The organism is Micropruina sp. (assembly GCF_047607385.1).
Classification (GTDB): domain Bacteria; phylum Actinomycetota; class Actinomycetes; order Propionibacteriales; family Propionibacteriaceae; genus Micropruina.
Window position 1 is genome coordinate 1 of sequence record NZ_JASGDE010000036.1, and the last position, 52084, is coordinate 52084.

Annotated in this window: 54 protein-coding genes and 1 tRNA gene; 27 read left to right on the forward strand and 28 right to left on the reverse strand. The window is 70.3% G+C overall.

Annotated features, from left to right (window positions below; genetic code table 11):
- Positions 1 to 510 precede the first annotated feature (510 nt).
- Positions 511 to 1509: an alpha/beta hydrolase gene (locus tag QM582_RS03535; RefSeq protein ID WP_415081807.1), complete on the reverse strand. Its 999-nt coding sequence runs from the start codon at positions 1507 to 1509 to the stop codon at positions 511 to 513.
- A 65-nt stretch (positions 1510 to 1574) separates the two neighbouring features.
- Positions 1575 to 2114: an NUDIX domain-containing protein gene (locus QM582_RS03540; RefSeq protein WP_415081809.1), complete on the reverse strand. Its 540-nt coding sequence runs from the start codon at positions 2112 to 2114 to the stop codon at positions 1575 to 1577.
- A gap of 207 nt (positions 2115 to 2321) precedes the next feature.
- Between QM582_RS03540 and QM582_RS03545 the strand changes: the two genes are divergently transcribed.
- Entirely contained in the window at positions 2322 to 2996 is a 675-nt protein-coding gene (locus QM582_RS03545; RefSeq protein WP_415081811.1) for a DsbA family oxidoreductase, read from the forward strand.
- Here the strand turns inward: QM582_RS03545 and QM582_RS03550 are convergent.
- A complete protein-coding gene (locus tag QM582_RS03550; RefSeq protein WP_415081813.1) occupies positions 2954 to 4219 on the reverse strand; it encodes an MFS transporter in 1266 nt (421 codons plus the stop codon). The genes QM582_RS03545 and QM582_RS03550 overlap by 43 nt on opposite strands.
- Positions 4220 to 4298: 79 nt before the next feature.
- Between QM582_RS03550 and QM582_RS03555 the strand changes: the two genes are divergently transcribed.
- From QM582_RS03555 to QM582_RS03570, 4 genes are all read left to right on the forward strand, one after another.
- A complete protein-coding gene (locus QM582_RS03555; RefSeq protein WP_415081815.1) occupies positions 4299 to 4916 on the forward strand; it encodes a helix-turn-helix domain-containing protein in 618 nt (205 codons plus the stop codon).
- Between the two features lie 55 nt (positions 4917 to 4971).
- On the forward strand, positions 4972 to 5103 hold the full coding sequence (locus QM582_RS03560; protein WP_415081817.1) for a hypothetical protein: 132 nt from the start codon (positions 4972 to 4974) through the stop codon (positions 5101 to 5103).
- 121 nt (positions 5104 to 5224) lie between these two features.
- Positions 5225 to 6442 (forward strand): RtcB family protein, encoded by a 1218-nt coding sequence (locus QM582_RS03565; protein WP_415081818.1) that lies wholly within the window; start codon positions 5225 to 5227, stop codon positions 6440 to 6442.
- Between the two features lie 186 nt (positions 6443 to 6628).
- Positions 6629 to 7081: an HNH endonuclease gene (locus QM582_RS03570; RefSeq protein WP_415081820.1), complete on the forward strand. Its 453-nt coding sequence runs from the start codon at positions 6629 to 6631 to the stop codon at positions 7079 to 7081.
- A gap of 100 nt (positions 7082 to 7181) precedes the next feature.
- On the opposite strand, the gene QM582_RS03575 is transcribed toward QM582_RS03570, so the two are convergent.
- Complete coding sequence (locus QM582_RS03575; RefSeq protein ID WP_415081822.1) at positions 7182 to 7772, reverse strand: TetR/AcrR family transcriptional regulator; 591 nt, start codon at positions 7770 to 7772, stop codon at positions 7182 to 7184.
- The gene (locus QM582_RS03580; RefSeq protein WP_415081824.1) at positions 7765 to 10386 is read right to left on the reverse strand and encodes an MFS transporter; all 2622 of its coding nucleotides are present in this window, start codon (positions 10384 to 10386) and stop codon (positions 7765 to 7767) included. Before QM582_RS03580 ends, QM582_RS03575 begins: the two co-directional genes overlap by 8 nt.
- A gap of 130 nt (positions 10387 to 10516) precedes the next feature.
- Between QM582_RS03580 and QM582_RS03585 the strand changes: the two genes are divergently transcribed.
- From QM582_RS03585 to QM582_RS03595, 3 genes are all read left to right on the forward strand, one after another.
- Complete coding sequence (locus tag QM582_RS03585) at positions 10517 to 11791, forward strand: LssY C-terminal domain-containing protein (protein ID WP_415081826.1); 1275 nt, start codon at positions 10517 to 10519, stop codon at positions 11789 to 11791.
- Between the two features lie 304 nt (positions 11792 to 12095).
- The gene (locus tag QM582_RS03590) at positions 12096 to 13046 is read left to right on the forward strand and encodes a sugar kinase (RefSeq protein WP_415081828.1); all 951 of its coding nucleotides are present in this window, start codon (positions 12096 to 12098) and stop codon (positions 13044 to 13046) included.
- A gap of 27 nt (positions 13047 to 13073) precedes the next feature.
- The gene (locus QM582_RS03595; RefSeq protein ID WP_415081829.1) at positions 13074 to 14441 is read left to right on the forward strand and encodes an MFS transporter; all 1368 of its coding nucleotides are present in this window, start codon (positions 13074 to 13076) and stop codon (positions 14439 to 14441) included.
- 176 nt (positions 14442 to 14617) lie between these two features.
- On the opposite strand, the gene QM582_RS03600 is transcribed toward QM582_RS03595, so the two are convergent.
- Positions 14618 to 15628 carry a sugar-binding transcriptional regulator gene (locus QM582_RS03600; protein ID WP_415081831.1) on the reverse strand — a complete coding sequence of 337 codons (1011 nt, stop codon included), beginning with the start codon at positions 15626 to 15628 and terminating at the stop codon, positions 14618 to 14620.
- Between the two features lie 198 nt (positions 15629 to 15826).
- Between QM582_RS03600 and QM582_RS03605 the strand changes: the two genes are divergently transcribed.
- The 5 genes from QM582_RS03605 (at position 15827) to QM582_RS03625 (ending at position 19745) form a co-directional block, all read left to right on the forward strand.
- Positions 15827 to 16816 (forward strand): phosphotriesterase, encoded by a 990-nt coding sequence (locus tag QM582_RS03605; protein ID WP_415081833.1) that lies wholly within the window; start codon positions 15827 to 15829, stop codon positions 16814 to 16816.
- Between the two features lies 1 nt (position 16817).
- Positions 16818 to 17480 (forward strand): orotidine 5'-phosphate decarboxylase / HUMPS family protein, encoded by a 663-nt coding sequence (locus QM582_RS03610; RefSeq protein ID WP_415081834.1) that lies wholly within the window; start codon positions 16818 to 16820, stop codon positions 17478 to 17480.
- On the forward strand, positions 17477 to 18373 hold the full coding sequence (locus tag QM582_RS03615) for an L-ribulose-5-phosphate 3-epimerase (RefSeq protein WP_415081836.1): 897 nt from the start codon (positions 17477 to 17479) through the stop codon (positions 18371 to 18373). The genes QM582_RS03610 and QM582_RS03615 overlap by 4 nt, the downstream gene beginning before the upstream one ends.
- 49 nt (positions 18374 to 18422) lie before the next feature.
- Positions 18423 to 19091 carry an L-ribulose-5-phosphate 4-epimerase gene (locus tag QM582_RS03620; RefSeq protein ID WP_415081838.1) on the forward strand — a complete coding sequence of 223 codons (669 nt, stop codon included), beginning with the start codon at positions 18423 to 18425 and terminating at the stop codon, positions 19089 to 19091.
- A gap of 165 nt (positions 19092 to 19256) precedes the next feature.
- Complete coding sequence (locus QM582_RS03625; protein ID WP_415081840.1) at positions 19257 to 19745, forward strand: DUF3291 domain-containing protein; 489 nt, start codon at positions 19257 to 19259, stop codon at positions 19743 to 19745.
- 71 nt (positions 19746 to 19816) lie between these two features.
- On the opposite strand, the gene QM582_RS03630 is transcribed toward QM582_RS03625, so the two are convergent.
- The 3 genes from QM582_RS03630 to QM582_RS03640 all read right to left on the reverse strand — a co-directional run bounded on the left by QM582_RS03630 (position 19817) and on the right by QM582_RS03640 (position 21988).
- A complete protein-coding gene (locus tag QM582_RS03630; protein ID WP_415081842.1) occupies positions 19817 to 20362 on the reverse strand; it encodes a lysostaphin resistance A-like protein in 546 nt (181 codons plus the stop codon).
- 121 nt (positions 20363 to 20483) lie between these two features.
- Positions 20484 to 21509, reverse strand: coding sequence for a zinc-dependent alcohol dehydrogenase family protein (locus tag QM582_RS03635; protein WP_415081843.1), 1026 nt, complete (start codon positions 21507 to 21509; stop codon positions 20484 to 20486).
- A 326-nt stretch (positions 21510 to 21835) separates the two neighbouring features.
- Positions 21836 to 21988, reverse strand: coding sequence for a DUF5997 family protein (locus QM582_RS03640; RefSeq protein WP_415081845.1), 153 nt, complete (start codon positions 21986 to 21988; stop codon positions 21836 to 21838).
- A gap of 40 nt (positions 21989 to 22028) precedes the next feature.
- Between QM582_RS03640 and QM582_RS03645 the strand changes: the two genes are divergently transcribed.
- Positions 22029 to 22673 (forward strand): LysR family substrate-binding domain-containing protein, encoded by a 645-nt coding sequence (locus QM582_RS03645; RefSeq protein WP_415081846.1) that lies wholly within the window; start codon positions 22029 to 22031, stop codon positions 22671 to 22673.
- Between the two features lie 253 nt (positions 22674 to 22926).
- On the opposite strand, the gene QM582_RS03650 is transcribed toward QM582_RS03645, so the two are convergent.
- The gene (locus QM582_RS03650; protein WP_415081848.1) at positions 22927 to 23820 is read right to left on the reverse strand and encodes an SDR family oxidoreductase; all 894 of its coding nucleotides are present in this window, start codon (positions 23818 to 23820) and stop codon (positions 22927 to 22929) included.
- A gap of 68 nt (positions 23821 to 23888) precedes the next feature.
- On the opposite strand from QM582_RS03650, the gene QM582_RS03655 reads away from it, so the two are divergent.
- A complete protein-coding gene (locus tag QM582_RS03655) occupies positions 23889 to 24458 on the forward strand; it encodes a TetR/AcrR family transcriptional regulator (protein ID WP_415081850.1) in 570 nt (189 codons plus the stop codon).
- Between the two features lie 39 nt (positions 24459 to 24497).
- Here the strand turns inward: QM582_RS03655 and QM582_RS03660 are convergent, their stop codons facing one another.
- Positions 24498 to 25610 carry a magnesium and cobalt transport protein CorA gene (locus QM582_RS03660; RefSeq protein WP_415081852.1) on the reverse strand — a complete coding sequence of 371 codons (1113 nt, stop codon included), beginning with the start codon at positions 25608 to 25610 and terminating at the stop codon, positions 24498 to 24500.
- Positions 25611 to 25808: 198 nt separating this feature from the next.
- Between QM582_RS03660 and QM582_RS03665 the strand changes: the two genes are divergently transcribed.
- Together QM582_RS03665 and QM582_RS03670 are read left to right on the forward strand one after the other, a co-directional pair.
- Entirely contained in the window at positions 25809 to 26765 is a 957-nt protein-coding gene (locus tag QM582_RS03665; protein WP_415081854.1) for an aldo/keto reductase, read from the forward strand.
- Entirely contained in the window at positions 26765 to 27346 is a 582-nt protein-coding gene (locus QM582_RS03670) for a TetR/AcrR family transcriptional regulator (RefSeq protein WP_415081856.1), read from the forward strand. Before QM582_RS03665 ends, QM582_RS03670 begins: the two co-directional genes overlap by 1 nt.
- A gap of 179 nt (positions 27347 to 27525) precedes the next feature.
- Here the strand turns inward: QM582_RS03670 and QM582_RS03675 are convergent, their stop codons facing one another.
- Positions 27526 to 28164: a TetR/AcrR family transcriptional regulator gene (locus QM582_RS03675; protein ID WP_415081858.1), complete on the reverse strand. Its 639-nt coding sequence runs from the start codon at positions 28162 to 28164 to the stop codon at positions 27526 to 27528.
- Between the two features lie 161 nt (positions 28165 to 28325).
- On the opposite strand from QM582_RS03675, the gene QM582_RS03680 reads away from it, so the two are divergent.
- The gene (locus QM582_RS03680; RefSeq protein ID WP_415081860.1) at positions 28326 to 29021 is read left to right on the forward strand and encodes a DUF4386 domain-containing protein; all 696 of its coding nucleotides are present in this window, start codon (positions 28326 to 28328) and stop codon (positions 29019 to 29021) included.
- Between the two features lie 14 nt (positions 29022 to 29035).
- On the opposite strand, the gene QM582_RS03685 is transcribed toward QM582_RS03680, so the two are convergent.
- The gene (locus QM582_RS03685) at positions 29036 to 29491 is read right to left on the reverse strand and encodes a MarR family winged helix-turn-helix transcriptional regulator (protein WP_415081862.1); all 456 of its coding nucleotides are present in this window, start codon (positions 29489 to 29491) and stop codon (positions 29036 to 29038) included.
- 129 nt (positions 29492 to 29620) lie between these two features.
- Positions 29621 to 30253, reverse strand: coding sequence for a TetR/AcrR family transcriptional regulator (locus QM582_RS03690; protein WP_415081863.1), 633 nt, complete (start codon positions 30251 to 30253; stop codon positions 29621 to 29623).
- A gap of 39 nt (positions 30254 to 30292) precedes the next feature.
- Between QM582_RS03690 and QM582_RS03695 the strand changes: the two genes are divergently transcribed.
- Entirely contained in the window at positions 30293 to 31015 is a 723-nt protein-coding gene (locus QM582_RS03695; RefSeq protein WP_415081865.1) for a VC0807 family protein, read from the forward strand.
- 28 nt (positions 31016 to 31043) lie between these two features.
- Here QM582_RS03695 and QM582_RS03700 read toward each other — a convergent pair whose 3' ends face one another.
- Positions 31044 to 31415, reverse strand: coding sequence for a PH domain-containing protein (locus QM582_RS03700; protein ID WP_415081867.1), 372 nt, complete (start codon positions 31413 to 31415; stop codon positions 31044 to 31046).
- An 85-nt stretch (positions 31416 to 31500) separates the two neighbouring features.
- Entirely contained in the window at positions 31501 to 34227 is a 2727-nt protein-coding gene (locus QM582_RS03705) for a LuxR C-terminal-related transcriptional regulator (protein ID WP_415081869.1), read from the reverse strand.
- Between the two features lie 219 nt (positions 34228 to 34446).
- On the opposite strand from QM582_RS03705, the gene QM582_RS03710 reads away from it, so the two are divergent.
- The 5 genes from QM582_RS03710 to QM582_RS03730 all read left to right on the forward strand — a co-directional run bounded on the left by QM582_RS03710 (position 34447) and on the right by QM582_RS03730 (position 38460).
- Entirely contained in the window at positions 34447 to 35055 is a 609-nt protein-coding gene (locus QM582_RS03710; RefSeq protein ID WP_415081870.1) for an alternate-type signal peptide domain-containing protein, read from the forward strand.
- 110 nt (positions 35056 to 35165) lie between these two features.
- Entirely contained in the window at positions 35166 to 35741 is a 576-nt protein-coding gene (locus QM582_RS03715; RefSeq protein WP_415081871.1) for a hypothetical protein, read from the forward strand.
- Between the two features lies 1 nt (position 35742).
- A complete protein-coding gene (locus QM582_RS03720; RefSeq protein ID WP_415081873.1) occupies positions 35743 to 37071 on the forward strand; it encodes an RICIN domain-containing protein in 1329 nt (442 codons plus the stop codon).
- A gap of 20 nt (positions 37072 to 37091) precedes the next feature.
- Entirely contained in the window at positions 37092 to 37838 is a 747-nt protein-coding gene (locus tag QM582_RS03725) for a hypothetical protein (RefSeq protein ID WP_415081875.1), read from the forward strand.
- Positions 37831 to 38460, forward strand: a complete 630-nt coding sequence (locus QM582_RS03730; RefSeq protein ID WP_415081876.1) for a signal peptidase I — start codon at positions 37831 to 37833, stop codon at positions 38458 to 38460. The genes QM582_RS03725 and QM582_RS03730 overlap by 8 nt, the downstream gene beginning before the upstream one ends.
- Before the next feature lie 155 nt (positions 38461 to 38615).
- Here QM582_RS03730 and QM582_RS03735 read toward each other — a convergent pair whose 3' ends face one another.
- From QM582_RS03735 to QM582_RS03755, 5 genes are all read right to left on the reverse strand, one after another.
- A complete protein-coding gene (locus tag QM582_RS03735; RefSeq protein WP_415081878.1) occupies positions 38616 to 40790 on the reverse strand; it encodes a glutamine synthetase III in 2175 nt (724 codons plus the stop codon).
- A 79-nt stretch (positions 40791 to 40869) separates the two neighbouring features.
- Positions 40870 to 41220: a hypothetical protein gene (locus tag QM582_RS03740; protein WP_415081880.1), complete on the reverse strand. Its 351-nt coding sequence runs from the start codon at positions 41218 to 41220 to the stop codon at positions 40870 to 40872.
- A gap of 581 nt (positions 41221 to 41801) precedes the next feature.
- Complete coding sequence (locus QM582_RS03745; protein WP_415081882.1) at positions 41802 to 42074, reverse strand: DUF1778 domain-containing protein; 273 nt, start codon at positions 42072 to 42074, stop codon at positions 41802 to 41804.
- Between the two features lie 118 nt (positions 42075 to 42192).
- Positions 42193 to 42921 carry a group I intron-associated PD-(D/E)XK endonuclease gene (locus QM582_RS03750; RefSeq protein ID WP_415081884.1) on the reverse strand — a complete coding sequence of 243 codons (729 nt, stop codon included), beginning with the start codon at positions 42919 to 42921 and terminating at the stop codon, positions 42193 to 42195.
- Between the two features lie 75 nt (positions 42922 to 42996).
- Positions 42997 to 43070, reverse strand: a tRNA-Pro gene (locus QM582_RS03755).
- A gap of 121 nt (positions 43071 to 43191) precedes the next feature.
- Between QM582_RS03755 and QM582_RS03760 the strand changes: the two genes are divergently transcribed.
- Positions 43192 to 44409 (forward strand): glycerophosphoryl diester phosphodiesterase membrane domain-containing protein, encoded by a 1218-nt coding sequence (locus QM582_RS03760; protein ID WP_415081886.1) that lies wholly within the window; start codon positions 43192 to 43194, stop codon positions 44407 to 44409.
- Between the two features lie 145 nt (positions 44410 to 44554).
- Here the strand turns inward: QM582_RS03760 and der are convergent, their stop codons facing one another.
- From der to QM582_RS03780, 4 genes are read right to left on the reverse strand one after another with little or no spacing between them, the layout of a single operon-like run.
- Positions 44555 to 45892 (reverse strand): ribosome biogenesis GTPase Der, encoded by a 1338-nt coding sequence (gene der, locus QM582_RS03765; protein ID WP_415081888.1) that lies wholly within the window; start codon positions 45890 to 45892, stop codon positions 44555 to 44557.
- On the reverse strand, positions 45885 to 46574 hold the full coding sequence (cmk, locus tag QM582_RS03770; protein ID WP_415081890.1) for a (d)CMP kinase: 690 nt from the start codon (positions 46572 to 46574) through the stop codon (positions 45885 to 45887). The genes der and cmk overlap by 8 nt, the downstream gene beginning before the upstream one ends.
- Before the next feature lie 8 nt (positions 46575 to 46582).
- On the reverse strand, positions 46583 to 47662 hold the full coding sequence (locus tag QM582_RS03775; protein ID WP_415081891.1) for a prephenate dehydrogenase: 1080 nt from the start codon (positions 47660 to 47662) through the stop codon (positions 46583 to 46585).
- Positions 47659 to 47841 (reverse strand): ubiquitin-like protein Pup, encoded by a 183-nt coding sequence (locus QM582_RS03780; RefSeq protein WP_415081892.1) that lies wholly within the window; start codon positions 47839 to 47841, stop codon positions 47659 to 47661. Before QM582_RS03780 ends, QM582_RS03775 begins: the two co-directional genes overlap by 4 nt.
- 194 nt (positions 47842 to 48035) lie before the next feature.
- Here QM582_RS03780 and QM582_RS03785 point away from each other — a divergent pair, with 194 nt between their 5' ends.
- Entirely contained in the window at positions 48036 to 48527 is a 492-nt protein-coding gene (locus tag QM582_RS03785; RefSeq protein WP_415081894.1) for an acyl-CoA thioesterase, read from the forward strand.
- An 80-nt stretch (positions 48528 to 48607) separates the two neighbouring features.
- Here the strand turns inward: QM582_RS03785 and QM582_RS03790 are convergent, their stop codons facing one another.
- Positions 48608 to 49969 (reverse strand): proteasome accessory factor PafA2 family protein, encoded by a 1362-nt coding sequence (locus QM582_RS03790; RefSeq protein WP_415081896.1) that lies wholly within the window; start codon positions 49967 to 49969, stop codon positions 48608 to 48610.
- A 24-nt stretch (positions 49970 to 49993) separates the two neighbouring features.
- Between QM582_RS03790 and QM582_RS03795 the strand changes: the two genes are divergently transcribed.
- A complete protein-coding gene (locus QM582_RS03795) occupies positions 49994 to 50356 on the forward strand; it encodes a DUF3054 domain-containing protein (RefSeq protein WP_415081898.1) in 363 nt (120 codons plus the stop codon).
- Positions 50357 to 50513: 157 nt separating this feature from the next.
- Here the strand turns inward: QM582_RS03795 and QM582_RS03800 are convergent, their stop codons facing one another.
- Together QM582_RS03800 and QM582_RS03805 are read right to left on the reverse strand one after the other, a co-directional pair.
- Positions 50514 to 51767, reverse strand: a complete 1254-nt coding sequence (locus QM582_RS03800; RefSeq protein ID WP_415081900.1) for a type II toxin-antitoxin system HipA family toxin — start codon at positions 51765 to 51767, stop codon at positions 50514 to 50516.
- A gap of 1 nt (position 51768) precedes the next feature.
- Positions 51769 to 52026, reverse strand: a complete 258-nt coding sequence (locus tag QM582_RS03805; protein WP_415081902.1) for a helix-turn-helix domain-containing protein — start codon at positions 52024 to 52026, stop codon at positions 51769 to 51771.
- Positions 52027 to 52084: the final 58 nt, after the last annotated feature.

Genomic DNA, 52084 nt, shown 5'->3' on the forward strand with positions numbered 1-52084 from the left:
CACGGGTTGCGCAACGCATCCTCGCCCTGACCACCGCCATCTGGCACAACCACCACACAAACTCCCTAGCCAGAAGAACACTGACCGCCTACGACCACTAACACCCCCAGGAATTGATCATCTAGTGGGCACGTTCGTGCGTTCGTTGGCGTTGGTGTGGCGGCTGCCGAGCGGCTCGTGACCGGGGTGCATCAACTGCTGGAGCCGGTTTCTGGTGGTTATGGCGACCGGTACCGGCGCCGTTGGCTGCTCGAACCGGTTTCTGGTGGCTACCGATACCCCCTAGGGGTTACCTATACCCACCAGAAAGTGGTTCGAGCAGAGACAGCGAACCGACACCGATCCGATAACCACCACAAACTGGTTCCAGCGCCCTGCCCCGGCGCCGGCGATCCACGATCAGCCCACCAAGCCCAATTCCCCCAACGAACAAACAAACGCACACAATCACTAGATGGCCCAGGGACTGAGGCCTGACGAGGTTCGGACGCCCGGGGGCCGGTCGCGTGGTCAGTCGGGCTCGACCAGTGGCGGCAGCAACAGGCCGCCGGCGCTGGGGCCGCCGATACCGAGCGCGGCTTCCAGGATCGCCACCACCTGGTCGGTGCTGCCGGTGCCCGGCGACCAGGGGTCGACGAAGTCGTGCATCCAGTGCAGGTCGCCGTCGATCCGGGCCTCACCCCGATAGGCCGCGGCGCCGGCGAACACCTCCGCGGTGAAGGCGCGGGCGGCGTCCTGCCGGACGGCCAGGTCGCCCGGGTTGCTGATCAGCACGACCCGGTCGAGCCGGTGCCCGGCCGGCACCGAGCCGTCGAACAGCGACTCGGACAGGTGCAGGAACGGCACCACCCCGGAGAGCGGAAAACCGGGGTAGGCGTACGGGCTGTGCCCCAGGTCGGCCTTCACCCGCGGATCCCACCACAGGTAGAACCTGCCCGGAACCACCCGCGGATACTTCACGCAGAACCGCACCAGCGGCATCGGGAACCCCTTCGGCGCCACCAGCGGAGCGGCCAGCACGGCCCGGCTGACCTCGTCGCGGGTCGCCGCGGCCCAGGCCGCCATCGTCCCGCCGGCGGACAGCCCCAGCACCCAGACCTGGTCGCCCAGCCCGGCGGCGATGTCGATGCAGGTGTCCACCTGGGCCACCAGCTCGGCCTCGGTGAGCTGGGCCAGGTCGCGGGTCAGCCGGTCGGGAAGGCCGTGGTGCGGCATCCGGGGCAGCAGCACGCGGTAGCCGGACGCCCGCAGCGACTCGGCGACCGGGACGAACTGCGAGGGCGCGTTGGTGAAGCCGTGCCAGATCACGATGGTCACCGGCGCCGGGCCGTCCGGCTCCAGCAGCCGGCTCCGGGTCGCGTCCGGGATGCCCTCGTCGGCGGCGGCCAGTTCGGCGAACCGGACCAGGGCGGCCTCCCGGTCCGCCGCCGGATCGGCGGACGAGGTCGACGGCGGCGCGACCGTCAGCCGCCGGTACCAGCCGGGCGGCGAGGCGCCGGGAGTGCCCATCGCGTCCTCCGTTCTGCGGTCGGTGCGTGCTCGCGACCACCTGTGGGGCCGGCGGCGTACCGGCATCAGCGGAACCGGTCCAGGTGGACCCCGGCGTAGGCGAGGGCGGCAACACTCGAGCCGTCGGTGATCCGGCCGTCGGCGACCATAGCCAGAGCTTCGGCGAACGGCACCCAGAGCACCTCCACGATCCCCTCCTCCTGGCGCGTCCGGTCGTCGTCCGGGGTGCACACCAGTCCACGGGCGAGATAGACGTGCTCAGGGGCGATCGCTACCCCGTTCAATGCGTTCATCACACCCAGGAGTGTCCATTCCGATGCCGTGAGCCCGGTCTCCTCACGGAACTCGCGCTTGGCGGCGACCAGCGGCTCCTCGCCGTCGGTGCCGCCGGCCGGGACCTCCAGTCCGGTACCCGTCGTGTAGCGCGCCACCCGGACCAGGCACACGCGTTCCAGCGCGTCGATCGCCACAACGAAAACGGCTGGGTGGCGCATCGTCACGACGCCGTAGATGCCGTCGCCGGCAGGTCCGGTGACCTCGTCCTCGCGCACGGAGATCCAGCGGTTTGTGTACACGGTCCGAGTCGTTCGGGTGTGCCAGACCATGGCGGGAGCGTACCCGGAAGGATGCATCAACCCACGCCGTCGACTTGAACTCGACCCCGCCCTTCCGCCGCGATCGCGGCGCGGTGAACTTTGCTGGCCGGGTCCGAAATGTTCCGGGCTCCGCCGCCGTTATCACCGACGAGACCGGTATCACCGACGAGACCGGACGGCGGACGCCCCGCGTCCGCGACGAGCGAAGGAGACGGCATGACAGCCGGAAACGACCGAACGGTGCTGATCGAGCTGTGGAGCGATCTGGGCTGCCCGTGGTGCTATCTGGGCAAACACCGGCTGGAGGCCGCCATCGCGCAACGCCCGGACGCCGAACGCTTCGACGTCCGGCTGCGCTCCTACGAGCTCGATCCGCGCGCCGCTGCCGAACCCGAGCCGATCCTGGACCACCTGGCCCGCAAGTACGGCGGGCCGCTCGAGCAGGTGCAAACCATGGAGGGCCGGGTGCAGGCGCTGGCCACCGCCGACGGCCTGCCCTACGTCACCGAGCGGGCCACCGCGAACACCCTCGCCGTGCACCGGCTGCAGCACTACGCCGCCGAACAGGGGCTCGGCACCCGGCTGTTCGGCGCCGTCCAGGACGGCTACTTCGCCGGCACCCTGAACCCCTTCGACACCGAGCAGTTGGTGGGCGCGGCAGCCTCCGTCGGGCTGGACGCCGACGCCGTCCGGACGGTGCTGGCCGGCGACGCCTACACCGACGACGTCCGCGCCGACGAGGAGGAGGGACAGGCCCTGGGCGCCACCGGGGTGCCGTTCATCGTCTACGGACGCCGCTACGCCACCGCCGGCGCGCAGAGCGTCGAGGGCTACGCCCAGGTGCTGGCTCAGACCGTGGCCGACTCCGCGGCCGGGGCGTCGGCCGGCTGAATCACCACGTTCGGCAACGCCAGCGCGAGCAGTCCGCAGGCCGCCAGCCCGACCACCACCGCGGCGTAGAAGGTGGTGGCCAGCCCGAACCGCTCGGCGATCAGGCCGCCGAGCACGGCACCGATCGGCATCAGCCCGTAGGACAGCGTCCGCCCGGCCCCGCCGACCCGGCCCAGCAGCCCGCGGGGCACCAGGCGTTGCCGCAGCGACTGGGTGAGCACGTTGCCGGTGGTGCCGGTCAGCCCGACCAGCGCGAAGGCGACCGCCACCGCCCAGCCGTTGGGCCACAGCACCGGAACCAGCATCAGCAGTTCGCCGGCGGTGAGTGCGGCGATCATGGTGCGGAGTTCGCCGAACCGGCGCTGCAACCGGTCGGTGAGCAGCGAACCGGCCACCGCGCCGACCGCCAGCCCGAGGGTGAGCAGCGGGAACAGCGCGGGGGTCAGACCCATCGCGGAATCCGGTCCCACCGCCCACAGCACGAACACGGCGAAGTAACCGGTGTTGGCCAGGTTGATCAGTCCCGCGGCGATCACCAGCGGCCGGATCACCGGGTGCCGGACGACGAACGCCAGACCCTCGCGCACCTCGGCGAGCGGGTGTGACGTGGTTCGGGGCGTCGGGCGGAATCGTCCGCGCAGCCCGACCGCGAGGGTCAGTGCCGCCAGCGCGGCGAGCGCGGCGGACGTCCCGAAGCCGGCTCCGGCGCCCACCACGATCAGCGCGCCGGCCAGCGGTGAGCCGAGGAACGTGTTGGCCACCTGCTGGACGCCGAGCAGGCGTCCGTTCGCCGCCGGCAGCCGGTCGGCGGGCACCAGGTCGGGGACGATCGCGGTGGCGCCCAGGTCGGCGAACACCTCGGTGACGCCGTAGATCAGGGCGATCGCAAGCAGGGCGGGCATGCTGAGGCGCCCGGTGAGGCTGAGCACCGCCGCCGCGGCGAGCACGGCGGCACGGACGCCCAGCGCCAGCACCTGGACCCGGCGCCGGTCCGTCCGGTCGATCACCACCCCGGCCGCCAGGCCCAGCACCAGCCACGGCACCCAGCCGGCCGCGGTCAGCAGCGAGACCTGCGCCGGCGAACTGGTCAGCGTCAGCGCGGCCAGCGGGGCCAGCGTCCCGAAGACGCCGTCGGCCAGGTTCGCCAGCCCGGTGGACGCCAGTTGCGCGCGGAAGCCCGATCCCAGCCCCGCTCCGCGGCGTCCCGATGCACGTCCGGCCATCTCCGGCCACCTCCCAGTAGACTGCCACCTGATGCAGAGGTATCTCTGCAAAGGACTCTATGCAAAGGTATCTCTGCATATGGCGCAGGACAAGACCTCGGGCGATGACGCCCCGGCGACGAACGACCGCACGCTCGGCGCCGAGTCGCTCAAGGCGTTCGCCCACCCGCTGCGGATGACCCTGTACGCCGAGTTGCAGCGCCGCGGCCCGGCGACGGCGAGCCAGCTGGCCCGGGCGCTCGGCGAGAGCAGCGGACAGACCAGCTACCACCTGCGCCAGCTGGAACGTCACGGCTTCGTCGAGGACGACCCCGAGCACACCGGCGGCCGGGAGCGCTGGTGGCGTCCGGTCGGCTTCCGGCTGACCGATCCGGAGCTGATGCGAGACCCGGCGACCGAGCGGGCGGCCGGCGCCGTGATCGGCCAGGTGATCGCCGAGCGCACCGCCACCCTGACCTCCTGGCTGGAACACCTCGAGCCCGAGTTGGCCGACGGCGTGGGTCAACTTTCCACCTCGACCATGGAGCTCACCACGCAGCAGGCCGACGAGCTCACCACCGAGCTCCTGGACCTGATCCAGCGCTACTCGGACGCCGCCAAGCGGCGTCCGCGGGCCGACGGTGCGCGCCGCTACCGGGTCTATCTGGACGTCGTCCCGCTCACCGTCGATTTGCCGGAGGACGCCGGCGACCGATAGCCTGACCGGCTGCCCTCACGAGGGGGCACCAACGGTGGGCACGAAAGGGATGGACATGTTCGGCCTCGACAACGTCACGAAGCGACCGCAGCGCACGCTGCTGATCGCCGGTTCGTGGCATGCCTATGGCCGCTGCAAGCGCGGCTTCGAAGGCAGCCTGCCGGGCAGGAGTGGGCCCCCGACCTGACCCGCGGAGAATAGCTCCGCGCGTCCGGATCGGACGTCAAGCCGCCCACTCGCCTGCCGAGCCCGGGCGGCTTTTTCATGCCCGCCCGCCGATCATCCGTGAAAGAAGAAGGAGAAAGATTATGAACGAGTTCCCCGTCGCCCTGCCCGGCGCGGCGAACGACAACACCTTGATGTGGGCGCACCCGCACGACATCGAGCCGGCCGCGCTCGATCAGCTGCGGAACATCTCCCGGCTGCCCTGGGTCGACCGCGTCCGGGTGATGCCGGACGTCCACCTCGGCAAGGGTGCGACCGTCGGTTCGGTGATCGCCATGCGCGACGCCGTCAGCCCGAGCGCGGTCGGCGTCGACATCGGCTGCGGCATGGCCGCGGTCCGGACCGGCCTGACGCTGGGCGACCTGCCCGACGACCTGCACGGGCTGCGCACCGCGATCGAGGCCGCCGTCCCGGTCGGCTACCGCGGCAACGAGGGCGAGGCCGCCGTGCTGCGCACCGACGTCCGGCTGCGGGGTCGGTTCGACATGCTGTTCGGACGGTTCGACCAGCTGCGGGCACCGCGGATCGGCGACCGGCGCTCCCGTGCGCTCTCGCAGTGCGGCTCGCTGGGTGGCGGCAACCACTTCATCGAGCTGTGCGTCGCCGAGGGCGACGAGCGGCTGTGGCTGACGCTGCACTCCGGCAGCCGGAACATCGGCAAGGAACTGGCCGAGCGGCACATCGCGTCCGCGAAGACCCTGGAGCACAACCGGGGCCTGCCCGATCGCGACCTGGCGGTCTTCCTGGCCGGGACGTCCGAGATGGACGCCTACCTGAACGACCTGTGGTGGGCCCAGGACTACGCGATGCTGTCCCGGACGCTGATGCTGGCCACCGTGCAGCAGGTGTTCGCCCAGTGGATGGCGCAGCGGCACGCTGGTGCGGTCGGCTTCGACGACCCGATTCTCTGCCACCACAACTACGTGGCGCGGGAGAGCTACGACGGCGTCGAGCTGATCGTCACCCGGAAGGGCGCGATCCGGGCGGCCCGGGGCGACCTGGGCCTGATCCCGGGCTCGATGGGCACCGGCAGCTATGTCGTCCGGGGTCTCGGCAACGAGGCGTCGCTGAACTCGGCCAGCCACGGTGCCGGACGCCGGATGTCCCGGACCCGGGCGCGGCGGACGTTCAGCACCGACGACCTGGCCGCCCAGACTGCCGGCGTCGAGTGCCGCAAGGACGCCGGGGTGGTCGACGAGATCCCCGGCGCCTACAAGGACATCGACCAGGTGATCGCCGCCCAGGTGGACCTGGTCGAGGTCGTCGCACGGCTGCAGACGCTGCTGTGCGTGAAGGGCTGAGAGCCGCCGCGCGGTACGCGCGTACCAACGCCCGGGAAGGTTCCGAAACGTAGTACCTGTGGGACGCCGGGGACGGTTCCTTTCGGACCATTCGTAGTACCTGTGGGACGCCGAGAACCGTCCCCAACGGTCCACCGGTACCTGTGGGACGACGCCCGTCGAAGCAAGAAGGAAGGAGGTCGAAGGATGGAACGGGTCACCGTGCTCAACGCCGATGCGCACCAGGTGCTGCATCAGGTGTCGCTGCAGCATGCCGTGGCGATGCTGTACCGAGACGTGGCACGGGTGCACGAGGCCGTCCCGGGGCGGCGGTTCGGGCCCTACCCGCAGCCGCACTCGCTGGTGCTGGTCAGCTACGTGTACACCCGGTGGCTGTACCAGCGCTCCGGCCCGCTGCCCTGCACGTTGGCCAATGTGCTGCGCCGAGACGGGCACGCCTGCGCCTACTGCGGACGTCCGGCGTCCACCCGCGACCACATCGTGCCGCGCAGCCGGGGCGGTCCGACGTCCTGGCTCAACCTGGTGGCGGCCTGCGCCGAGTGCAACGGCTACAAGCGCGACCGGACGCCGGAACAGGCCGGCATGCAGCTGCGGATCCAGCCGTTCGTGCCGGCACCGGCCGACCTCCGGCCGCGCTGACACCTTTCCCGCGCCGACCTGCACCCATCGCTCGCCTAACTATTTGGGGCTCGCTGAATTCGGCGAGCCCCAAATAGTTAGGCGAGCGCGGGAACCGGAGTTACTTCGGGAGGTCGGCCACCAGGTCGCGGATCCGGCGCACCTCGGCGAGCAGCCGCTCCTGGGTCTGGCCGGTGCCGCTGTCCGGATGCGCCATCGCGGCGCTCACCGCCGCGACGGTGACCATGAAGGCCACCCGGGCGGTCTGCGGATCCCCGGTGCGCCGCTGCAACAGCTCCTGCAGCGGCCGCAGCCGGGTCACCGTCTGCTTCCAGAAGTCGATCCCGAGCTCGGGCTGCGCCTTCAGCAGCGACTTCACCCGCGGGTAGTCGGTGGGCAGTTCGACGCTGGCGGCGACCAGGGCGCAGACGTCCATCAGCAGGTTGCCCTGCCCGGCCAGGAACTCCTCGCGCTGCTCCTCGCCGATCTCGCCCAGCAGCAGGTCGAACGCCGCCGCGACCTTGGTCGGGTAGTAGTTGAAGAAGGTCCGCGGCGAGACACCCACCTCGGCGCAGATCTCGTCCACCGTCACCCCGCCCGGCCCCCGCTCGGCGACCAGCCGCAGCGCCGTGCGGTGGATCGCCTCCCGGGTGGCCAGCTTCTTGCGTTCCCGCAACGAACTGCAGGCTCGGTCCGCGACCGCGTCATTCACTACGGGCTCCCTCCGGCTGAGGCCCATTGTCGCCCAGTTCGGACTTCTCCTGCAGCGCCGAGCGGGTCCGCAGCGGCGGCACCCGGTAGAACAGGGTGACCGCGAAGGCGAGCACCATCACGCCCAGCCCGGTCCAGTACAGGGTCACCACCGAGCTGTTGAAGCCCAGCATGAACGGCCTGGTCAGCCGCGGGTCCGCGCCGTTGAGGAAGGAGGTGTCGCTGGCGCTGGTGTCGCTCTTGACCTGATCGGTGTCGCCGGAGTTGATCGCGTCGATCAACTCGGGAACCAGCTGGTCCACCATGGCCCGGCGCTGCACCGGGTCGGCGTAGTCGATACTCAGCCGGCCGTCCACCACGCTCATGTTCTTCTCCTCGGCGACCTTCTCCAGCGCCTTGCGGCGGGCGTCCGGCACCAGCTTGGCGACCTGCTTGTCGATCACCTTCTCGATGGTGGAGAGCTGCCGGGCGCCGTTGCTGAGCTTGGCGCTGCCGCCGGCCGCCGAGCCGGTGGCGGTGGTCAGCTGCCCGCCCTTGCTGGCCGCGGTGCTGGCGCCGTCGGCCAGCGCACCGATGCCGGTGGCGAGCTTCGCGGCCCCACCACCCAGCGCCTGGACGCCGTCGGCCAGCCCGGGCTTGCCGGCGGCACCGTTGAGGTAGGCGCTGGTGACGTTCACGCTGGTGCCCAGCGCGACCATCGCGGTGCTCACGGCGGCCTGGTCGCCGTCGGCCTTGGCGCAGGCGGACGCGTCACCCTGGTCGCAGGCCGCCCGGTCCTTGGCCTGCGCGGTCAGCGCGGCCTGCAGCGCGGCGAAGTCGGTGGTGGCCTTCTTGGCCTGCGTGCCGGCGGTCTTGGCCGCGGTGCCGAGCTTGCCGAGCCCGTCGGCCAGTTTCTTCTCGCCGGACGCCAACTGCTTGGCGCCGGTGCCGATCTTGCCGACCCCGCCGACGAACGCGCCGGTGCCGGTGGACAGCTTGCCCAGGCCCTTGCTGAGCGCGGACGCCCCGTCGGCCAGCTTGCCGGCGCCCTTGGCCGCCTGCTTGTGGACGGCGTCGGCAACCTTCTCGCGGACCTTGGCCTTCACTTCGGTGTTCACCGTGTCGGTGGCCTCGCCGAGCTTGTCGTCGACCTTGTCCTTGATCTTGTCGACGATCGGGTTCCACATCCGGTCCATGATCCCGGCGTTGTTCGGCGCCGAGGCCACCGCCGGGTCGAGGGCGGCGTCCAGCGCCGCGGTCAGGGTGTCCTTGCCGCTCAGCGAGGCGGTGATGTTGCCGGGCAGCACGCTGAACAGCAGCGACAGCATCACCGCGGTGCCCAGGGTGCCGCCGATCTGCCGGAAGAAGGTGGCCGAGCTGGTGGCCACGCCGATGTCGCGGGCCGGGGCGGCGGCCTGGATGGCCATGGTCAGCGTCTGCATCAGCTGGCCCAGGCCGAGGCCGATCACGAACATCGCCACCATCAGGTACCAGAACGGCTTGTCCACGCTCATGAAGGCGAGCACCAGGAAGCCGACGCTGGTGGTGGCCGTTCCGGTGATCGGGAACACCGCGTACTTGCCGGTGCGGGAGACGATCTGGCCGGTGCCGATCGAGGCCGCCATCACGCCGAACATCATCGGCAGCGTGGCGAAGCCCGATTGGGTCGGGGTGAGGCCGGTGACGATCTGCAGGTAGAGCGGGATGGTCATCATCGCGCCGAACATCCCGAAGCCGACCAGCACGCTGAGCACGATCGCGCCGGAGAAGCCCTTGGCGCCGAACAGCCCCAGCGGGATGATCGCGTCCGCGCCGAGCCGGCGTTCGACCAGCAGGAAGGCCACCAGACCCGCGATGCTGATCGCGTAGCAGGTCAGCGACGCGGCCGACGTCCAACCCCACTCGCGACCCTGTTCGGCGACCAGCAGCATCGGGGCCAGGGTGCCGACCACCAGGGCGGCGCCCCACCAGTCGATCCGGGGCGCGGCGTGCGGGGTGTGCGGCAGGTGCAGGAAGGCGATCACCATCAGCAGCGCGACCACACCGACCGGCACGTTGACCAGGAACACCCAGCGCCAGCCGGTGATCCACAGGATCTGCTCGGAGCCGGCGAACAGCCCGCCGACCAGCGGCCCGATCACCGCGGCGATGCCGAAGGTGGCCAGGAAGTAGCCCTGGTACTTGGCCCGCTCCCGCGGGGCGAGCATGTCGCCGATGATGGCCAGCGGCAGCGACATCAGGCCGCCGGCGCCCAGGCCCTGGAAGGCGCGGAACAGCGCCAGCATCGGCATCGAGGTGGCGAAGCTGGACAGCGCCGAGCCGAGCACGAAGATGCTGATGCTCAGGATGAACAGCGGACGCCGTCCGAACAGGTCGGACAGCTTGCCGTACAGCGGTGTGGTGACCGTGGCCGCGATCAGATAGGCGGTGGTCACCCAGGCCTGCTGGTCGAGGCCGTTCAGGTCGTCGCCGATGGTCCGGATCGCGGTGCCGACGATGGTCTGGTCGAGTGAACTGAGGAACATGCCGGCCATCAGGGCGTAGATCACGAACATGATCTGCCGGTGGGTCATGATCGGCTCCGGGTTCGCCGCCGGCGTCGCGACCGGCGCCTCGGTGCTGACTGCTGCCGCCATCAGGTGTCTCCTTCATGCAAAAACGCCGCTGAAGGCAGCGGCGCGTGGCTACGGTAGCGCAACTTTGCAGTAATGCAAGATCTGGGTGGGATAGGGTTTCGCTCACGGCCGAAGCGGACGAAGGGAAGGCATGCCGCGACTGCAGGGCGAGGCGAGAGGTCGCTGGGCGGCCCGCCTGGACTCCGGTCTGTTCGTCGCCGGCGGCGTGCTGTCGGTGTGGCTGGCCTACCTGACCCTGCAGGAGGGCATCCAGCCCGGCTGGCCACTGTTGCTGGTGGTGGTGTTCTGGGGGCTGGTGGCCTATCTGGTCCTCCCCCGCATCCACCGCATCCTGACCCAGATCTACCTACCCGACTACTTCATCGGCCGCACCCGGACCGCGGACGGGCTGCTCGGCGACCCGGTGAACCTGGCACTGCTCGGCGAGGCGGAGCAGCTGCATCCGGCGATGCGGGCCGCCGGCTGGACGCTGGCCGACGAACTGACCCTGGTCACCGGCTGGCGGATCGTGGTCTCCTCGCTGCGCCGGCGCACCTACCGGGCGGCGCCGGTCAGCCCGCTGTTCCTGTTCCAGCGCCGGCAGGACTTCGCCTATCAGCAGGAGGTCGCCGGCAGTCCGAACCAGCGCCACCACGTCCGGTTCTGGCGCTGTCCGGACGACTGGCTGCTGCCCGGCGGCGCCCGGGTCGACTGGCTGGCCGCCGGCACCTACGACCGCAGCGTCGGGCTGTCGCTGTTCACCCTGCAGGTCACCCACAAGATCGCCCAGGACGTGGACGCCGAGCGCGATCACATCGTCGAGGGACTCCAACGCGCCGATCCGGCCGTCCGGGTCCGGGTGATCGAGGGGTTCGGCGCCGGCTATCACTCCCGCAACGGCGGCGGCGACCTGATCCACACCGACGGCCACCTGCCCATCGTCGACCTGACCGGACTGGGCGAGGCCCAGGCCGCGCCGCCACCGGCACCGCCCGCGACCCGCCGGACGCCGCCGGCGCAGACCTTGTTCGCCGCCGTGGTGACGGCGATTCGCGGGCTGGGCAACCTGGGCATCGCCGGCTTCGCCTTCGCCGGGGACGCCGCCGGACTGGAACTGGACGGTGTCGACGGCGCCCAGGCCGTCCTGCCGGCGATCGGCGTGGCGCTGATCTGCGTCGCGCTGTTCGACCTGGCGCTCACCGTGCTGATGCTGACCCGCCGGAATTGGGCCCGGCTGATGCTCTGCTGCCTGAGCCTGGCCGGCGCCGCGGCCGTCTTCCTGAGCCGGACGCTGAACAACGATCACGGACGCCTGGGCGGCGACCTGGTCAGCCTCGGCCTGAGCGTGCTGGTGCTGCTGGCGCTGTCCAGCCAGGCGGCCCGCCACTGGTCCCGCTCGGCCGGCACCGGGCCCGGCGGCGGCTGAGGCCGCTGCAGCCCCTCCGGCACCCGCGCACGAACGCTCGCGCACCCATCCTCTGTGCACAGGTGTTCAAGTTGACAGTCCTCCTGCCCGACGACGCACCGGTCTCTACCGTGGGATTGCTCGCCGCTGTGCACATCCGTTCATCACAACGATTGCGCGGGGGCGGTCGGAGTTCTTAGCTACAGGTGAGGGCGGCAGTGTGGCGGCCCCCGAAAGAGGAGACATACATGATCAACGTCGATTACGGTCTGCCCGCGAGGAAGGCGACGCGGCCCCAGCTCGTGCCGGGAGCGGGGTGCGCGCGATGAGCAGCTACGACCTGACCACGCTGGGCGAGGGGCAGATCCGGCTCACCGTCAACAAGGGCGATCGGCTGTCCACCTGCCGCACGCTGCGGCTCACCCCGGCCGGCTCGGAGGCCAACGTGGCCGGCCTGCTCTCGCAGCTGGGACGCCGGACGGCGTGGGCGTCGGTGTTGCCGCACGGCGACCTGGCGACCTCCATCATCCAGGAGTACGCCTCGGTGGGCGTCGACATGGCGCACGTGGTGCGGGTCCCCGAGGGCCGCATCGCGCTGTACTTCATGGAGCCCGGCGACCCGCCGATGCCGGCCCGGGTCACCTACGACCGGATGAACACCCCGTTCCGGGAGATCAGCCCGGCGACCTTCGACTGGGACGCCCTGCTGGACACCCGGGTGCTGTTCGTCACCGGCATCACCGCGGCGCTGACCGAGAACACCGCCGAGGTGATCACCTACGCCGTCGAGCAGGCCGCGGCCCGCGGCGTCCGGGTGGCCCTGGACGTCAACCACCGCAACCTGCTCTGGTCGCCGGAACGGGCCCGTGCCGTGCTGGAGCCGCTGCTGGACAAGGTGTCGATCCTGTTCTGCTCGCGCGCCGACGGGGTCAAGGTGTTCGGCATGGAGGGCGACGGCCCGGCCGTCAACCGCGAACTCCAGGAGCGCTACAACCTCGACCACGTGGTGTCCACCGACGGCACCGCCGGGGTGTACTACAGCGGGCTGGAGGGCCATCAGCTGTTCGAGGTGGCCCCGGTCCGGGTCACCGACCGTCCCGGCGCCGGCGACTCGTTCGTGGCCGGCACCCTGCACGGCTACCTGGACGACACCGTCCTGCAGGGCATCGGCTACGGCCTGCAGACGTCCAAGTACGCCCTCACCCATCACGGCGACCTCACGCGGATCTCCACCGCCGAGCTCGAGGCGCCGACATCCACCGACATCCTGCGCTGATGCAGGCACTGACAACGGAGTTCATCAATGACTGAGAAATCGGCTCCACCGATGACCGCGCTGGAACAGATCGACGCGCGGCCACTGACCAAGAACCAGCGCAGCCTGATCGGACTGGCCGTCGCCGGCAACATCTCCGAGTTCTTCGACATGTTCCTGATCGGCTTCGCCGTGAACGTGCTGTTGAAGGACCCGGCTTGGCACCTGCGCGGCGACGAAGCCGGCATCATCCTGGCCATGTCCGGCCTGGGCACCGTGATCGGCGCCATCGGCTGGGGCCGGCTGGCCGACTCGATCGGACGCAAGCGCTCCTTCTACTGGTGCACGGTGCTGTTCACCGTGTTCACCGTCGTCTGCGTGTTCACCCCGGACAACGGCTGGGTGCTGCTGGCCTTCCTGCGGGTGCTGGTCGGCATGGGCGTGGGCGGCCTGAACATCGTCTCGATCCCCTACGTGCAGGAGTTCGTGCCCGCCAAGCAGCGTGGCCTGTTGGCCGGCCTGACCGCCGTGTTCATCCCGCTCGGCCTGTTCCTGGGCTCGGTCGCCTCCAGCCTGACCGGTTCCAACTGGCGTCTGCTGATCGCGCTCGGCGGCATCCCGATCTTCCTGCTGTTCTGGCTGCACCGGGTGCCGGAGTCGCCGCGCTTCCTGCAGTCCAAGGGACGCACCGAGGAGGCCCGGGCGGCCCTGGCCTGGGCGCTGCAACTGCCTCCCGAGCAGGTCGGGACGCTGCCCGAGGCACCCAAGACGACCGCCTCGGCGTCCTACCGGCTGATCTTCACCAAGTACCGCAAGAGCCTGCTGATCGTGGCCATCGGCTCCTTCAGCTTCATCCTGGGCTCGTCGGTGATCCAGTCCTGGGGCCAGTCGATCCTGGGTTCGGCGTACGCCTTCGACTCGGGCATGGTGGCCAACCTGTTCATGCTGGTGTCGCTGGGCGACCTGCTCGGACGCCTGTCGTCGGCCTGGCTGGCCGACCGGATCGGCCGCAAGAAGGTCATGCTCAGCTACGGCCTGATCGGCGCGGTCGGCCTGCTGCTCTCGGCCGGCTCGACCATGCTGGCCGGCGGCGCGGGGGCCAACGCGGGCTGGATCTTCTTCATCGGCATCATGATCGCGATGACCTTCGGCGACGGCGCCTTCGGCGTGCTGAACCCGTTCGGCGCCGAGCAGTTCCCGAACGAGGCCCGTTCCACCGGCCTCGGCCTGGGCTACGGCATCGGGTCCACCGGCAAGATCTTCGGCCCCTGGCTGCTGGGCGCGATGTTCGGTGCCAAGGTGACCGCGGACATCATTCCGGCGGCGTTCCTGTTCTTCGCGGTGCTGCTGGTGATCGGTGGCGTCACCTACCAGTTCGCCCGGGAGACCAAGGGCGAGTCGCTGGAGAAGATCTGACCCTGCCGTCCGAGCAGCAGTGCTCACGGGACGCCGCGACCACGGTCGCGGCGCCCCCGGCCGCGTCCGGGCCCGCTTCAGTGCGGGACTCCGCCGGTGCGGGACTCGTCCAGTGCGGGACTCCGGTGCGACAGGGTGCCGCGCCCACCCCGGTCAGGGCGGACGCGGTGGCCGGGTCAGTCGCCGGCCAGCTCCAGCAGCCGCAGCGCGGTGGCCCGGTCGGTGACCAGTGCGGAGATGAAGCCGCCCCGCATCACCGCGGCCAGCGCGGCGACCTTCGCCTCGCCCCAGGCCACCCCGATCACCAGCGGGATCTCCCGGATCCGCTCCGGTTCGACGGCGATGGTGCGGGCGCACAGGTCGCTGCGGATGTGCTCGCCGGAGGCCGCGATGTGGTGGCCGCAGACGTGGCCGACCGCCCGGGCCTGGCGGACGTCCTCGACCAGCGCCGGATCCTCGTAGGACCGGAAGATCAGCCCGGAGTGCCCCTCGTGCACCGCGCCCACGCCGACCAGGGCGATGTCGGCCCGGGCGCCCAGCTCCAGGGTGGTGGCGATCTGGTTGTCCTGGCGCAGCGCCTGGGCCACCCCGACGTCGCTGACCACCAGCGGGGCGGGCAGCGGATGGAACGAGCCGCCCAGCTTGCGGGCCATCCGCCGGCAGGTCTCCGGCGAGTCGTACAGGCCCTGCGAGCTGCCTACGCTGCCGATCATCTGCACCACCCGCGAGCGCGGCCAGGCCAGCTGCGGCATGGCGTCCACGGTGGCGGTGACGGCCAGCCCGTTGGAGACGGTGATCAGCAGGTTCTCCGAGGCCACCTCGACCATCAGGTCGGCGGCGCAACGGGCCACCTCGTCCTGGGACGCCGAGGTCTCCCCCGGATCGGCCACCCGGGCCTGCTTCAGACCGAACGCCTTGACCAGGTCCTGCTCGATGCCGAGCACCCGCTCCAGGGGGTGCCCGATCCGCACCTGGACGATGCCGCGGCGGCGGGCCTCGGAGAGCATCCGGGAGACCGTGGCGCGGGAGAAGCTGATCGCCTTGGCGATCTCGGCCTGGGACTGGCCCTCGCTGTGATAGCGCCGGGCCACCTCCAGCAGCAGCGCGATGTGCTCGCGGGCGTCCAGCGTTCGGGAGCGCCGCCGAGGCTCTTCGGGCTGGGGCTGATCGTCGGATTCGGTGAGCATATGTTCAATCTAGCTTCCGGCCTCCGGTTTGGCCAGCCTTACATTGCGCCGTACTGACGGCGCGGAACGTCGAGGCGTCCGCCTCTCATGAACATCTGTTCACGCGCGTGGTTGCTGGCCCCTGCCCGCCGACTTACGTTGGCAGTAGCGATCACGCCTTGCCCGACAACCCGGGCCTGAGTTCAAAGGAGACCTTCAATGGCATTCGCACGTACGATCCGCGGTGACGTCGCCCCCGAGACCCTCGGCGTCGTCAACTCCCACGACCACCTGATCCGCGTCGGCGCGGGTGAGGTCTACATCGACCCCGACCACCAGCTCGACTCGGTCGAGAAGGCCGTCGAGGAGGCCGGCTACTTCGTCACCGCCTCGAAGAACTGGACGCCGTCCGGCGGCACCGTCGTCGACATGTGCCCGATCAACTGCGGTCGTGACGTGGAGCTGCTGGCCCAGGTCGAGGAGCAGACCGACGGCCTGCAGGTGATCGCCGCCACCGGCTTCCACCAGGAGAAGGTCTACCTGGAGACCCAGTCGCACTGGGTGAACCGGTACAGCGTCGACACGATCGCCGAACTGATCATCGCCGACATCACCGAGGGCATCGACACCCACGACTACTCCGGCCCGGTCATCGAGCGGACGTCGTACAAGGCCGGTGTGATCAAGGTCGCCACCGCCTACGGCAAGATCACCAAATTCGAGCGCAAGTGCATCGAGGCCGCCGCGATCGCGTCCATCGAGACCGGCTGCCCGATCAACACCCACACCTCCGCCGGCACCTGCGGTCTGGAGCAGGCCGAGCTGATGATCTCGCTGGGCGTCCCGGCCGACCAGATCGCCATCGGCCACATCCAGCGCAACGCCGACATCTGGTACCTGACCCAGATCCTGAAGACCGGCGTCTACCTGGAGCTGGACGGCACCGCGCGGCTGAAGTACCAGCCGGAGGCCAACCGGATCAAGGAGTTCCGCGAGCTCGGCGAGGCCGGCTACGGCGACCGGCTGCTGCTCGGCACCGACTCGGGCAAGCGGTCGTACCAGAAGGCCTACGGGTCCACCACGGGCGTCGACTACAACCCGGCCGTGGACGGCCCGCGGATGCTGGACGAGGGCTTCGACCGCGCCTACGTCGAGAAGCTGCTGATGCTCAACGCCCAGACCTTCTTCGCCTTCCGCAAGGACGCCTGAGATGTCCCAGCCGACCAAGCCGCGGCTGCAGGTGGCGCTGGACGCCACCGATCTGGCCGAGGTGCTCCGCCCGCTCAACCGCGCGGTCGACCAGGTCGACGTGATCGAGTGCGGCACCATCCTGATCATCGCCGAGGGGCTGCGCGCGGTTCGCGAGATCCGGGCGCTGTACCCGGACAAGACGATCCTGGCCGACGTCCGGATCGCCGAGGCCGGCAGCCTGATCTCGCGCAACTGCTTCGAGGCCGGCGCCTCCTGGGTGAGCGTGGTGGCCGGGGCCTCGATGACCACCGTCGAACAGGTGGTCAAGGTGGCCGCCGAGTACGGCGGCGAGGTGCAGATCGAGCTGGGTGAGGGCTACGACGCCGACCAGGCCCGGCAGTGGCGGGCGCTCGGCGCACAGCACGTGATCGTCAAGCGGTCCCGCGACCGGGAGGCGGCCGGCGACCTGAGCTGGGGGCCGGACGACGTGGCCCGGGTGCACGAGCTGGCCGGGATGGGTTTCACCGTGACGGTCACCGGCGGCGTCCGGGTCTCCGATCTGGACACCTTCGCCGGCGCCCCGGTCGGCGTGGTGATCGCCGGACGCTCCATCGTGAAGGCCGACGACCCGCTGGCCGCCGCCACCGAGTTCCAGGACAAGCTCCGCGAGGTGTGGTCATGACCTCGACCCTGGAACGCCCGCCGGCTCCGGCCGGCACGGCGCAGGTCACCCTCGGCATCTACGAGAAGGCGCTGCGCTGGACCGGGGACTGGGACGAGTTGTTCGCCGACGTCCGGCGCGCCGGGTTCAGCTTCGTCGACCTGTCGGTCGACGAGAGCCCGATGCGCCGGGCCCGGCTGGACTGGACGCCGCAGCAGCGGCAGCAGGTTCGCGAGGCGGCCGCCCGCAACGGCGTCCAGCTCGGTGGGCTGTGCCTGTCGGTGCACCGGGCGGTGGGGCCGGGTTCGTCCGACCCGCGGGTGCGGGCGGAGGCGGACCGGATCTACGCCCAGGGCATCGAGCTGTGCCGCGACCTCGGCATCCCGGTGCTCCAGGTGGCCGGCTACTACGCCTACTACGAGGACGCCGACCCGGGCCAGCGGGCCCGTTACGTCGACGCGCTGCGGCGGGCCATCCCGCTGGCCGCCCAGGCCGGGGTGCTGCTCGGCATCGAGAACGTCGACGGCAACGACGTCACCTCGATCAGCCGGGGGATGAACATCGTCCGCGAGATCGATTCGCCGTGGCTGCAGATGTATCCCGACATCGGCAACATCGCCGAGCAGCAGCTCGACGAGATCGAGGAGCTGCGCGCCGGCGCCGGGCACATGCTGGCCATCCACATCAAGGACGTCCGGGTCGGCGAACCGCGCCGGGTTCCGATGGGCGAGGGCATCGCCGACTTCCCCAAGGCGTTCGCCGAGCTCGCCCGGCAGTCCTGGAGCGGCCGGATGATGATCGAGATGTGGAACGACGACGTCCCCGAATCGGTGCAGCGCTGCATCGAGGCACGGCAGATCGTCGAAGGCTGGCTGCGCGACGCCGGGATCGTGATCGTCCCGCCGGCGTCCTGATCGCCGAGCGGCCCATCCCAACCCAAACACAGAAGAAGCAAGGAAGCTGATGCTCGAAGAACTGAAGGAAAAGGTGTGCGAGGGCAACCTCGCACTCGCCAAGGCAGGGCTGGTCGCCTGGACCGGCGGCAATCTGTCGGCCCGGGACGCCGAGAACGGCGTGATCGTGATCAAGCCCTCCGGGGTGTTGTACTCGGAGATGACCCCGGACGACATGGTCGTCGTCGACTACGACGGCCGGATCGTCGAGGGCCAGCGCGGGCCGTCATCGGACACCCAGTCGCACCTGGGCATCTACGCCCACCGCAGCGACGTGTTCTCGGTGGTGCACACCCACTCCCGCTACGCCACCGCGTTCGCGGCCGTCGGCCAGCCGATCCCGTGCTGCCTGACCGCGATCGCCGACGAGTTCGGCGGCCCGGTGCCGTGCGGCGGGTACGCCCCGATCGGCGGTGACGCGATCGGCAAGGAGGTGGTCGCCAAGATCGGCCGCTCGCCGGCGATCCTGATGCGCCAGCACGGCGTGTTCACCATCGGACCGACGATCAACAAGGCCCTGCAGGCCGCGATCATGGTCGAGGACGTGGCGCACACCGTCGCGATCGCGATGGGGATCGGCCAGATCGAGGTGCTGCCGGAGTCGGAGATCGAGGCCAACTTCGACCGGTACAGCAACCGCTACGGCACCCTGGCGGCCAGCCACGGGGTCACCGTCTAGGACGCCTCCACGGGCAGGCGACGCGGGCTGCCCCGCGGAGCCTGAGAACGGCCGTCCACACACCAGGCGGCCTTCGGAGCGGGTCTCGTCCCACCTGCTCCGAAGGCCGCCGGCCTGTCTCTGCGGCCCGGTCCCGACCGCCGCCCCGTAGGCTGAGCGGCGACCATGGCCGATCCACTGCTGGCCGTCGTCACCGCGGCGGTGCTGAAGTACCCGTTGGGCGATCCGCGCCTGGCGGGGTTCCTGGACGGCGTCGACCGGGTCAACCGGCTGGCCGAGGCGTCCCCCGGCTTCGTCTGGCGGCACCACGGCGTGGTCGGACACGCCGCGCTGATCGAGGCGTTCGGGCACCCGGACGTGCTGCTGAACCTGTCGCTGTGGGCGAGCTACCCGGACCTGCACGCCTTCACCTACCGCGGCCTGCACGGCCGCTACCTGAGCGCCCGGGAGCGCTGGTTCGTCCCGTTGCCCGGGCCGACCACCGCGCTGTGGTGGCTGGACGGCGACGTCCGCCCCGACCCGGACGCGGCACTCGCCCGGCTGCTGCAGCTGCGCCGGCACGGACCGTCGGCGCGGGCGTTCAGCGTGCTGCGCCGCTGGCGTCCGGACGGCACCCCGGAGCCACCGGCCCGGCGCCGGCGTCCCGCCCGCTGACCGCCGAGGCCCTGTGGTCCAGGCCCTGTGGTCCAGGCCCTGGAGGCCCGGTTCCCGGGCGTCCGGCCTGGTCAGCTGCCGATCAACCCCGCCGTCAGATTCGCCACGGCATGCAGCACCGCTCCGGGCAGCATCGTCGCGGTGCGCTGTCGCAGCCAACCCAGCAGCCAGCCGGTGACGAACTGCACCGGGAGGATCGGCCACAACCGGACGTCGACGGCCAGCAGCGCCAGGTGCGGCAGGAAGAACAGCACCGACTGCAGCAGATTGCCCCAGCCGAAGCCCAGCCGGCGGACCAGCACGCCGCCCAGCAGGCCGCGGAAGAAGACTTCTTCGCCGGCGGCGCGGAGCACCACCCCGGCGGCCGCGGCCAGCGAGGCCGGACGCCCGACCACCACCCCAGGCGCGGCCAGCAGATCCGGCGGGATGGCGACCAGCGAGAGCCACCCGATCAGCAGCAGGGGCAGCAGCAGGAGCGCGGCCCAGCCGTAGCCGGACGCCGTTCCCCAGCCCAGCCCGGCTCGTCCCAGGGCGGCGTGGAGGGTCTGTCCCGGCCGGCGTGACTGCACCGCGAGGTAGCCGACCGTCGGCAGGCAGAGCAGCACGAACTCGACCATCTCTTCACGCTATCCGCCGCGCCGTCCGCCCGGGCCCGAAGCGGGCAAGAGGCGCAAGAGCGGCGCCGCTGAGCGTCACCGGCTGAGCGGGGTTCCCCGCCGTCCGCCTACGCCGGCCCGCTCAGATCGTCGCCACGGTGATCCCGGCCAACGGCGCCGGGGCGTCCATCGCCATCAGCTCGGTACCGGCCTGGGACAGGTCGACGACCCGGCCGACCAGGCGTCCGGGGTCGAGGCGTCCGCTGCCGATCAGCTCCAGCATCGCCGGGTAGTCGGCGGCCGCCATCCCGTGGCTGCCGGCGATCTCGAGTTCCCGGGCCACCACCACGCCCCAGGGCAGCGGCGCGGACGCCTGCTCGCCGAGCATCAGCCCGACCTGGACGTGCCGACCCCGCGGCCGCAGGCAGCGGACCGCGACGTCGACGATGGCGCCGAAGCCCAAGGCGTCCACGGTGACGTGCGCTCCCCCGCCGGTGAGCTCGGTCACGGCGTCCGGGTCGGCCTGTGCCAGCACGATCTCGGCACCCAACTCGGACGCCCGCCGGCGGGCCGTCTCGGACGGGTCGACGGCGATCACCCGGGCACCCAGCGCGGCCCCCAACAGGACGGCGGACAGCCCGACCCCGCCGCAGCCGAAGACCGCCAGCCATTCCCCGGCCGCCAGCCGGCTCTGCGCGGTGAGCGCGTGGTAGGCGGTGGCGAACCGGCAGCCCAGCCCGGCGGCGGTCACGAAGTCCACCGTCTCCGGTAGCCGGACCAGGTTGAAGTCGGCCGCCCGGACCGCCACCCGTTCCGCGAAGGAGCCCGGATGGGTGAAGCCCGGCTGGGTCTGGTCGGGGCAGACCTGGGCCTGCCCGGCACGACACCAGGTGCACCGTCCGCAGCCGTTGACGAACGGTGCGGTGACCCGGTCGCCGACCCGGAAGCCGGTCACCTCGGCGCCGACCGCGGCCACCACCCCGGCGAACTCGTGGCCGGGGATGTTCGGCAGCGGCACCGGATCGTGGCCGCGCCAGGCGTGCCAGTCCGATCGGCACACCCCGGTGGCCCGGACGGCGACCAGCGCCCCGTCCACCGGGCACTCCGGCTCCGGCACCTCACTCAACACGGGCTCGGCCCCGACCTCGGCATAGACGATTGCGCGCACCCCAGCGTTCTACCAGACGGAGCACGACCGCACGGGACGCCGCAGGAACCCCGCTGCCGAACTCAATGCCCGGATCGACCTGAGCGCCCCCGGGCCTCACCCGATCCACCACTGCCGGACGGCCTCCGGCGCTCGCCCCATCGCCCGATCCACCACTACCGGACGGCCTCCGGGCCTCACCCGATCGCCCGATCCACCACCACCGGACGGCCTCCGGCGCCCCACCCGATCGCGCGATCCACCACTACTAGACGGACAGACGACTGCTTTCGGGATATTTGCCGAAAGCAGTGGCATGGACCCGAAACCAGTGGTCGATCGCGCGATCAGACAGCCGGCCGGTCCGTCGGCAGCGCGTCGAGGACGGCCCGGGCGATCGGTGCGGTGCGGAACTCCTCGGGCGCGGCCGTCAGGTGGATGCCGAGCTCGGCGGCGATCGCCGCCGGCTTCATCGGACTGACGCAACGAGTCGGACTCATCGGGTCAGGCTACCGGGCAGGTCCGCGATACCCTGCCCGGGTGACGACTCCCCCGGCCGACGGCTCCGGCCTGCGCATCGGCTTCGTCCCGGGCGTCACCCTGACCAAGTGGACCACGATCTGGCGGGATCGCTACCGCTCCACCCCGTTGGAGGTCGTCGAGGTGGCACAGGCCGATCAGCGCCGGGTGCTGGACGCCGGCGAGGTCGACCTGTGCTTCGTCCGACTGCCGATCGAGGTCGACGGGCTGCACCTCATCCCGCTGTACGAAGAAGCCCCGGTGGTCTGGGTGTCCAAGGAGCACCCGATCGCCGCGGTCGACGAAGTCACCCTGGCCGATCTGGCCCACGAGACGGTGCTGACCGAGGCCGACCCGTCCGGCATCAACCAGGTCGCGCTGGAGATCGCGGTACTGCGGGTGCCGATGTCGATCGCCCGCACGCACAGCCGCCGCGACCTCACCTATCGACCGGTCACGGACGCCGAACCGACCCGGATCGGGCTCGCCTGGCGGATGGACGATCCGCACCCGCTGACCGACGAGTTCATCGGCGTGGTGCGCGGACGGACACCGCACAGCTCCCGGACCCGGCAGGAGCGGGCACGCACCCCGAAACCACCCGAGCCGGCCCCGGCCAAGTCCCGAGACCGGGGACGCGGGCGGGGGCGTCCGCGGCGACGCTGATCGGGCCCCACAGGCACCGCCCCCGCACTTCTCCGCCTTTCGGCGTCTTTTCCGTGGTGACACCACCCGCGAGTCGGAGATCATCGCCGCCCGCCGCACTTCTCCGCCTTTCGGCGTCTTTTCCGTGGTTCAAACCCTGGAAAGGACGCCGAAGCAGGGCAACGTCGACAGCTGGCGGCCGATCCGGTCCGCCGCCCGACGCCTGCCGCCGGACGCCGCAACCCGCCGACACCCCGCGGCCACCGACCGGCCGTCAGTCCGGATAGCGGCCGCTCGCCAGGTCCTGCAGCAGGCTCGGCTGCGTCGGCTCCCAATCGAAGTGCCGCCGGGTCCACGCGCTGGACGCGGGCTGGTCGATCGCGAAGATCGAGCCGAGGAAGCCGAAGCTCTCGGCCGGAACCTGCTCGACGGGCAGGTCGAGCCGGCGTCCGACGGCTTCGGCGATGGAGCGCATGGTGTCCCCCTCGTCGGCCACGGCATGCGCGACCGTGCCGGGCTCCGCCTGCTCCAGCACCAGCCGGAACAGCCCTGCGGCATCCAGACGGTGCACCGCCGGCCAGCGCTGACCGCCGTCCCCGACGTAGCCGGCCACACCGGTGCGCCGGGCCGCGGCGATGACGAAGGAGGCGAAGCCGTAGCGTCCGTCGCCGGCATGCACCGAACGCGGCAGTCGGACGGTGGCCGACCGGACCCCGCGCTCGGCGAGGTCGAGCACGGCCTGGGCGGTCCGTGCCCGGCCGCCCAGCGGACCCTCCAGCAGCATCGCGTCGGTCTCGGTGGCGAGCCGGCCCGGCACCACCGGGGTTCCGGACGCCAGCACGAACGCCTTGCCGCTGCCGTCCAGGGTGGCGGCCAGCACCTCGACGGCCCGGGCCTCCTCCGCCACGTTGGCCTCGACATTGCCGAAATCGTTGCCGAAGGCGAGGTGGACGACCCCGTCGGCCTGGTCGGCGCCGGCGCGCAAGGCGTCCGCGTCGCCCAGGTCGCCGCGCAACACGCGCCCGCCCATCCGCTCGACGGACGCCGCGGCGGCGTCCGATCGAGCCAGGCCGAGCACCTGGTGACCTGCCGCGATGAGTTCCGGGACGACCGCGGAGCCGATTCCTCCGCTGGCGCCGGTGACGAAGACCCGCATGGTGACCTCCACGTGATGAGACTGTTGTCTTGTCACGATAGCACTCGATGAGACACCAGTCTCATCGATAGGATGACAGCATGCCTCGTTGGACCCCGGACGCCCGTGCACGGCTCGTCGCCGCCGCCCTCGAACTCTTCTCCGAACGCGGCTACGACAAGACCACGGTCACCGAGATCGCGGAACGGGCCGGGCTCAGCAAGGCCACCTTCTTCCGCTACTTCCCGGACAAGCGCGAGGTGCTGGCCGCCGGGCAGGAGTCGCTGTCCCAGCTGCTCACCCAGGGCATCGCCGAGGCGCCGGCGGACGCCACCCCGCTGGCTGCGGTGCGGGCCGGCCTGGCCAGGGCTGCCGGCTCGATGACCCCGTTCCACCGCGAACTCGGCCCCGGGCTGCTCGCGGTGATCGCCGCCAACCCCGAACTGCAGGCCCGCAACGCCGCCAAGCAGGCCGGGCTGGCCGCGACCATGGCCGCGGCCCTGCGCGACCGAGGGGTGCCCGACACGGTGGCCGCGCTGGCCGCCGAGGTCGGCGCGCTCGCCTTCCGGGAGGCCTACGCCGACTGGATCGCGAGCGACGACCAGGAGTTGCCCGCCCTCACCGACGCCGCCCTCGACCGGCTGCACGCCGCCGCGGTCCGGCTCAGCTGATCCAGCCGGGACGCCGCCACCCGCACGGTGGGCTCGCGACTACATCCATTTCTTCCACTTGAAGACCAGGTACAGCAGCACGGCGAAGGCGACCATCGCCCCCACCGCGACGGGATAGCCGATCGGCCAATGCAGTTCCGGCATGACGTCGAAGTTCATCCCGTACACGGCGGCGATCAGCGTCGGCGCGAACAGGATCGCCGCCCAGCCGGAGATCTTCTTCATGTCCTCGTTCTGGCGCTGCGCGACCAGCGTCGCGTTCACGTTGAGAATCTGGGAGAGCGCGTCGCGCAGCTCGCCGGTCTCGCCGGTGACGTGGCCGAGGTGATCGTCCAGGTCGTGCAGATAGGTGAGCAGGTCGGCGGGCAGCTGGTACTTCTTGGCGCCGAGCTGCAGCCGACGCAGCACCTTGGACAGCGCGGTGGTCGCGTGCAGCAGGTCGATCACCTCTTCGCTCAGCCGATAGATGCGCTCGGCGGCCGCGGCGTCCCCGCTGAACACCTGGCGTTCGATCTGCTCCTTGTCGGTCTGCAGCCCCTCCAGCACCGGGAAGTAGCCGTCCACGATCATGTCCAGGAGTTGGTAGACCAGCGCCTCCGGCCCGAGCCGCAGCAGGTCCGGGTTGCCGAGCAGCGGCGTGCCGTCGCTCAGCGACGCCTGTTCGGCGCCGACCCCCGAGCCGATCACGGTGCCGTCGACCAGGCGTCCGTCCTGACAGACGATGACCAGCGCCTCGGATTTCACCAGCAGGTGGAACTCGCTGAACTCGACCTCTTCGGTGACGTCGAGGTAGCGGGCCGAGCGGACCACCACGAAGAGCACGTCGCCGTAGCGCTCCACCTTGGGACGCTGGTCGGCCTGCACCAGGTCTTCGACCAGCAGCGGATGCAGTTGCCACGCGTCGGCGAGCTCGGCGACCACCTCCGGCGTGGGGTGCGACACGACGGTCAGGGCCATCCGAGACTCCCCGGCATGGACGAAGTCCAGGACGCCGGCGAAGCTGTCCGCGGCCGACAACTCCTGGGGAATCCCGTCCACGATCCGCCGGGTCAGGATCGAGGTGGTGACCGGCGTCACCTCGACGGACCGCTGCGCGGCCCGCCGGCGGACCTGCCAGCCGAGCACTTCGAGCGGCGATAGGGGTACGGCCATCGTGTCCTCCTGGATGGGGGTCGCGGCGGCAGCATCTGCGGGAGGGTCCGGAAACCGCCTGCGCGAACGTAGCGTACGACCCCGCCGAAGCGGCCGAGCCTTGCTGGACGGTGCCGGCGGCTCCCGCTGGACGCATGCCGGTCGTGACATCAGGTGACAGATTCTGTGTTCTGTCACTTATTGCGGTAGTCTCGACGCATGCAGACGCGTGAACTCGGCTCGTTGACGAGCCCGGCGGTCGGATTCGGTGCGGGCGGGCTGAAGGAGGGGCCGGACGCCATCGCGACCGTCCGCGCCGCGGTGGATGCCGGCATGACCCTCATCGACACCGCCGACTTCTACGACTCCGGCGCCAACGAGGCGCTGATCCGGCGAGCCCTGGAACCGGTCGACCGCGCCTCGGTGCAGCTGAGCGTGAAGTTCGGCTCGCTGCGCGATCCGTCCGGTCACTTCGTCGGCACCGAGGGACGTCCGGCGCATGTGAAGAACTTCCTCGCCTATTCGCTGCAGCGACTCGGCACCGACTATGTGGACGTCTACCGGCCGGCCCGGCTCGACCCGTCCGTGCCGATCGAGGAGACGGTGGGCGCCGTCGCCGAACTCGTCGAAGCCGGCCGGGTCCGGCACGTCGGACTTTCCGAGGTCGGGCCGGAGACCATCCGGCGGGCGCACGCGGTGCACCCGATCAGCGATGTCCAGATCGAGTACTCGCTGTTCAGCCGCGGCCCCGAGCGCGCCGTCCTGCAGACCTGCCGAGAGCTGGGCATCGGCGTCACCGCCTACGGGGTGCTGTCCCACGGCCTGCTCACCGGAGCCTTCCGCCCGGGACACGCGGCACCGCCGCACCTGCCCCGGCTGCAGCCGGAGAACCTGCCGACGAACCTGGCCCTGGTCGAGCGGCTGCGACCGATCGCCGACGCGCGGGGCGTCACCGTGGCCCAGCTCGCCACCGCCTGGGTGCTGGCCCAGGGCGACCACATCGTCGCGTTGATCGGGGCCAGCCGCCCGGGCCGGATCCCGGACGCCGTCGGGGCCGCCGGGCTGGAGCTTTCCGCGGCGGAGCTGGCGGCGATCGACGCGGCGGTGCCGCCGGACGCGGTGGCCGGGGAGCGCTACGCGGCCCCGCTGATGGCGCTGCTCGACAGCGAACGCTGATGCTCGACCGCGAGGCGATCCTCACCGCCACCGAGGACGCGTTGCGCCGGTACGGCCCGGCGAAGGCGACGGTGCTGGACGTGGCCCGCGAGCTCAAGGTCAGCCACGCCGCGGTCTACCGGTACTTCCCGTCCAAGGCGGCGCTGCGGGAGGCCGTCACCCGCCGCTGGCTGGCCCGGGCGCACGACGACCTGACCGAGATCGCCGCGTCCGCCGAGCCCGCTCCGCAGCGCCTGCGGCACTGGCTCACCGCGATCTTCGCGGTGAAACGCGCCGCGGCTACGGACGATCCGGAGCTCTTCGCCACCTACGGCGTCCTCGCCGCCGAGAACAGCGACGCCGCCGCCGAACACGTCGCCGACCTGCTCAGCCAACTGCAGGGCATCGTCGCCGACGGGGTCAGCTCCGGCGCCTTCGCGGTCACCGACGTCGCCGCCGCGGCCCGCGCGGTCTTCGACGCCACCACCCCGTTTCACCACCCGGCCCACGCCGACACCTGGAACCAGCCGGACGCGGAGGCCCGACTCGACGCGGTCTGCACCCTGATCGACGCCGGGCTCCGCGTCCGGCGTCCAGGTTGATCGTCGGCCGCCATCCGGAGCCAACCACCCGAGCACATTTCCGCCTTTCGGCGTCTTTTCCGTGGTTCAAACCCGGTGAAAGAACCCGAAGCAGGGCAACGTCGCGGCCAAGGGTGGGCCAGCACCACACCGCCAACCACAGCCCGGCCAGCACCACACCGCCATCACCACACCGACAGTCAGGCAGAGCCAGGCAGTCCACACAGCCGGGCCAGCACCACGTCGTAGTGGCGGTCGGAGCCGAACTGCGCCAGCTCGGGCCCGGCCGCTGCCGTCCGGGGGAAGTCGCCGCGGGGCCCCGCCTCGATCCGGGCCAGGCTGGCCGACGCCTCCGGACGCCGGCGTCCGAGGGCGAACGACATCCAGCCGTAGTTGAGCGCCAGGACGCCGCTGAAGACCGCCACCGCCTCACCACCCTGGACGCCGGCCCGGGCCAGGATGTTCAGGCACTGCTCGCCGATCGGGACGGCGTTGGGTCCGGGAGCGGCCCGGGCCACCAGGGCCGGCACCGCCCAGGGGTGATCGGCCAGCAGGTCTCGGTGCGTCCGCGCGAAGCAGGCCAGATCGTGCAGCGGATCGGCCGTCTCGGGGACGGTGGGCATCCGGCCGAGCACCCGATCGAGCAGCAGGTCGATCAGCTCGTCCTTGCCCGCGACATGCCGATACAGACCCATCGGCGAGGCGCCGAGCTGCTCGGCGACGGCACGGATCGTCAGCGACTCGATGCCGTCGGCGGCGACCCGCTCGGCGGCATCGAGGATCTCGTCGAGGTTCAGGCTGTTGCGCCGGCGCCGCGTCCGCGATCGGTCCACCGTCACGTCCGTTCCCCCTTCGACGAAGCCTTGCGTACAAAGTACTCTAGCTTATAGCGTACTTCGTACGCAGAACTGCTCCAGGAGGCCTCCATGCGTCGATCAGCCGGCCACATCGCCCATCCATCCAGGTCGACCAGCCCGGACGCGGCCGCCCGGGAGGTGTCGTGATCACCGCCACCGGCGTCCTGCTCATCGTGCTTCCGCTCGCCTTCAACGCGGCCTTCGCGGCACTCGGGGCGCGATTCGACTATCCCGGCATCCTCCGCCGCCCGACTGCGGAGATTCTGGCTCGATTCCGTGCCGGCGGCGCTTCCCTGGTGCTGCTCTGGTGGGCCTTCGCGATGACCGCGGTCCTGCTCGCGCCGACGGTGGTGCTGCTGTCCGCGGCACTCCCGGGAGCCGCACCGGCGCTGACCGGCACGGCCACGGCCATCGGGCTGCTCGCCGCGCTGGTGCAATTCCTGGGACTGATGCGGTGGCCGTTCCTGGTTCCGCTGCTGGCCCGCGAGGACGCCGACCCGGACGCCTCGCCGGCCCGCCGGGAGGCGATCGACATCGTCTTCCAGGCGTTCCACCGCTACCTGGGCGTCGCGGTCGGCGAGCATCTCGGCTACCTGCTCACCGGCGCCTGGACGGTGCTGGTCGGCGTCGCGGTGGTCAGCTCCGGCCCCCTCCCCGGATGGGTTGGGATCGCCGGCATCGCGGTCGGCGGGGTGCTGGCCCTGTGCGCGCTGGAGTTCGTCGGGCCGTTCGAGGAGCACGGCTGGCGACTCGCCGGCGCCGTCGTCCCCTTCGCCTACCTGGCCTGGTCGTTGTGGCTGATGGTCACCGGGGTGACCCTGCTCGCGACCGGCCCCTGACCCGGCCGCACCGATCAGCACTCGGCGATGGTCGCCTCCGGAGTCGCCACCCGCTCCAGCGCGGCCCGCATCACCAGCAGGTCGGACGGACTCACCCGGTCGATGAACAGCTCCCGGAGGAGTTCGACGTGCCGGGGCATCACCGCGTCGAGCAGCCGGACGCCTTCGTCGGTGAGGCGGATCAGCACGGCCCGCTCGTCGTGGGCGCTCCCGCTGCGCGCCACCAGGCCGCGGCCTTCGAGCTGGCGCGCCTGATAGGTCAGGCCGCCTTTGGTCACCACGAGATCGTTGGCCAGCGCGGTCATCCCGATGCCGGACAGCCCCTCGGCCAGCCGGGCAAGGATGGCGAACTGCACCTCGCTGAGACCGTGCTCACGCAGCTGCCGTTCCAGCGTCCGCTGCAATCGATCGGCCGCCCGGCGCAACGCGAAGTAGGCGGCGAGGTCGCTCTCGCTGAGATCGACGCTCATCCGGACTCCTTCTCACCGAAGCCGACCGGACGCTGCTTCGAGTAGGTCGACGAAACCCACCCTAGGACGCCCACCGGCGGCTCTCAGCCGGAACGGAGAATCCCCAGGAAACTCCGACGACAAGGACATCTACCGCGATCGTCGGGTGAGCGCCGCGGCACCGTCGATGGATCGGCGGGCCGCCTCGGGATCGTCGCCGAAGCCGATCGCGAAGCGACGCAGGCTGTCGGCGAACAGGAAGTCGAGCGCTTCGGGGGCCAGCATGCCGGCCAGCGCCAGGGTCACCAGACCATGCAGGGCGGCCCACAGTTCACCCGCCCACGCCGAGATCCGGGCCGGATCGGCGCCGAAGCGACCCCCGTCGACGCAGCGCCGAACGGCGCCCGCCAGCAGGTCGAACAGCGGCCGGCCGGCATCGTCCCCGGGCGGGGGCCGATGGTTGAACATCGCCCGGTACAGCCCGGGCTCGGCGCGCGCCGCATCGAGATAGGCGACACCCGCGGCACCGAGGTCGGCGACCGGGTCGTCGCTGCCACCGGCGTCCTGGACGGCGGCAGCGAGACGGGCGAAACCCTCCCGGCGCACCGCGGCGTGCAGGTCGTCCATGTTCGCGAAATGGGTGTAGATCCGCATCGTCGACGCGCCGATCTCTGCGGCTAGCCGGCGGGCGCTGAGTTCTCCGGGGCCGCCGTCGGCGAGCAGCCGGGTCGCGGCCGCGATCAGGGCCGATCGGACGCCAGGGTCGGCTACTCGGGGACTCATGCCGTTGACCTTAGCACAACGGCGTTATATAACGGTGCCATGTACACCATCGACCGGCGCGACACGTCCGCAACGGGCTGCCCGTCGAAGGCGACCACGAAGATCGAGCCGCCGACCGCCCGCCGGCCACGGCGATGGCGGGCCGCCCTGGCCGCCGACATCGGGCTACCGCTGATCAGCTACTACGGCCTGCACGCCTACGGCGCGTCGGATCGCACGGCCCTGATCGCGGCCACCGGCGCGGCCGGCCTCCGACTGCTCTGGGAGGCGGTGAGGCACCGGCACGTCACCTGGTTCTCGGCCATCATGCTGGCCGCCTTCGGCGCCGGCGCGGCGTTGTCCGCGACCGGCGGCGATCCCCGGGTGCTGCTGCTGAGGGACTCCGTGGGCACCGCGCTGATCGGCGTGGTGTTCCTGCTCAGCCTGCTCGGCGGGACTCCGCTGACCCTGGCCGCGACCCAGCACTGGCGGCCCGATCGGGCCGCCAGGATCACCGCGCTCTACCGCGACGATCCGCAGGTTCGCCGGGCCTTCCGGGTCAGCACCGCTGGCTGGGGCCTGGGCATGCTGGGTGAGTCTGCGGTGCGGGTGCCGCTGGTCTTCCTGCTCCCCGTCGACGTGATGGTCGGCCTGTCCACCGCGCTGATGATCGCGACCATGGCCGGCCTGTTCATCTGGAACGCCGTGTACATCACCCGGGCGGCGCGGCGGACGCCGGCGCTCGACATGCTGCTGCCGCAGCATCGTGGCAGACGCCGCTGACTCCGCGAGCACGCCGACACAGCATCGGTCAGCGGCTGTGCAGGACCATATGAGCGATCAGGCTGTCGAGTCGTCGGACGTCGATGCCCTTGCCGAGCTTCACCTTGATGTGGCCCGCCCGCGTCCACATTTCGAGCTCCGAGTTCCAGTCCAAGGTGCCGGCGTTCTCCGACGACCACATGTCGATCCGCGAGTACGGCAGCGAGTAGATCTCGACCTTCTTCCCCGACATCCCCTGCGCATCCCGGACGACCAGTCGCATGTTCGTGAAGATGGCGATGTCGCGGAAGGTGCGGTAGGCGGCGACAGCCTGCTCGCCCTGCACCAACAACTGCTGCACATCCGCGGGGATCGGACACTCGCTCACCAGCGTCCAAGCCAGGATGGGGGTGGTTTCCATGGGTGATTCCCTTCGATTGGCCGGCAGCACTGTCTGAGGTTGCCGCCGGAGCTATAGGACAGGTAGGCGTCCGAGGAGACTCGGTCTACCCCAGGATGCCCATCCGGCCGGCCTGCAGGATGGCCTCGTCGCGGCCGCTCACTCCGAGCTTGCGGTACACCGAGGCGAGGTGCTTCTTCACGGTACCGGGCGTGACGAAGAGCTCGGTCGCGGCGTTGTTCGCGCTGCGGTGCCTCGCGATCGTCCGCAGGGTGCGCAGCTCCATCTCGGTGAGCCGCTCGTAGCGCTTGGCCCGCGCCGATTCGGGCACCTCGTCCACCAGGCCGACGAGGTCACAGACGCCGGCCTCGCGGGCCGCGACCGCGAGGCCGCGCAGCGCCCGGTAGGGCACGTTCTGCAGGGAGGACGGCAGCTGGTGGCGCTCCAGCAGCTCCGCCGCCTCGCGCAGCATCAGGAAGGCGTCGTCACGCCGTCCACAGTTCCAGGCCGCGACCGCGCTGATCAGCAGCCGGTCGAGCCGCTGTCGCGTCGTGGTGCCGGGAAGCGCCACCTGCTGTGCCGTCAGGAGTGCTTCCACGTCGTCGCACGAGAAGAGCGCGATGCGGGCCCGCTCCAGCCGCATCCGCGGGCTGTCGTTGGGAGCGGACGCCACCAGCGCCGCCGCGGTCGGCAGGTCTCCGAGCGACGTGCAGAGCATGATCTCGTAGCCGAGGAGGTACTCCGACCAGCCGCGGGTCGACCGCGGCACGTCGGGGATTTCCGCGACGCCGGCCCGCAGGTGCGCCAGCGCTGCGCAAGTACCGCGGACCTGCCGGATCCAGGCAGCCTGCGCGACGACCAGCAGCGGCCAGTACTCGAGGTGGGGGCCGAGGGGCTCGAGCCTGGCGTTCGCGCGTCTGAGCTGGGCATGGTCGTCCAACTCGTACGACAGATGCGCCCGGGCGACCTCGGCACCCGCCCAGGAGATGCTCGGAGCGACCGCGCCGGCGCGCTCGACGATCGCGTCCATCTCCGCGAGTGCGGCCGCGCAGCTGCGCATGTCGCCTTCCAGCAGCTCGGTGAATGCGAGTCCGCCGAACGCGACCAACAGCCAGCAGTGCCCGGCGTCCAGGGTGGAGCCGGCCGACCCGACCGCGGCGCCTCCGGCCGAGCCGGCGATCATCCGCTCGGAGCGGCGCCGCAGCCGATTCAGGTTGCGTCGGGCGCAGTCCAGGTCGCCGGCCATGATCGCGGTGGTGGCCGCGAAGTGGAAGTAGGCGGGCAGGAAGCCGCTGAAGACGGGCGCGCCGGCGACCGGAGCATGCTCGGGCGCCGCCGTGGGGTCGTCGTCGACCTGGCTCGGGGTGAGCAGGCCCTCGATGTGCCGCAGGATCGCGAGGGAAGCCTCGGGGCCTTCGAGCAGCCTCGCCACCGCCATCGCCTGGCAGAGCAGCGGAAAGTGCAGCGGGCCGGGCGGGGTCGCGATGCCCTGCGGCAGCTGGTCCTCCAGCCCCCGCGCCCAGATCCTGACCAGGTGCAGGATCCGCTCCACGGACACATCGACCTGCGGCAGCTCCAGGAAGATCAGGGCGAAGGTGATCGTCGGGTGTGCGAGCAACGCCTCCTCCGGGACGGCGCGCAGCAGCTGGGCGCGGGCGTCCGGTTCGGCGGTGATCACCGCGAAGTCGCGCCCGAGCACGAGTTCGGCCGCGTCGTAGCGGCCCGCTGCGCAGTACAGCCGGAAAGCGGAGAACGGGTCGGTGTACTCCAGCTCCGCGGCCCGGTCCCGGTACAGCCGGGCGCGTTCGGCGGCGTCCATCGCACGCGCGGCTATTTCGTGCAGTGCGGCCCGCACCGACCGGTGGCAGCGGAACTCCGCGGTGTGCGACCCGGACGGCCGCACCAGCAGGCCGGCCTCGACCAGCTGCCGGGCGGTGCCCAGCGCCGCGTCCGGACCGGCCTCCAGCAGCCGGCCGAGCTGAGTGACGCCGATCGCGTCGAGCTGGGCCGCGGCGAGAAGCACATGCCGCGCCGGTGGGGCGAGGACCTCGAGCGAGGCGAGCGCGAACGAGGTGAGGTTGGCAACCGGATCGACATCGCGCGAGGCGGCGGACCCGGGCCGCGCCCGCCCCTGCTGGGCGCCGAGGGACAGCTCGTCGGAGCCGAGGTCGAGTGCGGCCGCGATCGCCAGCGGCCAGCCGTCGGCCTGCTCCAGGGCGGCGTCCAAGCGGTTGCTCCGCGGGACGCCGCGCGAGGCGGCGAAACGCCGGGCCTCGTCGGGGCCGAGCAGCAGTTCCCCCGGGCCGATCCGAAGCACCCGGACCTTCGCCCTGACCAGGTGGCTGTCGAGCAGGGTGATCCTCCGACCGGCCACGACCAGCCGCAACTGTCCGGACGCCGCAGCCAACTCGGCGATGGCGGTGTCGTTCTCCGGGCTGGTCGCGTGGTGGTAGTCGTCGAGCACCAGGGTGACCGGAGAGGTGATCGCGGCCGCCGCCCGCATCGCCGCGCGCACCGGATCATCGCCCGGTGCCGCCGGGTTGCGGGAGAACGGCGCCAGTTCCTCCGCGATCGAGTGCCAGATCGCGTCGGCGGCGCAGCGCGCGCCGCGCACCCAGCGGACCTGGCGCCGGGGGTCGCTGCCGTCGCCCAGCCAGGCAGTCACCGTTGCGGTCTTGCCGTACCCGGAGGGCGCGCAGAGCACCGTCAATCGGTGCGCGCCGGTGGCCTCGCCGAGCCGCTCCAGCAGCAGGGCCCGGACGGGAAGGTGCGCTTCGCCGCCGTCGAAAGTGGCCGATCGTGCCACGACGGCATCGTCATATGTACTGAGCATGGGGCGACTCTCAGGAGGGGGTGGTGTCCAGCCCGTGGTTACTGGGGGGAATATTTGGGGGAAGGTTCGGGCCCAACCGCACCCTGCCCACCCCGACTGTAGGTACCTTCAGTATCGCATTCGAGCCGCGATGAGTGAACTGCCGGTTTTCACCCAGTGTCACCTCACGCTGCCGTGCTCACGGATTTCTCCACACCCCCAACAGATAGAGAGACCAACGTGAAGAAGACGACCAAGGGCGTCATTGCGTCCGGTGTAGCCGTCGTTCTGCTGCTCGGCGGAGGCAGCACCCTCGCCTACTGGAACGACAGCGCGAACCTTGGTGGCTCCAACACCATCACCGCGGGCACGCTGACCGTCGTGGCCAACGGCACCCCGGCCTGGAACATCCAGCACACCAGCGGTGCTATGACCGCCGTCCCCGATATCAATGTCGTCCGGGTCGTGCCCGGTGACGTGCTCACCTACACCGTTCCGGCGACCATCACCGCTCGGGGTCAGAACCTGCGCTTCCAGGTCGGCCTGGCGGGCGGCTCGATCGCGGCGGCCGGCGGCAACGCGGCGGACGCGGCGCTGGCCGGACGGCTCGCCAACTCCGCCGTCTTCGCGGTGACCGGCGCCACGCCGGTCGGGACCGGCGGCGACACCTTCGAGCACAAGAACAATGCCAGCGGCAACTACACGGCCACCATCACCGCCACCATCACCTGGCCCTTTGGCGCGGCCGGCTCGCCCGCTCAGGACAATCCGGCGAAGACGGGTGCGGTCAACCTGTCGAATTTCGCTCTCACCGTCACCCAGGTCGACGGCAGCATCACCATCCCGTAATGCCGTAGCCGGGGCGGGTGGACTCCCCCGCCCCGGCCCCATCGGCGCCGCCGCACGGCGCCCGTCGACCCGGCCATGCGCGATCGTCCGCGCCTGAACACGGAGCCCCCATGACACGGATCAGCGAGCCACGCGATCGCCGGCACGGCCGGCGGCTGCGCGCGCTCGCTCAGGCGACCCTGGCCGCGAGCGTCGCCGTGCTGGTCGGCCTCAGCGGCGCCGGGGCCACCTACGCCCTGCTCAGCTCCACCACGAACGCGTCCGGGGCGACGCTCACCGCGGGCACACTGGGATTACAGCTCAACGGCGCCAGCTCGGCCTCGCTCGGCAACTTCGCGGCATCACCGAACACCCCGGTCGCCAAGGCGTTCAGCGTCCGGAACACCGGTGACGCGCCGGCGTCCCTGGACGCCGAGATCGAGGCGACCAGCACCCCGCAGATCACCGCCTACACCCGGATCCGGATCACCCCGGTGGCGAACGCGTCCGCTTGCGCCACCGGACTGGCCGGCACACCGGCGGTGCTGGACGGTTACGCGGCGACGCTCGGCGGCGGGACGCTCGCCCCGGGGGCGGTGCGCTGGTACTGCTTCGAGATCGCTCTCGCGGCGAACACCCCGGGCACCCTGAGCGGGCAGGGCCTCGGCTTCACCATGACCGTCAATGCAACCCAGAAGGCGAACTGAGATGGCCGGCCGACCCGCAGGCAGCCTCCGATCTCAGCTCGCCCGGTATCGGTTCGCGCTGGTCGCCGGAGTGACCGCGTTCGTGCTGGCCACCGGGGGCACCGCGGCCTGGGCGTACTTCACCGCGAGCGCCACCGCCACCGGGTCACTCAGCACCCTGTCCGTCGCGGTCAGCCAGGCCGGCTTCGCCGGAATGGGGGCGAAGTACCTGCCCAGCGACCTGACCGACACCGGCAGCTTCACGGTGACCAACACGGGCAGCGTCAACGGCACCGCCACGGTGACCATCGCGGCGCCGGAGTCGTGGGCGAGCGGCCTGCCGATCCGGGTGTGGCCGACCACGGCCGCCGCCTGCACCGCGACGAACCCGCCGGGTTCGGCGCTCAGCGGCACCTGGGCCGATCCGCCGGACCTGACGCCGACGCTGGCCGCCGGCGCATCGATCAGCTACTGCGTCCGCACCACCATCACCGACTGGAAAGCACTGGCCACCACCGGCGGGGCACGGCAAGCGAACCCGGTGATCAAAGTCTCGCTCAGTGCCGGCGGCTGGGTGGCGACCGCGACCAGCGCCACCCACGTCCAGCAGACCGCCGGCATGTACCCGCTCACCAGCAGCTTCTTCAACGCCACGCTGTCCCGCTGGTTCACCGTGCGCGCCAACGCGAACACCAACTACTGCCTCGACGTCAGCAACAGCGGCGGCGCGGGCGGCGGCCTGATCGGGTTCGGCTGTCACGCCAGTTCCAACCAGCGCTGGGAGTTCATCCCGGTCTCCGGCAGCAATCAATCGCTGGTTACCATCCGGCCCCGTCACGCGATGAGCACCCGGCTCACCTACAGCGGCACGAACGCGATCATCCAGACCGCGGCGACCTCCACCGCCGCCCAGCAGTGGTACGTGCAGCAGATCGACGCGAACCGGTTCCAGCTGATCAGCGCCGCCACCGGCCTGTGCCTGAGCCTGCCGACCAGTTCGGCGCGCGCCACCACGGCAGCCTGTGACTCCACCGCCACGCAACTGCGGTTCCAACGCGAGGCGCTGACCCTGACCACCTCCAGCACGACGGTCACACTCACCTTCGGTGGAGGAACCATGCCCGCCGGCACCCTGCAGCGCTGCACCACGACTGCCTGCACCAGCGTGACCAACATCGCGGACATCGCGGGCAATGCGGAAAGCGTCAGCTTCGCGCTGAACAACACCAACATTCCGAACAGCACCACCAGCATCTACCGGATCATCGACGACTCGTCCAACGTGCTCTGGAACGGCATTCAGCTCAAGCGCAGCAACACCACGGTCACCGCCGTCGCGGGAATCGGCTGACCCCGATGACACCGAATCCGATGCCGAGAACGAAGCCGGTGCGTGCCGTCGCCGTGGGCTCGCTGCTCGCCTTCGCACTGATCGGCGGCCCGATCGTCCCGGCGTCCGCGGCACGCAACGAGTTGCTGGTCTCCCGCGACGGCACCCATTTCACCTCCGGCAGCACGCTGCCGCTGTTCACCCGGGTGGGCCGGGTGGTGCCCGGCGATCGCAACACCGAGCGGGTCTGGGTGAAGAACAACTCGACGGTGGACGCCGTGCTGCGCGTCGACCTTATCGACCCGTACACCGACGACCCCGCGCTGGCGTCCGCCTTCTCGCTGCGGCTGGCCCAGTCCGGTCGACAGGAGTCGGCGCCGGTGACGATCGAGACCGGCATCCGCAACGGCACCTGCACGGTGCTGGGCGGTGGGACGGTGCTGCGGCCCGGCCAGGATCTGCGGCTCGAACTCACCGCCGGGGTCGATCCGGCCCTCGACAAGCAGCACGGCATGCTCGGCACCGTCGGCTTCCGGCTCCGCGGCGTGCTGACCGAGACCGCCGCGGCAGCGCCGGCGGTGCCCGGCAGCCGGTGCCAGGAGCCGTCCGAGCCACCCGGCCAGCCCACCGCTCCCGGAGGCGACACGCTGCCCACCACCGGATCGGGCGCACTGCTGCCGATCGGGCTCTTCGGCGCGGCGTCCGTGGTGGCCGGAATCATCTTCTGCGCGCTGGCCTGGCGCCGCCGCGACACCACGCTGAAGCCACCCGGGAGCGACGATGACTGAACCTCTGTCCACCGACCCGGACGTCGCCGAGCAGCCGTCCGAGCCCGACCAGGCGTCGGCGCGGCCCTCGTCGCCGCCCGCTCGCTCGCGCGCCGTGCTCAATGCGATCGGCACCGGGGTGATGGGCGCGCTGCTGGTGCTGTTCCTCGGCATCGGCCTGGCCGCGATCGTGGTGCCGGCAGTCACCGGCTCGGTCGCGCTCACCGTCCGCAGCTCGTCGATGGAGCCGGTGCTGCCGGCCGGAACCCTGATCGTGGTGCGGCCCACCGAGCTCGCCGACCTGGTGCCCGGCAAGGTGCTCACCTATCAGCTGAGGAGCGGCGAGCCGACCCTGGTCACCCACCGGATCACCCAGCGGATGCTGCTCGCCGACGGTTCACCGGTGTTCATGACCAAGGGGGACGCCAACGCGCAGCCCGACCTGGCCCCGGTGACGCCGGTGCAGGTCAGAGGAACCGTCTGGTACGCCATCCCGTATCTCGGCTGGGTGGCCGCCCTGCTCACCGGCGACGTGCGGACGATCGTGATCTCGGTCGTGGTCGGGGGGTTGCTGCTCTACGCGGCGTGGATGTTCATCTCGGCCGCCCGGGATCGCTTCGCCAAGCGGGACGCGGCCGGCTGATTCGCGTCGCAGGCAACCGCCCGCTGTGGGCCCGCAGCACCGCGCCCGGGAGTCAGCGCTCGCCCAACTACTTACCGCTCGCCGAGTTCGGCGAGCGGCACGTAGTTGGGCGAGCGCGGGGAGGTACAGGCTCGAACGAGCCGGCACCCGTACGGTCAGCGGATGAACAGCATCTCTCGGTACTTCGGCAGCGGCCAGGCGCTGTCCGCGACCTCGCGCTCCAGAGCGTCGGCGTGCACGCGGGCCTCGTCCATCAGGGTGCGGAGGGTCTTGGCGCAGTGCTCCAGATGGGCGGCCACGCTGTCGAAGTCGTGCTTGCCGAGTTCCGCTTCCAGCTCGACGACGCTCGCCAGCAGCGCCTTCGCTTCCGCGGCGATCGTGCTCGCCGTGGACGTGTCGAGGTCGACTCCGAATTTGGCGGCGACCTCGTAGTTCGAACCCAGTTCCTTCAGGTAGGCGAGCGCGGCGGGGTAGATCACCGTCTTGGCCAACTCGATGACGAGCTTGGCCTCGACGGAGATCGAGTTGACGTACTGCTCGGCGTAGACCTCGTAGCGGCTGTTCAGTTCCAGGGGCGACAGCACGCCGGTGGACGCGAACAGGTCGATCACCGGCTGCTCGGTGAAGACCGGCAGCGCTTCGGCGCTGGTCGGCAAGTTGCGCAGCCCGCGCTCCTTCACGGCCAGTTCGTGCCACTCCGAGGAGTACCCGTCGCCGCCGAAGACGGCGTTGCCGTGCTCCTGCATCACTTCCTGCAGGATGGTGGCCACCGCTTCAGGAAGCTCCTTGCCGGAGCCCAGTTCGGTCTCCAGCCGCCCGGCCATCCACTCCAGCGAGTCCGCCAGGATCGTGTTCATCGCGACCAGCGGGCCGGACACCGACTGGGACGAGCCGACGGCCCGGAACTCGAAGCGGTTGCCGGTGAAGGCGAACGGAGAGGTGCGGTTGCGGTCGCCCGGGTCACGGGTGAACGGGAGGATCTGGGACAGGCCCAGGTCCATGATCCCGCCATCGCTGGTGACCGACACCTTGCCGTCCTTGATGTCGTTGAACACGGCCTCGAGCTGGTCGCCGAGGTACACCGACATGATCGCCGGCGGAGCCTCGTTGGCGCCCAGCCGGTGATCGTTGGACGCCGTGGCGATGACGGCGCGCAGCAGCGGACCGAAGAGGTGGATGCCACGGATCACGGCGCCGCAGAAGACCAGGAAGTGCAGGTTCTCCGCCGGCGAGCTGCCCGGATCGAGCAGGTTGCCCTGGGTGGAGTTGCCCACCGACCAGTTCACATGCTTGCCGGACCCGTTGATCCCGGCGAACGGCTTCTCGTGCAGCAGACACACGAAGCCGTGCTCCAACGCGGTGGCCTTCATGATGGTCATCATCAACTGCTGGTGGTCGGCGGCCACGTTCGCGGCCTCGAAGTACGGCGCGACCTCGAACTGTGCAGGGGCGACCTCGTTGTGGTGCGTCTTCGCTGGAATGCCGAGCCGGTACAGCTGGTCCTCGAAGTCCTGCATGAAGACCTGGACGCGGTCGGGGATCGCCCCGAAGTAGTGGTCGTCGAACTCCTGCCCCTTCGCCGGGGGCGCGCCGAACAGGGTGCGTCCGGCCAGCAGCAGGTCGGGACGGGCGGCGGCGAAGTTCTTGTCGACCAGGAAGTACTCCTGCTCGGCGCCACAGCTGGAGTTCAGCGGCGCGATGTCGGTCTCCCCCATCAGGCTGAGCACCTTGCGAGCGGCCCGGTCCATCGCGGCGTTCGAGCGCAGCAGCGGGATCTTCTTGTCCAGCGACTCACCGGTCCACGACATGAACACGCTGGGGATCATCAGCGTGGCACCGTTCTTGGTGTTCTTGATGTACGCCGGACTGGTCGGATCCCACGCGGTGTAGCCGCGTGCGGCGCTGGTCATCCGAAGGCTGCCGTTCGGGAACGACGAGCCGTCCGGCTCGCCCTTGATCAGCAGGCTTCCGGTGAACTCGGTGATCGCGTGACCGTCGGAGTTGGTGATGATGAAGCCGTCGTGCTTCTCGGCGGTGATGTTCGTCAACGGGTAGAACACGTGCGAGAAGAACTTGGCGCCCTTGCGCATCGCCCAGTCCTTCATCGCCGCGGCGACGACGTCGGCCGTCGCCGGATCCAGCGGCTCACCGGTCTGGACGGTGCGCTTCATCGCCTTGAAGGCGTTCTTCGACAGCGCCTCCTCCATGGCGGCCAACCCGAAGACGTCACACGCCCACATGTCGGAGAGCGGAAGGATCTCGTCGGTCTCCACCGGTTTCCGGTTGAGCGTCTCGGTGATCGCAACCTGGCGGACGTCGTTCGCAGTCATGTATGTGGCTCGCCTTCGTGTATGGAATCGCTTCGGTGACCCTAGGAGCAGGTTGTTTCGCCCGTGTGTCGGTCGCATGTCAACGGTGGTGTCGTCCCTGGTCAGCAAGCTGCTCTGCGCGACATGGAGGTTCAGCTCGGCCGACCGGGATCGCTTCGCCCAGCGGGTGGGCTGAGGCGGTACCCGGCGGGTCGATGGCACTCCAGGTCGGCACCTCCAGATGCAGCCGGTCCTCCTCGGCACGTCGGGCGTCCAGGAGTGCGTTCGTGGCGTGCGCATAGGCGAGGCCTGTCTCCACAGTGGACCAGTCGCCGCGGGACACCCAGCGTTGCGCGAAGTCGAGGACGCGGTGCAGCGCGTCCGGGCCGCCGCGGTTCGTCGCACGGGTCAGCGCCGCCAGGTAGTCGAGCCGTAGGACGGTGATGGCCATCAGGTTCCACTCCTGCAGAAACCACCCGCCGAGGTGACGGACTTTCAGAAACTATGCGCGGCGTGTTGCAGATATTCAGAAACAGTGCCCTAACTCCTGCGGACGCGTTCAACATCTAGGCCGTTCAGATCGATTGAACAAATGAGTCATTGAACGATCGGGGCGACGTACTGGGGCGGCACCTGCGGAACTTGGTCCGTGCAGGAAAGAAGGACGTGTCCATCGTGTCGGTGCAGCACGTTGCGGGGGGGACGTCTGGCCCTTCGCCATGGTTCATCCCTGCACCAGCTCCACATTCACCCCGTCGGAAAGGACCTACGGACACCTGACGAGCCGGGATGGCTCCCCCTGGTCTCTGTACAGACGGCCCACAGACCGGGCGCAGTCAAGGAGATTGACCTCCGTCACGCCCCCACCACCGTCTTTCGTCACCGACTAACGGTCTGGCGCCTGGCCGGATAGCTACTCGGCGACCAACACAGCCCCCAGGCCTCGCCCGCGAAGGTGCTCCGACTTGCTCGCCACACGAGAATCCCGAGACGTCGTGGCGCTCCGGCTCGAACGGCTCGGATCGGAATCGCTCAGTCGCGGACGACGGTCGTACGCCGACGAGCCGCAGCTGCGAGAGCCGGACTTCTCTGCACTGGCTCGTCGAACGCTGCTATCAACTCGTCGAAGAACTCTGCCGGGACCGTGGTGATCGCTTCGTGTTCCCGCAGGACGCGTTCGGCCCGCTCCTCTGCCGCCATGCGCGCGAATGCCGTGACCGGCTCGCCCGTCAGCTGAGCGGCGCACTCGATCATCGCCCGGCCTGCCGGGGTGACCCGGAACTCCAAGCGTGCCGTTGCCGCCATGACTCCGCCTCCATCACGTACGGACAATCGTGCGGGCAGGCGCTGCTGGCGACAAGCCGCCGCGAGCAGACATGCTGACTGTCCCGATGTCGACTCGCACGAGGTCGCCGAAACCGCCTCACGACATCGGCGGGCAGCGGTACTGGTGGTAGGCACGCAGGTGAATCGCATGCAGGCCTCCAACAGCCGCAAGGGGAATCAGGTAGTAGTCGAGGTCGCCGTCGATCACAAAGAACGCATCGATCTCGTCGATGTCATAGGGCTTCCGCCTGCTACTCGTCGTTGACAACCACACCGTCCACGAAGTCCCGGTCCGGACAGTTGCCGTCTTTACCTGGATGCGGCTGAAGACCCCCTCACGCTCGGCCAGGAGATCGTACCGACATGGCTCCAATGGCCACGACACATTGTGTCCGCACATCGTGAACCACGCAGCTGCGATGATCGGTCCAGAACGCGCGAGATTCGCCAGTTTGGGGACGAACAGGTCCGCATTCAGCTGGTCACGGACGACCGGGGCGAGGTGAGATACATCGATCCCCAATCTGGCCGCGTGCCCGCGAATCGTTGATTGACTTGAGCCACCAACAAGACCGAGCGCGTCCGCGACGTCCTGCCAGCAACTCGCGACAGCGACGGCGGAACGCAGTTCGCTCTCGCTCCAGCTTCGTTGTCCTCTGAAGTGGCTGTGGTCGCACCCGAGAGCCACTGCGTGTAGCCGCACCGAACGTATTGCGGCCGACGATGTGGCGGTCAGACCGAGGCCACGCAGCACGCCACGCCACGAGTGGCTGGAGCGGACTGCTTCCACCAGTTGCTCATCAGAGTAAGAGCGCGATTGAGGCACGCCGCCAACCTTAGCCAGGCTGCGCCATATCCGGACGGGACCATCCGTAAGACCTTCAGAACCACAGTTCAACGGTCGGGCTGACAGGATTTGAACCTGCGACCCCTACACCCCCAGTGTAGTGCGCTACCAAGCTGCGCCACAGCCCGCTCTTCTGTTGTCGGGGCCCATCGACCCCGCCGGATCACCCTACACGGTGCGAGCCGTGGCGCTCAAAGCGGGCCCGCGTCCAGCCGCTCCGGTGAGACCCGTCGCTCTAGACTGCTGTTTGTGACCAGCCCCACTCCCATGCTTCGCCCCAGCCCGCTGGACATCTCCGGGCTCTTCGCCGGCGCCTTCGAGGCGCTCAAACGCCGCCTCGGCCTGTTCCTGCTGCTGGTGCTGGCCCCGTCCCTGCTGGTGGTGCTGGTCTTCCTGGCCGTCGCCCTGATGGCCGGCGGCGGCGCCCTCACCGGCAACAGCACCGCCTCGACCGGCACGGCGATCCTCGGCACCGTCGTGCTGGCCGTGGGCATGTTCGCCGCTGCCCTGCTGCAGCTGAAGACCTACGGCATGATGTCGCTCGCCGCCTACGAGATCGCCCAGGACCAGCGTCCCGACTTCAGTGGGCTGATGGCGCGCACCAAGGGCTTCCTGCCGCGGATGATCGGGGTGATCGCGATCTTCGTGGGTGCCACCATCGCGATCTGGCTGATCATCGTCGCCGCGACGTTCGCCATTTTCAGTGGCGCCCAGAGCAGCCGGGACATTTCGAACGCCGTGCTGGGGATGTTCGGCATGCTCCTGGTGCTTTTCCTGCTCAGCATCCCGCTGATGATCTTCCTGTGGACCAAGCTGCTGTATCTGGTGCCGATCGTCGCGATCGAGCAGCGCAACGGCATCGACGGAATGAAGCGCTCGTTCGCCCTCACCAAGGGCGAGTTCTGGCGCACCTTCGGGTACGCGCTGCTGCCCAGCCTGGCGATCGGCGCGATCTCGGCGATCGTCAGTTCGCTGACCGGAGGAATCGCGCCGGCGATGTCGTCGCTGCCGACCGAGTTCGGCCGGACGCAGTCGATGGCCATGCTGCTCGCGATCATTCCCGCGATGTTGGTCTCGATGATCCTGCAGCTGGCGATCCAGCTGTTCACCACGCCTTTCCTGCAGGCGTACACCACGTACATGTACGTCGATCAGGTCCGGCGCAAGGAGATGCCGCAGCAGACCGGCTTCGGCTACCCCGGGGCTCAGCCGGGCCCCGGCTACCCGGGACAGCCGCAGCAGTACCCCGGTCAGCAGTACCCGCAGTACCCGGGGCAGCAGCAGTACCCGCAGCAGGGCCAGCCTCAACAGGGCTATCCGGGCCAACCCCAGCAGGGTTACCCAGGTCAGCCTCAGCAGCCCGGGTATCCCAACCAGCCGGGGCCGCAGCAGTACGGACCGCCCTACCCGCCGCAGGGTGGCGACCAGAACGGTCAGAACCCGAACCGCTGGCCGGGACAGGGCTGAGGCTTCGATCACGATCGTTGGTCGGGGGTGGCGAGACCTCGGTGAAGGGTCTCGACAAGCTCGACCAGCGATTGGGCTCCGTCCCCTGTAGGGGTCTCGACAAACTCGACCAACGACAAGCTCGACCGATGGTCTGCGGCGTCCCCTACTTCTTGCGCTTCTCCCGGGCTCGGACCTCGATGTGCACCGGGGTTCCGGCGAAACCGAACTCCTCGCGCAGCCGGCGCCGCAGGAACCGGATGTAGCCCGGGTCGAGTTGGCCCGAGGTGAACAGCGCGAACGTCGGCGGCGCGGTGTGCGCCTGGGTGCCGAACAGGATCCGGGACTGCTTGCCGCCCCGCACCGGATGCGGATGGGCCGCGGTGACGCGTCCGAGGAAGGCGTTCAGCTTGCCGGTCGAGACCCGGGTCTCCCAGCCCTCCAGCGCGGTCTCGATCGCCTTCGACAGCCGGTCGACGCCGCGTCCGGTGAGTGCCGAGATGTTCACCGAGGGCGCCCAGGAGAACGCCTGGATGTCCTGCTCGATCTCGCGGTTCAGGTAGCGGCGCCGCTCCTCGTCGGTCAGGTCCCACTTGTTGTAGGCGATCACCAGCGCCTTGCCGGCCTCTTCGGCCATGGTGATGACCCGCAGGTCCTGGTCGGCGATCGGTTCGGACGCGTCGATCACCACCACGCACACCTCGGCCCGTTCGATCGCGGACGCGGTGCGCAGCGACGCGTAGTACTCGTGGCCGGACGCCTCCTTCACCCGCCGCCGGATCCCGGCGGTGTCGATGAACCGGTAGACGATGCCACCCACCTCGACCAGCTCGTCGACCGGGTCGACGGTGGTGCCGGCCACGTTGTCGACCACCGAACGCTGCTGGTGGGCCAGCTTGTTCAACAGCGACGACTTGCCCACGTTGGGACGTCCCACGATCGCCACCCGGCGCGGACCGCCGATCTCGGCCTCGGACTCCCGAGGAGCCTCCGGCAGTGCGGCCATCAGGGCGTCGAGCAGGTCGCCGGAACCGCGTCCGTGCAGCGCCGAGACCGGGTGCGGCTCCCCCAACCCCAGGTTCCACATCATCGCCGCCTCGGCCTCGTTGCGGGCGTCGTCCACCTTGTTGGCGGCCAGCACCACCGGCTTGCGACTGCGTCGCAGCACCTGCACGACCGCCTCGTCGACGTCCTGGATGCCGACCGAGGCGTCCACCACGAACAGCACCGCGTCGGCGGCCGCGATGGCCAGCTCGGCCTGCTCGGCGATCTGCGCAGCCAGCCCCTTGGCGTCCGGCGCCCAGCCGCCGGTGTCGACGATGACGAACTCGCGTCCGCTCCAGGTCGCGTCGTAGGAGACCCGGTCGCGGGTCACCCCCGGCACGTCCTGGACGACCGCCTCACGGCGTCCGATGATCCGGTTGACCAGCATCGACTTGCCCACGTTGGGACGTCCGACGACAGCCACCACGGGCTTGATCAGTTCCTGCTCCGGCTCACTCACTGCCGGCCTCCGTTCCGGCTCGGGCCTGTTCGGCCAGTTCGATCACGGCGTCGACGACCTGCTCCAAGGACAGCAGGCTGCCGTCCAGGCTGACCACCCCGTCCGCCGCGGTGGTGAAGTTCACCAGGGTGGAGTCGTCGGCGTCCCGGCGCAAGATCTGATCCCGCAGCGCGGCGTCGTCGATCTGGCCGCCGTGGTCCAGCTTGCGGCGGGCCATCCGGATCTCCGGATCGGCGCTGAGCAGCAGCCGGACGTCGGCGTCCGGGGCGACGACGGTGGTGATATCGCGGCCCTCGGCGACGATCCCGTTCGGCGCGGCCTCGATGATGGCGCGCTGCCGGGCCACCAGGTTCTCTCGGCAGGCCGGGATGACCGCCACCGTGGAGACGTTGCTGGAGATCCGCTGCGAGCGGATCTCGTCGGTGACATCGCGGCCGTTCACCCGCACCCACGGCCGCGCCGGGTCGGTGGAGATCTCGATGTCGGCACGGACGACGGCGTCGGTCACCGCGTCGGGGTCAGTGCCGTCGACACCGGAATCCAGGTAGGCGACGGTGACCGCCCGGTACATGGCGCCGGTGTCCAGGTAGGCCAGTCCGAGCCGGTCGGCGACCCCACGGGCGGTGCTCGACTTGCCCGAGCCGCTGGCCCCGTCGATGGCGATCACGAGCGGTTTCGTCATGGTTCTCCTCACAGCGACTCGGAATAGCGCAGCGTCCAGCCGGCCTCGGTCATGGCCTCTTCCAGCCCGGCCCGGGCGGCCTTGGTGACCCCGACGGCGAGGTAGCCGACCTCGCGTTCGGGGTCGTGGTCGATCCGGATGTCCTCGACGTTCACCCCGGCGGCCTCGACGTCGGCGAACAGCCTGGCCAGCGCACCCGGGGTGTCCGGGATCGCGACGATCACCTCGGCATAGGCGGTCTTGCCGGTGCCGTGCTTGCCGGGCAGTTCACGGACCCCGCGGCGTCCGTCGGCCAGGAAGCGGCGCAGCGCGTCCTCGTCGCCCCAGCCGTCGAGCAGCTCGTCCAGGGTGTCCCGGACGGCCTCGAGTTCGGCGCGCACCGCGTCGGCGTTGGCGCTGATGATCTGTGTCCACAGTCGCGGGTCGGACGCCGCCACCCTGGTCACGTCGCGGACGCCCTGGCCGGCGAGCCGCAGGTGCTCCTCCGGGACGTCGTTGAGCCGGGTCGCGGTCAGGCTGCTCATCAGCTGCGGCAAGTGGGACACCTGGGCCACGGCCTCGTCGTGGTGGGTGGCGCCCATGCTGACGATCCGGGCACCGCAGTTGCGGGCCAGCGCGTGCACGGTGAGCACCGCCTTCGCTCGCGAGGTGTCGTGCGGCGTGATCACCCAGGTGCGATCCACGAACAGGTCGGCCCGTGCGGTCAGCGGACCGACCCGTTGCGAACCGGCCATCGGATGCGAGCCGACGTAGCGAGCCAGGTTGAGGCCGCGTCCCCGGAGATCGGCCAGCACCGTGCCCTTCACCGAACCGACGTCGGTGACGGTGGCTTTCGAGTAGGTCTGCAGCGCCGCGGCGATCTCGTCGGCCAGCATGGCCGGCGGCACCGCGACGACGACCAGCCGCACGCTGGCCGGGTCGATCGGGTCGGTGGTGCCGGCGCCGCGAGAGGCCGCCACCTTCGCATGCGAGGACAGCCGGTCGATCAGGTGCACCTCGACGCCGGCCTTGACCAGGGCGGCACCGACCGACGCCCCGACCAGCCCGGTTCCGATCATCACCGCTGGGGTCAGGGTTGGTTCGTTCACTGGCCGCCCTTCTGCACGAAGGAGCGCACATACTCCTCGGCATCGCTCTCGAGCACCGAGTCGATCTCATCGAGCAGGGCGTCGTAGTCCACCGCCGGTTTCGTGGCGGCCGGGGTCACCTCGACCTGCGGCTCCTCGGCGCGCGCAGTACTGCGCTGACGCTGGATGCGCTCGGCCATGGTTCCTCCTGTTCGACGAGATAGCCTATCGCGCTCGGCCGGACGGCCGTCCGCAGGGCCCGTTGCCGGCCCGTGGGACGCCGGGGACGGTTCTTTTCGTCCCACTCCGGAACCGGCGCCAGGTGGGGGCGGTTCCCCATCGGTCCGATCCGCACCCTGAACACGACCCGGTCGCCGGCTCTACAGTTAGGCCCGTGTCGGACGAACCTGTGCCCGTGTCGGACGAACCCACGCCCCGCACCCTCACCCAGACCGTGCTGATGACGCCGGAGACGGCGAACTTCTCCGGAAAGGTGCACGGCGGGCATTTGCTCAAGGTGCTCGACCAGGTCGCCTACTCCTGCGCCAGCCGATTCGCCCGGCACTACTGCGTCACCGCTGCCGTCGACGGCGTCTGGTTTCGCCGGGCGGTGCATGTCGGAGAGCTGGTCACCTTTCTGGCGTCGGTCAACTACACCGGGCGGACGTCCATCGAGGTCGGCATCCGGGTGGAGGCAGAAGACATCCTCACCGGGGTGCGTCGGCACACCACCAGCTGCTACTTCGTGATGGTCGCCCTCGACGAACAGGGCAAGGCGATGCCGGTTCCGCAGTTCGAGCCGGGCACCGACCTGGAGAAGGAACGCTGGGCGAAGGCCGAGCAACGCCGAGCCGCACGCCTCACTGGACGCGATCAGAGCGACTGAGGCCACCGCCTCTCTCGACCGGCGACGGCTCCTGGGGCGAAGCCGCCCCAAGCCGCCACGCCTCCCCGGGCAGCGACGATTCAGAGCCCCGCGATGAAGGCGTCCAGGCCGCCGGCGTGCGCCACGGCGTCGGCGGCGCCGTCGAACGGGTCGTCCAGCCGCAGCCGGCGGCGTCCGCTTCGGGTCTGCAGCAGGATCCACGACCAGTCGATGCCCAGCACGTCGGACGTCCGTTCGGCCACCAGCCGGCCGCGCAGGTGGGCGCGGGTGTCGTCCGGCGGCTCAACGACGGCCCGCTCGACCTCGGCGTCCGTGGTGAGCCGGGGCATCCGTCCGGCCCGAACCAGCGCGGCGTAGGGGCTGGCCCGGTCGTCCAGGTCGGCCCAGGCGAGATCGAGTTGCGCCAGCCGCGGGTGCGCCCAGTCCAGCCCATCGCGGCGCCTGAAGCTCTCCATCAGGTTGAGCTTCGCCACCCAGTCCAGCTCGGCGCAGCCCAGCGGTTCGGACGCCAACCGGTCGAGAGTCGATCCCCACACGTCGACGATCTCGGCATCGGCGGAACCCGCAGCCTGCACCTGAGATCGATACTCCTGCTGGATAGCAACGGCGGTCAGCCGCCGTCCGTCGGTGAGTTCCAGCGGAGCGGTGCAGGTCAGGTCGCGACTGACGGTGCGGACGGCTCCCAGCGGGTCGGCCAGCATCGGCGGACGCAGCGCACCGGCATCGATCGCGGCCAGAACCGCGGACGCCGTGCCCAGCTTGAGCAGGGTCGCAGTCTCGGAGCGATTGGCGTCCCCGGCGATGACGTGCAGCCGGCGCCAGCGGCGCGGGTCGGCGTGCGGTTCGTCCCGGGTGTTCACCAGCGGACGCCGGGTGGTGGTCTCCAACCCGGTGATCGCCTCGAAAAAGTCGGCCCGCTGGGACAGCTGGAAGCCCGGCGCCCCACTGGACTGCCCCAGGCCCACCCGTCCGGCGCCGGTGAACACCAGCCGGGTGACCACGAAGGCCAGGAAGCCCTCGACGATCCGCTCCCACGGCGTCGCCCGGCTGAGCAGGTAGTTCTCGTGGTAGCCGTAGGAGGCGCCCTTGCCGTCGGTGTTGTTCTTGAACACCCGCACCGGTGTCCCGAGCCGCTCACCGGCGGCGACCGCGGCCCGGGCCACGATGGCGTCACCGGCCAGGTCGGCCAGCAACGCGGCCCGTGGACCGGTTACCTCCGGCGTCGAGTACTCGGGGTGGGCGTGGTCGACGTACAGCCGGGCGCCGTTGCCGAGGAAGCGGTTGTGGGCGTCCTCGACCGGGACCGGGTCGCCCTGATCGGGCCTGGCCAGCGTCCCCGGTCCGGCATACGCGTCGACGACGGCCGCCGAGAGCACGGTGGGGTGCAGCTCGGGCCGTTTCGGCGCAAGGATGCCGTACTCGGTCTCAGCGCCCAGCAGCATGCCCCTCATCGTAGGGTTGAGGCCATGAAGTGGTGGTGGACGCTGGGTGTCGATCTGCTTGTGGTGCTCGTATTCGCCACCGTCGGACGGTTCTCCCACGCCGAAGGCCTCGACCCGGTCGGGGTCGCCGTGACCGCCTATCCGTTCGTCGTGGCCCTGCTGGGCAGCACGGTGGTGCTGCTCGGCCTGAAGCGTCCGCCCGAACGGCTGCTCAACGGCGTGCTGGTCTGGCTCGGCACTCTGGTCTTCGGGATGTGGATTCGCGCCAACGCCGGCGGCGGCGTCCAGCCCAGCTTCATCGTGGTGGCCGGGATCTTTCTCGCCGTCACCATGCTCGGCTGGCGGCTACTGGCCCGGCGACAGCTGAGCCGCAAGCCGACGGCTTAGCCTCGATCCACCGATGGGCGGCGTAGCGAGCGGCACCAGATGGGTGCAATGGCAAGCCGGGAACGCGAAGGCGTACCGGGTCGTACGGTGAGCGGGCCGGCGACGCCAGTGCGCCCAGCTGGGGTCGCGCAGTAGGCGCAGATCGGTGGATTGGGGCTTAGCGTTCGAACCCCGCCTCGGTCAGGTATCGACTGAGGCGATCCAGGTAGCGCGCCGGTAGATCGCTCGCAGCGGCCAGCGGTGTGGCCGCGATCGCGGAGGCGAGTGCGTCGGGCAGGTGTCCTGCCAGTTCGGACACCCGCAGCCATAGCTGTTCGGCGTCGATGCCTGCTCGGCGGGCGAGTCGATCCCAATGCGGACGTCGAACCCGCCCGAAGCGTCGCTCACCGCCGATCGCCATCGCGAGCGTTCGGAGACCCGAGCCCGGCTCAGCGTCGTAGGGCAGGCTGCTCGCCACGTCGTACAGCGGAGCGAGCGTCGAGCCACGCCCACCGAGCAGGATCGAGTAGTTCTTGGCGTGCCCATCGGAGGCGCCCACGAGATAGTTGAACGCCAGCGCATCGATGAAGCGGTGCAGACCGTCCACCGGATCACTGGTGCCCCGGAGCAGGTCGATGATCTGGGCCGCGCCCGGGCCACCGTCCTGCTCGTACTTGCGATTGCGGGAGACCGACAGGGCCATGCAGGCATCTTCCTGATGCGCACGCACGATTCGGCCCGCGCGCTCCCGCCGGTCGAACCGGGTCACGATCACGGCGGGCTCGCCATCGAACTCCGCGTACTGGGTGACAGCCGTCGGCAGTCCGAGGCTTCGCGCGGCGGTCATGGTCAAGTGCTCGTTGAGTCCCTGCGCTCGGAAACCGGCCACCCCCGGCTTGAGGATGTGGGTTGTCGGCTCGTCGCCGATCGCCTCGTTCCAACCGCCGTCCCAGCGCAGAGCCAGCTTTGACTGCGCACCGCCCAGGCTCCACCGCTCCCCCTCGACGGTCCACGCCGCGGGCTCGGTGCGGAGTGCGCGCAACCGATCTCCGAGCGCCCGTTCATCGAGGGGCACCAGTTGCCCTACCGGCTCGTCCAGCGTCTCACCGAGATGCAGCTGGACTGCTCCGGGCGTGTCCAGTCCCATCCGAGTGAGCAGCGCGAACGGATTCCGCGCCGAGACCCCGAAGCCGGCAGCCCACCGGTCGCGGACGGCCTGATCGTCAGGTAGCAGCCCGTCGAGCCAGGGAAGCACGATCCGCTGCCGGTACCGTCCGGCAGCCAGCGGCATCGCACTCGACAGTGGCGTGGCCCCAGGGTCGGCCAGGTAGTCAGCGTCGTACTCGAAGGTGAGTTGCGGATCCTGCACGAACACGCCGGCGCGGCGTCCATCGAGGAACGCGAACAGCCGATGGGGACGCTGCGCAGCCATGTCAGCGTCCGAAGAAGGAGTCGAGATCGGGGGTGGGCGCCTCCGGGGCGTCCGCCAGCACGACCTCCGCGTCCAGCGCCCGGACGACGGCGATCACCCCGCCGATCTCAGCCCTCGGGTGCCCGTGCTCGATGCGCGACACGAGCTGGCGAGTGACACCGGCGCGGGCCGCCACGTCACCCTGGGTGAGGCCCATGGACTCACGCCGGAGCCGGAGCCTGGCTCCAAGATCCTGGGTCGACCGTGAACCGCGCTGCATGAATGGCAGCGTACGCGTACATCTGAAGATGTTCTAGTACCGTAACAAGCTCTCGGCG

Coding starts and splice junctions, on each gene's coding strand:
- QM582_RS03535 (WP_415081807.1), bottom strand. CDS start 1,509: ATGGGCACTCCCGGCGCCTCGCCGCCCGGCTGGTACCGGCGGCTGACG.
- QM582_RS03540 (WP_415081809.1), bottom strand. CDS start 2,114: ATGGTCTGGCACACCCGAACGACTCGGACCGTGTACACAAACCGCTGG.
- QM582_RS03545 (WP_415081811.1), top strand. CDS start 2,322: ATGACAGCCGGAAACGACCGAACGGTGCTGATCGAGCTGTGGAGCGAT.
- QM582_RS03550 (WP_415081813.1), bottom strand. CDS start 4,219: ATGGCCGGACGTGCATCGGGACGCCGCGGAGCGGGGCTGGGATCGGGC.
- QM582_RS03555 (WP_415081815.1), top strand. CDS start 4,299: ATGGCGCAGGACAAGACCTCGGGCGATGACGCCCCGGCGACGAACGAC.
- QM582_RS03560 (WP_415081817.1), top strand. CDS start 4,972: ATGTTCGGCCTCGACAACGTCACGAAGCGACCGCAGCGCACGCTGCTG.
- QM582_RS03565 (WP_415081818.1), top strand. CDS start 5,225: ATGAACGAGTTCCCCGTCGCCCTGCCCGGCGCGGCGAACGACAACACC.
- QM582_RS03570 (WP_415081820.1), top strand. CDS start 6,629: ATGGAACGGGTCACCGTGCTCAACGCCGATGCGCACCAGGTGCTGCAT.
- QM582_RS03580 (WP_415081824.1), bottom strand. CDS start 10,386: ATGGCGGCAGCAGTCAGCACCGAGGCGCCGGTCGCGACGCCGGCGGCG.
- QM582_RS03585 (WP_415081826.1), top strand. CDS start 10,517: ATGCCGCGACTGCAGGGCGAGGCGAGAGGTCGCTGGGCGGCCCGCCTG.
- QM582_RS03590 (WP_415081828.1), top strand. CDS start 12,096: ATGAGCAGCTACGACCTGACCACGCTGGGCGAGGGGCAGATCCGGCTC.
- QM582_RS03595 (WP_415081829.1), top strand. CDS start 13,074: ATGACTGAGAAATCGGCTCCACCGATGACCGCGCTGGAACAGATCGAC.
- QM582_RS03600 (WP_415081831.1), bottom strand. CDS start 15,628: ATGCTCACCGAATCCGACGATCAGCCCCAGCCCGAAGAGCCTCGGCGG.
- QM582_RS03605 (WP_415081833.1), top strand. CDS start 15,827: ATGGCATTCGCACGTACGATCCGCGGTGACGTCGCCCCCGAGACCCTC.
- QM582_RS03610 (WP_415081834.1), top strand. CDS start 16,818: ATGTCCCAGCCGACCAAGCCGCGGCTGCAGGTGGCGCTGGACGCCACC.
- QM582_RS03615 (WP_415081836.1), top strand. CDS start 17,477: ATGACCTCGACCCTGGAACGCCCGCCGGCTCCGGCCGGCACGGCGCAG.
- QM582_RS03620 (WP_415081838.1), top strand. CDS start 18,423: ATGCTCGAAGAACTGAAGGAAAAGGTGTGCGAGGGCAACCTCGCACTC.
- QM582_RS03625 (WP_415081840.1), top strand. CDS start 19,257: ATGGCCGATCCACTGCTGGCCGTCGTCACCGCGGCGGTGCTGAAGTAC.
- QM582_RS03630 (WP_415081842.1), bottom strand. CDS start 20,362: ATGGTCGAGTTCGTGCTGCTCTGCCTGCCGACGGTCGGCTACCTCGCG.
- QM582_RS03640 (WP_415081845.1), bottom strand. CDS start 21,988: ATGAGTCCGACTCGTTGCGTCAGTCCGATGAAGCCGGCGGCGATCGCC.
- QM582_RS03655 (WP_415081850.1), top strand. CDS start 23,889: ATGCCTCGTTGGACCCCGGACGCCCGTGCACGGCTCGTCGCCGCCGCC.
- QM582_RS03660 (WP_415081852.1), bottom strand. CDS start 25,610: ATGGCCGTACCCCTATCGCCGCTCGAAGTGCTCGGCTGGCAGGTCCGC.
- QM582_RS03665 (WP_415081854.1), top strand. CDS start 25,809: ATGCAGACGCGTGAACTCGGCTCGTTGACGAGCCCGGCGGTCGGATTC.
- QM582_RS03670 (WP_415081856.1), top strand. CDS start 26,765: ATGCTCGACCGCGAGGCGATCCTCACCGCCACCGAGGACGCGTTGCGC.
- QM582_RS03685 (WP_415081862.1), bottom strand. CDS start 29,491: ATGAGCGTCGATCTCAGCGAGAGCGACCTCGCCGCCTACTTCGCGTTG.
- QM582_RS03690 (WP_415081863.1), bottom strand. CDS start 30,253: ATGAGTCCCCGAGTAGCCGACCCTGGCGTCCGATCGGCCCTGATCGCG.
- QM582_RS03695 (WP_415081865.1), top strand. CDS start 30,293: ATGTACACCATCGACCGGCGCGACACGTCCGCAACGGGCTGCCCGTCG.
- QM582_RS03700 (WP_415081867.1), bottom strand. CDS start 31,415: ATGGAAACCACCCCCATCCTGGCTTGGACGCTGGTGAGCGAGTGTCCG.
- QM582_RS03705 (WP_415081869.1), bottom strand. CDS start 34,227: ATGCTCAGTACATATGACGATGCCGTCGTGGCACGATCGGCCACTTTC.
- QM582_RS03715 (WP_415081871.1), top strand. CDS start 35,166: ATGACACGGATCAGCGAGCCACGCGATCGCCGGCACGGCCGGCGGCTG.
- QM582_RS03720 (WP_415081873.1), top strand. CDS start 35,743: ATGGCCGGCCGACCCGCAGGCAGCCTCCGATCTCAGCTCGCCCGGTAT.
- QM582_RS03725 (WP_415081875.1), top strand. CDS start 37,092: ATGCCGAGAACGAAGCCGGTGCGTGCCGTCGCCGTGGGCTCGCTGCTC.
- QM582_RS03730 (WP_415081876.1), top strand. CDS start 37,831: ATGACTGAACCTCTGTCCACCGACCCGGACGTCGCCGAGCAGCCGTCC.
- QM582_RS03735 (WP_415081878.1), bottom strand. CDS start 40,790: ATGACTGCGAACGACGTCCGCCAGGTTGCGATCACCGAGACGCTCAAC.
- QM582_RS03740 (WP_415081880.1), bottom strand. CDS start 41,220: ATGGCCATCACCGTCCTACGGCTCGACTACCTGGCGGCGCTGACCCGT.
- QM582_RS03745 (WP_415081882.1), bottom strand. CDS start 42,074: ATGGCGGCAACGGCACGCTTGGAGTTCCGGGTCACCCCGGCAGGCCGG.
- cmk (WP_415081890.1), bottom strand. CDS start 46,574: ATGACGAAACCGCTCGTGATCGCCATCGACGGGGCCAGCGGCTCGGGC.
- QM582_RS03780 (WP_415081892.1), bottom strand. CDS start 47,841: ATGGCCGAGCGCATCCAGCGTCAGCGCAGTACTGCGCGCGCCGAGGAG.
- QM582_RS03790 (WP_415081896.1), bottom strand. CDS start 49,969: ATGCTGCTGGGCGCTGAGACCGAGTACGGCATCCTTGCGCCGAAACGG.
- QM582_RS03795 (WP_415081898.1), top strand. CDS start 49,994: ATGAAGTGGTGGTGGACGCTGGGTGTCGATCTGCTTGTGGTGCTCGTA.
- QM582_RS03800 (WP_415081900.1), bottom strand. CDS start 51,767: ATGGCTGCGCAGCGTCCCCATCGGCTGTTCGCGTTCCTCGATGGACGC.
- QM582_RS03805 (WP_415081902.1), bottom strand. CDS start 52,026: ATGCAGCGCGGTTCACGGTCGACCCAGGATCTTGGAGCCAGGCTCCGG.